At 64.5% G+C, this 57,671-nt stretch carries 47 protein-coding genes and 1 riboswitch (2 of these 48 cut by a window edge); of the genes, 23 read left to right on the top strand and 24 right to left on the bottom strand.

The window, feature by feature from the left end; genetic code table 11:
• Nucleotides 1-875, bottom strand: partial view of an alpha-D-ribose 1-methylphosphonate 5-triphosphate diphosphatase gene (locus HBF25_RS13930; protein WP_166949387.1) — the 5' portion only. It extends 277 nt beyond the left edge of the window; 875 of the gene's 1,152 nt are visible here — the first part of the coding sequence; the start codon lies at nucleotides 873-875; its stop codon lies beyond the left edge, outside the window.
• A gap of 80 nt (nucleotides 876-955) precedes the next feature.
• Here HBF25_RS13930 and phnF point away from each other — a divergent pair, with 80 nt between their 5' ends.
• Nucleotides 956-1,711 carry a phosphonate metabolism transcriptional regulator PhnF gene (gene phnF / locus HBF25_RS13925; protein WP_166949385.1) on the top strand — a complete coding sequence of 252 codons (756 nt, stop codon included), beginning with the start codon at nucleotides 956-958 and terminating at the stop codon, nucleotides 1,709-1,711.
• Here phnF and HBF25_RS13920 read toward each other — a convergent pair.
• Both HBF25_RS13920 and HBF25_RS13915 read right to left on the bottom strand, forming a co-directional pair.
• On the bottom strand, nucleotides 1,701-2,885 hold the full coding sequence (locus HBF25_RS13920; protein WP_166949383.1) for a TIGR03364 family FAD-dependent oxidoreductase: 1,185 nt from the start codon (nucleotides 2,883-2,885) through the stop codon (nucleotides 1,701-1,703). The two genes, phnF and HBF25_RS13920, sit on opposite strands and share 11 nt — an antisense overlap.
• On the bottom strand, nucleotides 2,882-4,210 hold the full coding sequence (locus HBF25_RS13915) for a DUF5690 family protein (RefSeq protein WP_166949381.1): 1,329 nt from the start codon (nucleotides 4,208-4,210) through the stop codon (nucleotides 2,882-2,884). Before HBF25_RS13915 ends, HBF25_RS13920 begins: the two co-directional genes overlap by 4 nt.
• Before the next feature lie 208 nt (nucleotides 4,211-4,418).
• Here HBF25_RS13915 and HBF25_RS13910 point away from each other — a divergent pair, with 208 nt between their 5' ends.
• Nucleotides 4,419-4,703, top strand: a complete 285-nt coding sequence (locus HBF25_RS13910) for a type II toxin-antitoxin system HigB family toxin (protein ID WP_166949379.1) — start codon at nucleotides 4,419-4,421, stop codon at nucleotides 4,701-4,703.
• A complete protein-coding gene (locus HBF25_RS13905) occupies nucleotides 4,700-5,113 on the top strand; it encodes a helix-turn-helix domain-containing protein (RefSeq protein WP_166949377.1) in 414 nt (137 codons plus the stop codon). Before HBF25_RS13910 ends, HBF25_RS13905 begins: the two co-directional genes overlap by 4 nt.
• Before the next feature lie 2 nt (nucleotides 5,114-5,115).
• On the opposite strand, the gene HBF25_RS13900 is transcribed toward HBF25_RS13905, so the two are convergent.
• Entirely contained in the window at nucleotides 5,116-6,009 is an 894-nt protein-coding gene (locus HBF25_RS13900; protein WP_166949375.1) for a LysR family transcriptional regulator, read from the bottom strand.
• Between the two features lie 98 nt (nucleotides 6,010-6,107).
• Between HBF25_RS13900 and HBF25_RS13895 the strand changes: the two genes are divergently transcribed.
• Together HBF25_RS13895 and gcvP are read left to right on the top strand one after the other, a co-directional pair.
• A complete protein-coding gene (locus HBF25_RS13895) occupies nucleotides 6,108-6,932 on the top strand; it encodes an SDR family oxidoreductase (protein ID WP_166949373.1) in 825 nt (274 codons plus the stop codon).
• A 171-nt stretch (nucleotides 6,933-7,103) separates the two neighbouring features.
• A riboswitch (glycine riboswitch) is annotated at nucleotides 7,104-7,199 on the top strand.
• A gap of 42 nt (nucleotides 7,200-7,241) precedes the next feature.
• Entirely contained in the window at nucleotides 7,242-10,112 is a 2,871-nt protein-coding gene (gene gcvP, locus HBF25_RS13890) for an aminomethyl-transferring glycine dehydrogenase (RefSeq protein WP_166949372.1), read from the top strand.
• A gap of 210 nt (nucleotides 10,113-10,322) precedes the next feature.
• Here gcvP and HBF25_RS13885 read toward each other — a convergent pair whose 3' ends face one another.
• The gene (locus tag HBF25_RS13885; RefSeq protein ID WP_208392581.1) at nucleotides 10,323-11,261 is read right to left on the bottom strand and encodes a LysR family transcriptional regulator; all 939 of its coding nucleotides are present in this window, start codon (nucleotides 11,259-11,261) and stop codon (nucleotides 10,323-10,325) included.
• Nucleotides 11,262-11,337: 76 nt separating this feature from the next.
• Here HBF25_RS13885 and HBF25_RS13880 point away from each other — a divergent pair, with 76 nt between their 5' ends.
• From HBF25_RS13880 to HBF25_RS13865, 4 genes are all read left to right on the top strand, one after another.
• Nucleotides 11,338-12,054 (top strand): SDR family NAD(P)-dependent oxidoreductase, encoded by a 717-nt coding sequence (locus HBF25_RS13880; protein WP_166949370.1) that lies wholly within the window; start codon nucleotides 11,338-11,340, stop codon nucleotides 12,052-12,054.
• On the top strand, nucleotides 12,051-12,518 hold the full coding sequence (locus HBF25_RS13875) for a RidA family protein (protein ID WP_208392580.1): 468 nt from the start codon (nucleotides 12,051-12,053) through the stop codon (nucleotides 12,516-12,518). Before HBF25_RS13880 ends, HBF25_RS13875 begins: the two co-directional genes overlap by 4 nt.
• A gap of 103 nt (nucleotides 12,519-12,621) precedes the next feature.
• Nucleotides 12,622-13,287, top strand: a complete 666-nt coding sequence (locus HBF25_RS13870) for a carbonic anhydrase (RefSeq protein WP_166949366.1) — start codon at nucleotides 12,622-12,624, stop codon at nucleotides 13,285-13,287.
• Nucleotides 13,284-14,159, top strand: a complete 876-nt coding sequence (locus HBF25_RS13865; RefSeq protein ID WP_166949364.1) for a bestrophin family protein — start codon at nucleotides 13,284-13,286, stop codon at nucleotides 14,157-14,159. The genes HBF25_RS13870 and HBF25_RS13865 overlap by 4 nt, the downstream gene beginning before the upstream one ends.
• Nucleotides 14,160-14,163: 4 nt before the next feature.
• Here the strand turns inward: HBF25_RS13865 and HBF25_RS13860 are convergent, their stop codons facing one another.
• Nucleotides 14,164-15,219 (bottom strand): sulfite exporter TauE/SafE family protein, encoded by a 1,056-nt coding sequence (locus HBF25_RS13860; protein ID WP_166949362.1) that lies wholly within the window; start codon nucleotides 15,217-15,219, stop codon nucleotides 14,164-14,166.
• A gap of 142 nt (nucleotides 15,220-15,361) precedes the next feature.
• On the opposite strand from HBF25_RS13860, the gene HBF25_RS13855 reads away from it, so the two are divergent.
• Entirely contained in the window at nucleotides 15,362-17,764 is a 2,403-nt protein-coding gene (locus HBF25_RS13855) for a GH92 family glycosyl hydrolase (protein ID WP_166949360.1), read from the top strand.
• An 86-nt stretch (nucleotides 17,765-17,850) separates the two neighbouring features.
• Here the strand turns inward: HBF25_RS13855 and HBF25_RS13850 are convergent, their stop codons facing one another.
• The gene (locus tag HBF25_RS13850) at nucleotides 17,851-20,175 is read right to left on the bottom strand and encodes a heavy metal translocating P-type ATPase (protein WP_166949358.1); all 2,325 of its coding nucleotides are present in this window, start codon (nucleotides 20,173-20,175) and stop codon (nucleotides 17,851-17,853) included.
• Nucleotides 20,172-20,588, bottom strand: a complete 417-nt coding sequence (locus HBF25_RS13845) for a heavy metal-responsive transcriptional regulator (RefSeq protein ID WP_166949356.1) — start codon at nucleotides 20,586-20,588, stop codon at nucleotides 20,172-20,174. The genes HBF25_RS13850 and HBF25_RS13845 overlap by 4 nt, the downstream gene beginning before the upstream one ends.
• Nucleotides 20,589-20,746: 158 nt before the next feature.
• Between HBF25_RS13845 and HBF25_RS13840 the strand changes: the two genes are divergently transcribed.
• The 5 genes from HBF25_RS13840 to HBF25_RS13820 all read left to right on the top strand — a co-directional run bounded on the left by HBF25_RS13840 (nucleotide 20,747) and on the right by HBF25_RS13820 (nucleotide 32,367).
• Nucleotides 20,747-23,131, top strand: a complete 2,385-nt coding sequence (locus tag HBF25_RS13840; RefSeq protein WP_243853241.1) for a serine hydrolase domain-containing protein — start codon at nucleotides 20,747-20,749, stop codon at nucleotides 23,129-23,131.
• A gap of 23 nt (nucleotides 23,132-23,154) precedes the next feature.
• Complete coding sequence (locus tag HBF25_RS13835) at nucleotides 23,155-23,502, top strand: zinc ribbon domain-containing protein YjdM (RefSeq protein ID WP_166949352.1); 348 nt, start codon at nucleotides 23,155-23,157, stop codon at nucleotides 23,500-23,502.
• Nucleotides 23,503-24,881: 1,379 nt separating this feature from the next.
• Complete coding sequence (locus HBF25_RS13830; protein ID WP_166949350.1) at nucleotides 24,882-28,070, top strand: TonB-dependent receptor; 3,189 nt, start codon at nucleotides 24,882-24,884, stop codon at nucleotides 28,068-28,070.
• Between the two features lie 65 nt (nucleotides 28,071-28,135).
• Nucleotides 28,136-30,481 (top strand): GH92 family glycosyl hydrolase, encoded by a 2,346-nt coding sequence (locus HBF25_RS13825; protein ID WP_166949349.1) that lies wholly within the window; start codon nucleotides 28,136-28,138, stop codon nucleotides 30,479-30,481.
• Between the two features lie 17 nt (nucleotides 30,482-30,498).
• Entirely contained in the window at nucleotides 30,499-32,367 is a 1,869-nt protein-coding gene (locus HBF25_RS13820) for a glycoside hydrolase family 2 protein (protein ID WP_166949347.1), read from the top strand.
• 4 nt (nucleotides 32,368-32,371) lie between these two features.
• Here the strand turns inward: HBF25_RS13820 and HBF25_RS22435 are convergent, their stop codons facing one another.
• Together HBF25_RS22435 and HBF25_RS13810 are read right to left on the bottom strand one after the other, a co-directional pair.
• Nucleotides 32,372-33,331: a methyl-accepting chemotaxis protein gene (locus tag HBF25_RS22435; protein WP_341778081.1), complete on the bottom strand. Its 960-nt coding sequence runs from the start codon at nucleotides 33,329-33,331 to the stop codon at nucleotides 32,372-32,374.
• Between the two features lie 183 nt (nucleotides 33,332-33,514).
• A complete protein-coding gene (locus HBF25_RS13810; RefSeq protein WP_166949344.1) occupies nucleotides 33,515-34,912 on the bottom strand; it encodes a neprosin family prolyl endopeptidase in 1,398 nt (465 codons plus the stop codon).
• 270 nt (nucleotides 34,913-35,182) lie between these two features.
• Here HBF25_RS13810 and HBF25_RS13805 point away from each other — a divergent pair, with 270 nt between their 5' ends.
• The gene (locus HBF25_RS13805; RefSeq protein ID WP_166949342.1) at nucleotides 35,183-35,827 is read left to right on the top strand and encodes a TMEM175 family protein; all 645 of its coding nucleotides are present in this window, start codon (nucleotides 35,183-35,185) and stop codon (nucleotides 35,825-35,827) included.
• 6 nt (nucleotides 35,828-35,833) lie between these two features.
• Here the strand turns inward: HBF25_RS13805 and HBF25_RS13800 are convergent, their stop codons facing one another.
• The gene (locus tag HBF25_RS13800) at nucleotides 35,834-36,481 is read right to left on the bottom strand and encodes a DsbA family oxidoreductase (RefSeq protein WP_166949340.1); all 648 of its coding nucleotides are present in this window, start codon (nucleotides 36,479-36,481) and stop codon (nucleotides 35,834-35,836) included.
• Nucleotides 36,482-36,561: 80 nt separating this feature from the next.
• A complete protein-coding gene (locus HBF25_RS13795; protein ID WP_166949339.1) occupies nucleotides 36,562-37,062 on the bottom strand; it encodes a winged helix-turn-helix transcriptional regulator in 501 nt (166 codons plus the stop codon).
• A gap of 161 nt (nucleotides 37,063-37,223) precedes the next feature.
• Between HBF25_RS13795 and HBF25_RS13790 the strand changes: the two genes are divergently transcribed.
• On the top strand, nucleotides 37,224-38,318 hold the full coding sequence (locus tag HBF25_RS13790; RefSeq protein WP_166949337.1) for an NmrA family NAD(P)-binding protein: 1,095 nt from the start codon (nucleotides 37,224-37,226) through the stop codon (nucleotides 38,316-38,318).
• 6 nt (nucleotides 38,319-38,324) lie between these two features.
• On the opposite strand, the gene HBF25_RS13785 is transcribed toward HBF25_RS13790, so the two are convergent.
• From HBF25_RS13785 to HBF25_RS13770, 4 genes are all read right to left on the bottom strand, one after another.
• A complete protein-coding gene (locus HBF25_RS13785) occupies nucleotides 38,325-40,070 on the bottom strand; it encodes a sensor domain-containing diguanylate cyclase (protein WP_425483493.1) in 1,746 nt (581 codons plus the stop codon).
• Between the two features lie 83 nt (nucleotides 40,071-40,153).
• Nucleotides 40,154-40,804 (bottom strand): ATP-binding cassette domain-containing protein, encoded by a 651-nt coding sequence (locus HBF25_RS13780; RefSeq protein WP_166949336.1) that lies wholly within the window; start codon nucleotides 40,802-40,804, stop codon nucleotides 40,154-40,156.
• Nucleotides 40,801-41,916, bottom strand: coding sequence for a hypothetical protein (locus HBF25_RS13775; protein ID WP_166949334.1), 1,116 nt, complete (start codon nucleotides 41,914-41,916; stop codon nucleotides 40,801-40,803). The genes HBF25_RS13780 and HBF25_RS13775 overlap by 4 nt, the downstream gene beginning before the upstream one ends.
• 149 nt (nucleotides 41,917-42,065) lie before the next feature.
• The gene (locus HBF25_RS13770) at nucleotides 42,066-43,274 is read right to left on the bottom strand and encodes an MFS transporter (protein ID WP_166949332.1); all 1,209 of its coding nucleotides are present in this window, start codon (nucleotides 43,272-43,274) and stop codon (nucleotides 42,066-42,068) included.
• 94 nt (nucleotides 43,275-43,368) lie between these two features.
• Here HBF25_RS13770 and HBF25_RS13765 point away from each other — a divergent pair, with 94 nt between their 5' ends.
• A complete protein-coding gene (locus HBF25_RS13765) occupies nucleotides 43,369-43,938 on the top strand; it encodes a TetR/AcrR family transcriptional regulator (RefSeq protein WP_166949330.1) in 570 nt (189 codons plus the stop codon).
• Nucleotides 43,939-43,953: 15 nt separating this feature from the next.
• Here the strand turns inward: HBF25_RS13765 and HBF25_RS13760 are convergent, their stop codons facing one another.
• Both HBF25_RS13760 and HBF25_RS13755 read right to left on the bottom strand, forming a co-directional pair.
• Nucleotides 43,954-45,468 (bottom strand): PAS domain-containing sensor histidine kinase, encoded by a 1,515-nt coding sequence (locus HBF25_RS13760; protein ID WP_166949328.1) that lies wholly within the window; start codon nucleotides 45,466-45,468, stop codon nucleotides 43,954-43,956.
• A gap of 264 nt (nucleotides 45,469-45,732) precedes the next feature.
• The gene (locus tag HBF25_RS13755; protein WP_166949326.1) at nucleotides 45,733-46,650 is read right to left on the bottom strand and encodes a LysR family transcriptional regulator; all 918 of its coding nucleotides are present in this window, start codon (nucleotides 46,648-46,650) and stop codon (nucleotides 45,733-45,735) included.
• A 139-nt stretch (nucleotides 46,651-46,789) separates the two neighbouring features.
• Between HBF25_RS13755 and HBF25_RS13750 the strand changes: the two genes are divergently transcribed.
• The 3 genes from HBF25_RS13750 to HBF25_RS13740 all read left to right on the top strand — a co-directional run bounded on the left by HBF25_RS13750 (nucleotide 46,790) and on the right by HBF25_RS13740 (nucleotide 48,812).
• The gene (locus tag HBF25_RS13750; protein WP_166949324.1) at nucleotides 46,790-47,359 is read left to right on the top strand and encodes a lipocalin-like domain-containing protein; all 570 of its coding nucleotides are present in this window, start codon (nucleotides 46,790-46,792) and stop codon (nucleotides 47,357-47,359) included.
• Between the two features lie 131 nt (nucleotides 47,360-47,490).
• Nucleotides 47,491-47,877: a cell division protein FtsL gene (gene ftsL, locus HBF25_RS13745; protein WP_243853234.1), complete on the top strand. Its 387-nt coding sequence runs from the start codon at nucleotides 47,491-47,493 to the stop codon at nucleotides 47,875-47,877.
• A 188-nt stretch (nucleotides 47,878-48,065) separates the two neighbouring features.
• A complete protein-coding gene (locus HBF25_RS13740) occupies nucleotides 48,066-48,812 on the top strand; it encodes a siderophore-interacting protein (RefSeq protein WP_208392579.1) in 747 nt (248 codons plus the stop codon).
• Here the strand turns inward: HBF25_RS13740 and HBF25_RS22560 are convergent.
• Both HBF25_RS22560 and HBF25_RS13730 read right to left on the bottom strand, forming a co-directional pair.
• Complete coding sequence (locus tag HBF25_RS22560) at nucleotides 48,779-50,143, bottom strand: DUF418 domain-containing protein (RefSeq protein ID WP_166949322.1); 1,365 nt, start codon at nucleotides 50,141-50,143, stop codon at nucleotides 48,779-48,781. The two genes, HBF25_RS13740 and HBF25_RS22560, sit on opposite strands and share 34 nt — an antisense overlap.
• Nucleotides 50,144-50,296: 153 nt before the next feature.
• Complete coding sequence (locus HBF25_RS13730) at nucleotides 50,297-51,214, bottom strand: LysR family transcriptional regulator (protein ID WP_166949320.1); 918 nt, start codon at nucleotides 51,212-51,214, stop codon at nucleotides 50,297-50,299.
• A 107-nt stretch (nucleotides 51,215-51,321) separates the two neighbouring features.
• Here HBF25_RS13730 and HBF25_RS13725 point away from each other — a divergent pair, with 107 nt between their 5' ends.
• On the top strand, nucleotides 51,322-52,032 hold the full coding sequence (locus tag HBF25_RS13725; RefSeq protein ID WP_166949318.1) for an HAD hydrolase-like protein: 711 nt from the start codon (nucleotides 51,322-51,324) through the stop codon (nucleotides 52,030-52,032).
• A 14-nt stretch (nucleotides 52,033-52,046) separates the two neighbouring features.
• On the opposite strand, the gene HBF25_RS13720 is transcribed toward HBF25_RS13725, so the two are convergent.
• Both HBF25_RS13720 and HBF25_RS13715 read right to left on the bottom strand, forming a co-directional pair.
• A complete protein-coding gene (locus tag HBF25_RS13720; protein ID WP_243853233.1) occupies nucleotides 52,047-53,360 on the bottom strand; it encodes a PQQ-dependent sugar dehydrogenase in 1,314 nt (437 codons plus the stop codon).
• Nucleotides 53,353-53,784 (bottom strand): DUF2231 domain-containing protein, encoded by a 432-nt coding sequence (locus tag HBF25_RS13715; protein WP_243853232.1) that lies wholly within the window; start codon nucleotides 53,782-53,784, stop codon nucleotides 53,353-53,355. Before HBF25_RS13715 ends, HBF25_RS13720 begins: the two co-directional genes overlap by 8 nt.
• A 182-nt stretch (nucleotides 53,785-53,966) precedes the next feature.
• On the opposite strand from HBF25_RS13715, the gene HBF25_RS13710 reads away from it, so the two are divergent.
• Complete coding sequence (locus HBF25_RS13710) at nucleotides 53,967-56,069, top strand: TonB-dependent receptor (protein WP_166949316.1); 2,103 nt, start codon at nucleotides 53,967-53,969, stop codon at nucleotides 56,067-56,069.
• On the opposite strand, the gene HBF25_RS13705 is transcribed toward HBF25_RS13710, so the two are convergent.
• Entirely contained in the window at nucleotides 56,042-57,445 is a 1,404-nt protein-coding gene (locus HBF25_RS13705; protein ID WP_166949314.1) for an ATP-binding protein, read from the bottom strand. The two genes, HBF25_RS13710 and HBF25_RS13705, sit on opposite strands and share 28 nt — an antisense overlap.
• A gap of 6 nt (nucleotides 57,446-57,451) precedes the next feature.
• On the bottom strand, nucleotides 57,452-57,671 hold the 3' portion of the coding sequence (locus HBF25_RS13700) for an Lrp/AsnC family transcriptional regulator (RefSeq protein WP_166949312.1). It continues 254 nt past the right edge of the window; 220 of the gene's 474 nt are visible here — the last part of the coding sequence; the start codon falls outside the window, past its right edge; the stop codon is at nucleotides 57,452-57,454.

Here is a 57,671-nt window from a genome sequence, read left to right as displayed (position 1 = left end):
GCCACGTTGCCCGAATGGGAGCCACCGCGCACGAGATTGCTGGCTCCCGCCACCACGCGCAGTCCGGCGTGGTGCGCAGCCTGCGCCGCCGCCAGCGTGGTCGGGAATTCGCAGATGGGGGCCCCGGCGGCAACCGCCTCGTCCACGTGGGAGGGGTCGGTGTCATCGTGACTGGCCAGCGCGATACCGTGGCGCTGCGCCAGCACCAGTACCCTGGCGAGCTGATCGGCGCGATAAAGCGCCTGTTGCGCGCGGCGCTCCTCGAGGATGCCGGCGAATTCCTCGTCACTCCACACCAGGCCGCTGCGGCTGTAATAGCGGCGGTACTGGTTCACGTCGCGGTATTGCCGCTGTCCCGGCGTGTGATCCATGAGCGAGAGCAGGCGCAGGTCCCGCCGTGGCGCGAGCGGCGCCAGCAGGTCCAGAAGGCCCGGCCAGCTCAGTTCGCAGCGCAGGTGCAGGTGATGGTCGCAACGAAGCAGGTCATGGGCCCGGGCTTCGTCCAGCGCGGCCAGTGCGCCATCGAGCGTATCCAGGCGGGTGCCGTCTTCTTCCAGGTCACCCAGGGACAGCGCATCGAGCACCGTCGTGATACCGGCGGCCAGCAGCTGGGCATCATGCGCCAGCAGGGCCGGCAACGCCGGCCAGACCACGCCCGCGCGGGGGACGAGGTGTTTTTCGAGATTGTCGGTATGCAGTTCCAGCATGCCCGGCAGCAGGTAGTCGCCGGCAAAATCCACGGCGCCGGGGGGAATCTCATCGCCAGGCAGCAACCGGCTTACCCGGTCGCCGGTGACCTCGATGCCGCCCTCGACCACCCGGTCAGCCAGCACCACGCGGGCCCGCGCGATACACCAGGTAGCTTCGGGTGTCATGTCAACGAAAGCTTGTCTTTCCATACTCGCCCTGTGCCTTCATACCGCAGCCAAGGCTGCGCCACAAAGATGCAACCTTGATGGCAAACCGACTCCAGCCACCCGACCGCGATAACGACATGCCGGTCTGGCGCCAGATCGAACAACAGGTGCTCCGGCAGATCCACGACGGCGTGTTGCGCGGCGGCGACCGCCTGCCCTCCGCCCTGGAACTGGCCCGCCAGCTTCAGGTCAACCGCCACACCGTGCGCCGCGCGCTCGATGCGCTGGAAGAACGCGGCGTGGTGCATGCCGAGACCGGCCGGGGCCTGCGGGTGCGTGAAGAGTCCTACGACTACGCCATCGGCCGGCGCACCAGCTTCAGCCGCAACATGAACAACCTCAATGTCACCTCGGGCAACCGCGTACTCGGCACCGCGCTGGTGACGCCGCCACGTCGTGTAGCCGAGTCCCTGGCCCTCGCACGGGGCGAACGGGCCTGGTGGATCGAGTCGTCCGCCCATGCGGAAGGTCGCGTACTCGACCATGGCCAGGCCTGGTTTCCGGCCGTCCGCTTTCCCCGACTGGACGAGGTGTTCCAGCGTACCGGCTCGGTCACCCGTACGCTGGCCGAGTTCGGCGTACCGGATTATTTCCGCTCGTATACCCGTGTCACGGCCCGGCTGGCCGGCGCGGTCACGGCGCGCATCCTCGAACAGGCTGCGGATCTGCCGGTGCTTGAGGTGGAGTCGCTGAACGTGGACGCACAGAATCAGCCCGTGCAATACGGGCTGACCTGTTTCGCGGCGGAAAGGGTGCAGCTGGTGCTGTCCACCCCGGATGTAGTCAGCCGGTAGCGGCGAGCGCCACGGCATCGCGCTGCGGTTGCAGGCGGCCGGAGACGATGTCTTCGGCCAGCCCGAAGGACAACGTCATGCCCAGCCCGCCACCGCCCACGCCATTGACGATGGTCACGCCAGGCTCCGCTTCGAGCACCAGTTCGCTGCGGCCCGGCTCAGTCAGTTTCGCGTAGGTGCCGTGCCAGGTCTGCTTGACGTTCCAGTGCGGCAGGTCGAGTACGCCACGCAGGTAATCCACGATGCGGCCATTGATCGATGTTTCATCGAACGGATCGAGCGTATGCCCGTATTCGTGTGAATCACCGCCGGTGATCTCGCCCAACCCATTCTGTGCAGCCATCACATGGATACCCAGCGCCGTGAGGTCGGCGTAATCCACCGCAAGGCGGCTGCGCAGGCGCTCGATGCCCGGCAGGCCATGGAAGCCGCTGTAATGCGCCATCGTCAGGCCACCACACACCACCGGCCCCAGGCGGAACGACGACGGCTGCGCTTCCAGCCGCAACATCTGCAGCTTGCACTTGGTGATGGCCTGGCGATCGTAGAGTTCGGGAAACAGCGTTTCGAAGTCACTGCCACCGGCCACGTAGATGACGTCGGCGGCATAGCGCCTGCCGCCACTCCAGACCCATGGATGCTCTACCCGCGTCACGGCCTGTCGCCAGTGGAAGGTGACGCCGTAACGCGCAGACAACCACGCCGGCATGGCGCGAATCGCTTCACGTGGATCAACCACGAGTTCGTCATCGCTCAACAGTGCGCCGAGCAGGCCTTTGCTTACCAGTCCCGGCGCATGGCGCAGGGCTTCCCGGGCGTCGATCGCACGGCACGGTCGCAGGCCTGCGTTCGCCTCGGCGTATTCATTCATCACCTGCCATTCGTCGTCGTGCCACGCCGCCACCAGGCTGCCCGACGGCGCGGACCAGGTGCCGGTTTCATCGCAGAACTGCCGCCAGATCGAGCGCGAACGCAGTGCGCGGTCGTAGAGGGGGCCGTTGGGCACGCCGATAGGCCACACCGTACCGAAGTTGCGCACCGAGGCGCCCACGGCACGCTCATGCCGATCAAAGACGGTGACTTTGTAACCGGCCTCGGCCAGCGCGCGGGCGAGCGCAAGACCAACGATGCCGGCGCCGACGACGATGGCGCCGGGTTGCTGCGAATGACTCATAGCGAATGACGTTCCATGGGCAGGGAGGGAATGGGTGCGGCTGCCTCGTGCCTGCGGGCTTCCCGCCAGAACCAGCGGGCAGCGAGGCCGTTGAGGGCAAGCCCCAGCAGACAGGCGAGCAGCACGGCGCGCTCGAAGAAACGTGTCCAGTCGAGATCGAGGCCGGCGAAGGCTTTGGTCAGCAGCACGCCGACACTGCCGAGATAGCCCGCCGCATCGGCAATGCACATCACGAACGAGGCCGTGCCGACAACACGGAAGGTCGCCATGAGGCGCTCGAAGAACACGCCATTGAGCAGGATGTAAGGCAGGTAAAGGCCGAAACCGACCAGCACCATCCACATCAACGGAGGCAGCTTGCCGTGGGCAAAGGCCAGTGTCGCGAAGATCGCACACAGCAGACCCAGCGCGATCATCGCGTGGTTGAGCAACAAGGCACGCATGTTGTCACGCACGAGACTGAGGGCCGCCGTACACAAAAGCACACCGATGCCGATGGGCGTATCGACCTGGCCGAACACCCATGCATCATGGCCAAAGCCCAGGTCACGAAAGATTTCGGTATCGAAGTTCTCGCGAAAATCGCGCAGCACCGTGAGCAACACGTAAAGCGGCACGACCAGCAGAAGCCCCGGCAGGAACCGGCGCACGAAGGCACGCCGGGCCGCGGCATCCATGCTGCCGCGAGGCGCGCGCGCTGCAATGTCTTCTGCATCGGGGCCGGGCAACCGAGACAACACCCGCAACGAAAGCAACAGGGGCGGCACGAACACCAGCCCCGTCAGGAAAGGCATCCAGTGCTCGCTCACACCCGACAGCAGCAGGGCCTTGCCCACGCCCTTCACGACCCCGGATGCAAAGATGAAGCTCGATGACAGGATGGCCCCCATCAACTCCGTGGCACGCCGCCCCTCGATGTAGCCGAACACCAGCCCCCAGACCATGCCCAGGGGCATGCCGTTGAGGAACAGGAAAACGATGCCCAGCGTCGGGGGTACCAACGCAAAACCCAGTAGCGCCACCCACGACACGCCGATCAGGCCAAGGATCGCCCTGCCCCGCTGCCCACCCTGCCACTCGGAAACAAAACGCAGGCCGATGAGCTTGCTGAGCGCGTAACCGAGCACCTGCGCGATCACCAGCCATATCTTGTAGTCGAGCCCGCCGAGGCTCATGCCGTCATAGCTGGCCGCGCTGAACGGCTTGCGGAAGGCATACATGCACGAATACACGCAGAACGCAGCCAGGCCGGCCAGAAGAGGCATGAGCACCCTCGCCTGCCGCGGAGGCAGGCGGGCTATCCAGCCATCGTGTCGTGTCGTCATGCGAGCCTCCATCGGGTATGAGGCATGCTCGCCGGGCACTGTGGCGTGGCAGTGACGCGACCACCGACAGTCGGGCGGATTGTCTAGACGACTCCCCGCCTGCCCGATGCAAGGTCCACCACCTGCACGCATCGAGGGACGGCGCCGCTTACTTGCAATGATCGCAATTTGCGATATTCTTGACCCCAAGGCTAACGGATCAAGCTCCATGCGGGTTATCAGCAATCGGCGCCTCGTCGACTTCGCCTACCTTCATCCTGATGCCGGGCCCGCGCTGCAAGCATGGAGAAAACTCCTCGAATCCCGGCCCTATCTGGGCTTCAACGAATTGAGGCAGGTTTTTCGCAGCGTCGATATCGTGGGTGATCGCTTCGTCTTCGACATTCGCGGAAATCGTTACAGACTCATCGCCGCCATCAGTTTTTCAGCGCAGATCTGCTACATCAAGGCCGTGCTGACCCACGCCGCGTACGACCGAGGTCACTGGAAATGAAACCCAATCGTGTCATGGAAAACATCGTCACCTATTGGAACGCCTTCAATACTGCTTCCGGCCTTGGGCACATCGAGACCGAGCACGATTACGAGGTGGCGACCCATCTGGCCGATACGCTCGTGGATGACGGCGCCATCGATGAAAACCACCCGCAACACTCGCTCTTTCTGCTCGTTTCCGATCTCATCTACGCCTATGACCAGCGCCACTACCCCCAGCGCAGCGTGCATGGCGTGGATCTGCTCCGTTTTCTGATGGAGCAGCATGACCTGCGACAGAACCAACTACCGGAGATCGGCACGCAGAGCGTGGTATCCGAAATCCTTTCCGGCAAACGCGAACTCACGGTGAACCACATTCGCGGACTCGCCGAGCGCTTTCATCTGAGCCCTGCAGCCTTCTTCTGAGGCTATGACGTACGCTCTCGCACGAGATCGATAAACGCACGAAGGCCTGCCGACATATGTCGGTGGGCCGGGTAGTAAACGCTGAGCCCGTTGAAGTACGGGCACCAGTCTTCCAGCACTGGAACGAGGCGCCCGTCGGCAATGTAAGGTGCTACGCTGGATTCGCTGGTCCAGATCAGGCCCAGGCCGTCGAGGGCAGCGGCGATCATGATCCGGTGACTGTCCAGGCCCAGCGGGCCATCCACGTCGATGCGTCGCTCTTCACCGCGTTTCCCGAACTCCCAGCGATACCAGCTGCCGCTGGGCAGGCGGCTGCGGATGCAGGTATGACGTAGCAGGTCTTCTGGTACCAGTGGTTTTTCCCTGCCTTCGAAATACGAAGGCGCGCCGACCACGAGGAAGCGGATGTCGCCCGTGCAACGTACCGCGACCATGTCCTGCGGCACGTTGTCGGTGTCGCGGATGCCTGCGTCGAAGCCTTCGGCCACGATGTCCACGTAGCGCCCTTCCGTGATCAGGTCCAGGCGCATGTCCGGGTAACGGCGCAGGTAGTCGAAGAACACGGGCTCCAGCAGCATCATGGCGGCGCCCTCGGAGGTGTTGATGCGCAAGGTGCCCGTGGGGGTGTCGCGGAACGCGTTGGCTCCTTCCATGGCGGCCGCGATCTCGGATAGCGCCGGTCGCACTCGCGCCACGAATTGTTCGCCCGCCTCGGACAGCGACACGCTTCGCGTGGTCCGGTTGAACAGGCGCACGCCCATGCGCTGCTCCAGCATCGCCACGGCGTGGCTCAGCGCCGAAGGAGACATACCCATGGCGACCGCCGCGCGACGGAAGCTCTGGTGCGTGGCGACCGCCAGCACCGCCTGTAGCTCGACCAGGCCGGCCTTCTGCATTGTGCGAAATCCTGCATCGATTCGTCCCGCACAAGCCTGATTGTTCGGACAGTCCGGCGCAACTAGTTTGGTGTCCGTCACCCACGGAGTCCTTTCCCATGCGCAAGACCGTCCTCATCACCGGTGCCTCCACCGGCTTCGGCAAGGCCACTGCCGAATACTTCGCCGCCCGCGACTGGAACGTCGTGGCCACCATGCGCAACCCGGACGCCGGACAGGCGCTGGCGGCCCTGCCCGGCGTGCTTGTCACCCGCCTCGATGTGGAGGATCGCGCCAGCATCGACAGCGCCATCCGGGAGGGCATCGAGCACTTCGGCGCCATCGACGCGGTAGTCAACAACGCCGGCTTTGGCCTGTTCGGTGTGTTCGAAGGCACCTCGCGGGAGAAAATCCAGCAGCAGTTCGACGTGAACGTGTTCGGAGTCATGGACGTGATCCGCGCCCTGCTGCCGCATTTCCGCGCACGCCGGTCGGGCACCATCGTCAACGTCAGTTCGGGCGCCGGGGTGTTCGGCCTGCCGATGATCTCGTTGTACAACGCCAGCAAGTTCGCGCTGGAAGGGTTCTCCGAATCGCTGTCGTACGAGCTGGCCTCGCAGGGCATTGCCGTGAAGATCGTGGAGCCCGGCGGCGTGCTGGATACCGGCTTCGGCCACCGCTCGGCCAGCGAGGCCGGCCAGCTGGCCCTGCCTGCCGGGTACGAGGATTTCGCCACGGCGACCGCCCGGGTGTTCGAGGGCCTGCGCGACAAGCGCCTGGCAACGTCGCAGGACGTGGCGAAGGTGATCTTCGACGCCACCACCGACGGTACCGACCGCCTGCGCTATCTCGCCACGGAGGATATCCGCCCCCTGGTGGAGGCCCGCCGGCAGACCTCCGAGGAAGCCTACATGGCCTTCATGCGCCAGCAGTTCCAGCGCTGATCCTGTAGGAGCGCGCCTTGCGCGCGACCCGGCGTGGCCATGCCCCCGGTCGCGCGCAGGCGCGCTCCTACAGGGTATAATCGGGTGCTTGAAGCACGGTGGGAGAAGCGGACGGATCCGCTGCCGAAGGCGCAACGCCCGTAATCGCTCAGGCCCCCATACCACCGCGCGAGACATCACTCTGGAGAGACCGGTTCGATCCGGCGCCGAAGGTGCAAGGGGCTTCCCCGCCCCCAAACTCTCAGGCAAAAGGACAGAGGGGCGCCCCACGTGCCGGCACGGCACGGTACTTCGGATGCCTCCAACGCCATGAGCCAGAAAACCTCTCCCTCGCTGCGCGACCTCGAGAACCACGGCGCGTTCATCGAACGCCACATCGGTCCCAACGACGCCGAGATCGCCGAGATGCTGTCCGTGGTCGGCCATGCGTCGCTCGACGCGCTGACCGACGCCATCGTCCCCGGCTCGATCAAGTCCCCGGCACCGCTGGCCCTGCCCGCCGCCGTCACCGAGGAAGAGGCCCTGGCGAAGATCCGCGCCGTGGCCGACCGCAACCAGGTGTTCCGCAGCTTCATCGGCCAGGGCTACTACGGCACGCTCACGCCGAACGTCATCCTGCGCAACGTGCTTGAGAACCCGGCGTGGTACACGGCCTATACGCCGTACCAGGCCGAGATCTCGCAGGGCCGCATGGAAGCCCTGATCAACTTCCAGACCATGGTGACCGACCTCACCGGCATGGACATCTCCAACGCCTCGCTGCTCGACGAGGGCACCGCGGCGGCCGAGGCCATGACGCTCGCCAAGCGTTCGGCAAAATCCAAGTCCAACACCTTCTTCGTGTCGAAGGACGTCCACCCGCAGACCCTCGAAATCCTGCGCACCCGTGCCGACGGCATCGGTATCGAAGTGCACGTGGGTGACGATGCGGATGCCGGCAACGTCGACAGCTTCGGCGTGCTGCTGCAGTACCCGAACACCTTCGGCCGCATCAACGACTACAAGGCCCTGGCCGAGGCCACGCATGCCCGCGGCGCCATCGTCTGCGTTGCCACCGACCTGCTCGCCCTCACCCTCATCGCCTCGCCGGGCAGCTGGGGTGCCGATATCGTCGTGGGCAACACGCAGCGTTTCGGCGTGCCGTTCGGTTTCGGCGGCCCGCACGCCGCATACCTGGCCTGCCGCGACGCCTACAAGCGCTCGATGCCGGGCCGCCTGATCGGCGTGTCCGTGGATACCGAGGGCAAGCCGGCTTACCGTCTCACCTTGCAGACCCGCGAGCAGCACATCCGCCGCGAGAAGGCCACGTCGAACATCTGTACGGCGCAGGTGCTGCTCGCCGTGATGGCCAGCATGTACGCCGTCTACCACGGTCCGGAAGGCCTGCAGCGCATCGCCCGTCGCACGCACCGGTTTGCCGCTATCCTGGCCGGCGCGCTGGGCAAGGCTGGCGTCACCGTCGGCAATGACTTCTTCGACACGCTGCATGTCACCGGTGTCGATGCCAACGCCATCCACGCGAAGGCCGAAGCCGCGAAGATCAACCTGCGCCAGATCGATGCCGGCTCGGTGGGCATCAGCCTCGACGAGACCACCACCCGCGCCGACCTCGTGGCGCTGGCCGCTGTCTTCGGTGCCGACGCGAGCAACATCGACGCGCTGGACGCCGCCACCGCCGACGCCCTGCCGAAGGCCCTGGTGCGCGACCTCGACTTCCTCCAGCACCCGGTGTTCAACACGCACCACAGCGAACACGAACTGCTGCGTTACCTGCGCGGCCTCGCCGACAAGGATCTCGCGCTCGACCGCACCATGATCCCGCTGGGTTCGTGCACCATGAAGCTCAACGCCACCGCCGAGATGATTCCGGTGACGTGGCCGGAATTCGCCAACATCCACCCGCTGGCCCCGGCTGAGCAGGCGCAGGGCTACAAGCAGCTCATCGACGAGCTGGAAGCCATGCTGGTCGAGTGCACCGGCTACGATGCCGTGAGCCTGCAGCCGAACTCCGGTGCGCAGGGTGAATACGCCGGCCTGCTGGCGATCCGCGCCTACCACCGCTCGCGCGGCGAAGGCCATCGCGACATCTGCCTCATTCCCGAGTCGGCCCATGGCACCAACCCGGCGTCCGCGCAGATGTGCGGCATGCAGGTGGTGGTGACCCGCTGCGACGCCAACGGCAACGTGGACGTCGAAGACATCCGCAAGAACGCCGAAAAATATTCCGACCGCCTTGCCGCGATCATGATCACCTATCCCTCCACGCACGGCGTGTTCGAGGAAGACGTGGTCGCCATCTGCGACATCGTGCACAAGCACGGCGGCCAGGTGTACACCGACGGCGCCAACATGAATGCGCTGGTCGGCGTGGCCAAGCCGGGCAAGTGGGGCTCGGACGTCTCGCACCTCAACCTGCACAAGACCTTCTGCATCCCCCACGGCGGCGGCGGCCCGGGCGTGGGCCCGTGCGCGGTCAAATCGCATCTTGCCCCGTTCCTGCCGCGCACCTTCGGTGGCGAGGGCGAGGTGGGCATGGTCAGCGCGGCCAGCTTCGGTTCGGCTTCGATCCTGCCGATCTCCTGGATGTACATCACGCTGATGGGCACCGAAGGCCTGCGCAGGGCCACCCAGGTGGCCCTGCTCAACGCGAACTACATCGCAAGGCGCCTGGCTCCGCACTACAAGACGCTCTACACCGGTCGTAATGGCTTGGTGGCGCACGAGTGCATCCTCGACCTGCGTCCGCTGAAGGACGTCACGGGCGTGGGCGCCGAAGACGTCGCCAAGCGCCTCATCGACTTCGGCTTCCATGCGCCCACCCTGTCGTTCCCGGTGGCCGGCACGCTCATGGTCGAGCCGACGGAAAGCGAATCGCAGCACGAGCTGGATCGCTTCATCGACGCCATGATCCAGATCCGCGAGGAAATCCGCGCAGTGGAAGACGGTCGCCTGGATCGCGAGGACAACCCGCTGCGCAATGCCCCGCACACGGCCACCATGGTCACGGGCACCGAGTGGTCGCACGCTTACCCGCGTGAGCTGGCTGCGTTCCCGCTGCCGTCGCTGAAGCTGTCGAAGTACTGGCCGCCGGTGTCGCGCGTGGACAATGTCTACGGCGACAAGAACGTCATGTGTGCGTGCATCCCGGTGGATGCGTACAAGGAAGATATCGAGGCGTGATGTACCTGCGCGCGGCCGGACGTACCGTCATGTCCGGTCGCGCGCAAGGGCACGGCAGCTCTTGTAGGAGCGCGCCCGCGCGCGACCCTTCGTGCCGCGACAACCGGTCGCGCGCAAGGCGCGCTCCTACAGGGCACGATAGCTCTTGTAGGAGCGCGCCTGCGCGCGACCCTTCGTGTCGTGACAACCGGTCGCGCGCAAGGCGCGCTCCTACAGAGTTATCGGGTGCCAGTAGGGGCTTTGCCAGGCTTTCAGGGCGTCGAGGAATACCCGCAGGCGCGAGGGCATGAAACGTCGCGTCGGATAGACGGCATGCACCGGGATCACCGGTGACGACCACTCTGGCAGCAATCGCACCAGCTCACCGCTCTCCAGCCGCGCGTCGCAATAGCCCGATGGCAGGAAACCCACACCGTGGCCGCGATAAACGAACGCACTCACCGAATTGAAGTCGCTGCCCGACAGCGCGCCGGACACGTGCACCTTTACCGATCGACGCCCCTTCACCAGCTGCCAGTCGGTTTCGTTGTTGCGCGCATTCAGCAACACACACGCATGCAACGACAGCCCCTCCGGCGTCGCAGGTACGCCATGGGCTTCCACATAAGCTCGCGTCGCCACGACATAGCGCACGCTGTCACCGATCCGCTGCGCCACCAGCGATGAGTCTTTCAACTCGCCAAAACGAAGACCCACATCGACGTTCTCGGCAACGAGGTCGACGAACGCATTCGTCACTGACAGCTCGATCTGGATGCGCGGATACGCGCGCATGAAGGCCGACACAAAATCGAAGAATTCCCCCTGCCCCAGCACGGCAGGCACCGAGACACGCAACAGCCCCTCCGGATCGCGCTGCGTTTGCGTCAACGTACGCTCGGCATCCTGCAATCGCTCCAGCGGCTCGTCGCAGGCTTCCAGATAGGCCCGCCCCTGTCCGGTAAGGCTCAGCTTGCGCGTGGTCCGCTGGAGCAGGGTCACCCCGAGGGTTTCCTCCAGGTCGCCCACGCGCCGGCTGACCGTCGAAACGGGCATCCCCAACGACCGGGCGGCCCGGGAAAAGCTACCCAGCCGGGCTACCCGCACGAAGATGGCGATGTCGTTGAGATCCAGCACGAAACTTTTCCATTGATGGGAAAGATATTCCATATATTCCCATCTAATCGCCAAATCCAGTACTTCCCATACTTCGCCCCAGTCATTCCACCATCGACTGGAGGCAGTCATGAAAACCGTCATCATCACCGGCGCATCGCAGGGTATCGGCGCCGGGCTCGTCAATCTCTTCCTTGAGCGTGGCTACAACGTGGTGGCCACCTCGCGCCGGGTCAGCCAGTCTCGTGAGCTGCTGCCCTCGGATCGCCTGGCCCGCGTGGATGGCGATATCGCCGACCCGGCCACGGCAGATGCCGTGCTCGCGACCGCCGTGGAACGTTTCGGCGGCGTGGATGCCCTGGTCAACAACGCAGGCATCTTCATCGCCAAACCGTTCGTGGAAACCACCATCGAGGAATACCGCAGCCTCGTGGCGACCAATCTCGACGGCTTCCTGCATATCACCCAGCGCGTGATCGCGCGCATGCTGCGCCAGCGCACGGGCGGCAGCATCGTGAGCATCACCTCCCCGCTGGCACAGAACCCTATTGCAGGCCTCAACGCCGCGGCGTCGATGATCACCAAGGGCGGCATCGAGGCCGCGACGAAGAACCTCGCCATGGAGTACGCCGGGGACGGCATCCGGGTGAACACGGTGTCGCCAGGTATCGTGGATACGCCGCTGCATGCCACCAATCCGAAGGATTTCCTGGCCACCCTGTCGCCGATCAAGGGCATTTCCAGCGTCGATGAAGTCGTAGACGCCGTGGTCTTCCTGACCGAAGCACCGCGCATCACCGGGGAGCAGGTTCGCGTCGATGGTGGCGCGCACCTGGGCAAGTGGTGAACGGCTCGGCAGAAGGCCGGCTGGCGGCGCTGGGCCTGAGCCTGCCGCCGGCACCCACACCCTTCGGCAGCTATGTCGAAGCGGTGCGCGTCGGCGACATGGTGTACTTCAGCGGCATGCTGCCCGCGGTGGGGCACGACCTGCCGATCCTGGGCCGGCTGGGTGCGGAACTGACCGTCGAGGAAGGCCACAAGGCGGCGCAGATGGCCGTGCTGAGCGGCCTGTCGGCCGCCAGGGCCTTCCTGGGTTCGCTGGACCGGGTGACCCGGGTGGCGAAGCTGGGCGTGTATATCGCCACGGCCGGCGACTTCCGGGAGCACCCTCGGGTGGCCGATGGGGCATCCGACGTGATGCGCGCCGTCTTTGGCGAGGCCCTGCTCTCCGGCCGCGTCGTGCTGGGCGTGGCAAGCCTGCCCCTGGGCGTCCCAGTGGAAGTGGAACTGCTGCTGGAAGCCGCAGGCTGAGGGCACTTCCGTACGCCTTCGCATTCGCCTCATTGAGCTTTGTCTTAAACTCCGCTCCCTACCCCGCCGCACTTTGCGGCGGGGTTCATTCCAAGGTGAGCGCATGACCCAGGAAACCCCTCGCGACGAAAGCCTGCTCGGCCTGCTCAAGGGCGTCGAGAAGTTCAGCCACAAGGTCTTCCAGGACAACAAACCCCTGTTTGACGAACTGGCCGGCAGCCAGAGTCCGCACACCCTGTTCATCACCTGCGCCGATTCGCGCGTAGTGCCCGAGATGATCACCCAGACCGAGCCGGGCGAGCTGTTCGTCTGCCGCAACGTCGGCAATATCGTGCCGGCCTATGGCGAGATGATGGGCGGCGTGTCGGCGGTGGTCGAATACGCGGTGACCGTGCTGAAGGTGAAGAACGTGGTCATCTGCGGCCATACCGACTGCGGCGCCATGAAGGGCCTGCTCAATCCCGAGTCCACGAAGGACCTGCCCACCGTGGAAGCCTGGCTACGCAATGCGCAGGCAGCGAAGAGCGCCGTATTCGCGCGCAAGCTGGAAGGTGCGGAAGCGCTCCAGGCCACGATCGAGGAAAACGTGCGCCTGCAGCTTGCGCACGTGCGCACGCATCCTGCCGTGGCCGCCGCACGGGCCAATGGCGAGATCACCCTGCAGGGCTGGGTCTACAACATCGGCGATGGCAGCGTGGTCGTGCTCGATGAGAAGACGGATCACTTTGTGCACCTGTCCGACGCCATCCAGCACGAGCACGCCGCGTGATCCTCCCGGGGCGCGCGCATCTGGGCCATATCCTGCGTTACGTGGGCCGGCCGCTGATCTGGCTGCTGGCGTGGGACGTGGCCGTGACGGTGTTCTGGTATTTCAGCCACCCGCGCTGGGCTGAGTTTCCGGCGCTGCCGGTGACCCTGCTCGGCTCGGCCGTGGCGGTATACCTGAGCTTCCGCAACACCACCGCCTATGCGCGCTGGTGGGAGGCGCGCACCCTGTGGGGCGCCATGGTGAACACATCGCGCACCCTCGCCCGTGAAGCCCTCACCCTGCTGCCGCGCCGTGACGTGGCGGCCACGGTGGCGCACCGGCAGATCGCCTACGTGCACGCCCTGCGCATGCACCTGCGTCGCCAGTCGCCCTGGGACGATCTGGCCAACCGCCTGCCGGCCGACGAGGTGGAACGCCTGCGCGGCGTCGCCAACGTACCCAACGCCATCCATGCGCGCACGGCGACGATCATCGCAGGCACCGAACCCGATCCGATCCTGCTCGCCGCCCTGTCACGCACCCTGAGCGACATCTCCAATGCGCAAGGCGGCATGGAGCGGATCAAGAACACGCCGCTGCCGCAGCAGTACGCGACTTATCCCGCCATCTTCACCCACGGCTTCTGCCTGCTGCTGCCGCTGGGACTGGTGGAAACGCTGGGCCTGTACACGCCGCTGGGCTCCACCGTGGCGGGCTTCCTGTTCCTCGCCCTGCTGCAGATCGGCAACGACATGCAGAATCCGTTCGAGAACCTGGAAGACGACGTTCCGCTCACCACCCTCACCCGCGCCATCGAGATCGACCTGCGCGATGGCCTTGGCGAAGCGCATGGACTGGAACCGATGAAGCCGGTGGACGGCATTCTCTGGTAAGTCGTCAGAAGCGATATTTTTCCACTTCGTCGCCGCGCTGCACCGATAGTTCGAAACTGCGTTCGCCAAGCGAATGCACGGCTTCGACCACGACCCGGTCGGCGCCCGACGCGAGCTGTTCCGCCTGCTCGCGAATGCCATCGGGAAGGTCGGCCAGCCCGATCAGGTATTCGATTTCCGTCGGCTCGTGCCGGCGGAATTCCACGGTCACCTCGCGGCCGAAACCGGCCAGTCGCGCATTGGTGCCGCCGGCAACCCGCTGGGTGCTCACCCCGATGCCATGCGTCTGTACCAGGGCATGACTGGCCATCGCCGTCATGGCGATACCAGCGGTCACCATCGAGCCATAGGCCAGCCGGCGGAACAGCGCCTCGCTCAGCAAGGGCAGGATGCGGCGTACGCCAAAGGTGGATATCACCGCCGCGATGGCGAGCACGGCACCCGCACCGACGGCTTCGCGCGTCACCAGCCCGAAATACACATAGAGCACGATCTTGAGCAGGTGCAGGATGATCTCGTTCGCCGCACGGGTCGCGACGATGCGCTCCTTGTCGAGGCCATAACGCAGGTAGAAGCCATTGAACAGCAGGCCGACCGCACCGGTCAGGCCCGAAACGAAGCCCGCACATAAACCGATGACGCCCAGCAGGCCCGGCCCCGGCGCCGCACGCGCCATCGTGAGTCGCGGCTTGCGCCATAGCATGGGCAGGTTGGCCAGCAGGAACAGCCCGATCAGCAGCTCGGCGTACACCGGGCTCACATGGCCCAGCAGCCAGGCGCCCATGCACGCCCCGGGAATCGAGAACGGCACGAACCAGCGCACGATGCGCCATTCCACATGGCGCAGGAACAGGCCGATGCGGGTCATGGAGCTCACGGCGCTGCCGATGGACAGCGCCACCGGCACCTGGGCCATGGGCAGGCCAAGCCTGAGCACGGGCATCAGCACCAGCCCGGCTCCACCGCCGCTGACGGCACTGATGGCAAAGGCGGCAAGCGTGGCGAAAAAGACGAGGACGAAGAACATGGAACCGACGGCGGGAGGGAGTGCGCGGATCATCCGACCCCCTACTTAGGGGAAGCTTCGATACCCCCGCGCACGGTAGAACTTCATTCATGCCGGACATGACCCATGGCACGGGACAATCGCCCCGCATAGGATTTCAATCGAGACAAATTCAGCCTGTCCAGGGGAGACTGCCTTGCGCCCGTTGCGTCCGCTCGTCCTTGTATCCGCCCTCCTGCCGGCCCTGGCCGGCGCCGCCGACGGACCGGCGAGCCTCGTCAATCCGCTGATAGGCACCACCAACGGGGGCAATGTCTTCCCCGGCGCCGTCGTCCCCTTCGGCATGCTCCAGTTCAGTCCGGAAGCCTCTCCCCTGCCGGGCAAGAAATCGCCCATCGCGGCTCCGGGCGGCTACGAATACCGCGCCGACACCCTGCGCGGCTTCAGTCTCACCAACGTGGAAGGCTGGGGCTGTGCCGGCGCATCGGGCGATGTGCCCATCATGCCGGTCACCGAAGAGGTGACCCAGTCGCCCAGCAAGGATTTTCGCCATACCTATACATCCACCTTCTCGCATGCGAATGAGCAGGCCCGGGCCGGTCACTACCATGTGACACTCGATAACGGCGTGGCCGTGGATCTCACCGCCGCCCTGCACAGCGGTGCCGCACGATTCGCCTTCCCGGCCGGCAAGCCGGCGAACGTCTTGGTGCGCGCCTCCGATTCGGAAGTGGGTTCGGAGAAGGCCACGGTCACCGTGGACGCTGCGCATCGGCGGATCAGCGGTGAGGTCACCAGCGGCAATTTCTGCGGTTACATCAACGATGCCGACAAGCGCAGCTACTACACGCTGCATTACGTGATCGAATTCGACCAGCCGTTCTCCTCCACGGGCACGTGGAAGAACGCCGACGTGAGCCACGGTGGCACGCGCAGCGAAGGCGGCACGGGTTATGGCAAGAAGGGCTTCCCGGATGCCGGCACCGGCTCGGGGGCCTGGGTGGGTTTCGCACCGGGCACGAAGGACGTAAACGTGCGCGTGGGCATTTCGTATGTCAGCGATGCCAATGCGCAGGCCAACCTCGACGCCGAAGTACCGAAGGGCACCTCGTTCGAAACCGTGCGCGACAAGGCCGTGGACGCGTGGAACGGCCAGCTCTCGCGCATCGACGTCGAAGGCGGCACGCCGGACCAGCGCACCGTGTTCTATACAGCGCTGTACCACGCCCAGATGACGCCGAACGTCTTCAGCGACGTCAACGGTGAATACATGGGCTTCGACAACAAGCCGCACCGCGTCGAAGGCAGGCAGAAGGCCCAGTACGCCAACTTTTCCGGCTGGGACGTCTACCGTTCGCAGTTGCAGCTCACAGCATGGCTCGAACCTGACATCGCCAGCGACATCGCCCAAAGCCTTTACAACCAGGCACAACAGAACAACGGCGTATGGGACCGCTGGACGCATAACAATGGCGGTACGCACGTGATGAACGGCGACCCGGCTGCGCCGGCGATCGCTGGCATCCATGCCTTCGGCGCACGCGATTTCGATGCCAGGGGCGCCCTCGCCTCGCTCGTGCATGCGGCAGACAATCCCACCGCACTGGATGCCTCGCACGATGGCTGCGAAGTGGAATGCGTCGGCCAGCGTCCCGGCCTCGAATCGTGGCTGAAGCTGCACTACATCCCTGTCGGTGCGCCGTCGTGGGGCCCCGCGGCGGATACGCTGGAACTGGCCACGGCCGAGTTCGGCATCAGCGCCCTCGCCGAACGCCTTGGCGATACTGCTACGTCAAAGCGTTTCCTTGAGCGTGCACAATACTGGCGCAATCTCTTCGACCCGAAGGCCACCGCCGAAGGCGGCTATATCCGCAACCGGAATGCAGACGGCTCCTGGGCACTGGTGAAGGACGACGACAAGGAACAGCCGCACGCGTTTACGCCGTCCACCGAAGACGGCTTCGTGGAAGGCAGCGCGGCGCAGTACGTGTGGATGGTGCCCTTCAATGCCGGCGGCCTGTTCAAGGCCATGGGCGGCCTGGAGAAGGCACGCAAGCGACTCGATGCATTCTTCTACCAGCCGGATGGCGCATTCGCGGTGACCAACGCCGGCCCGTTGCATGCCGAACTCAACAACGAACCATCCATCGGTTCGCCGTGGCTATACAACTTCGCCGGCCAGCCGTGGAAGACGCAGGAACTGGTGCGTCGCGTGCTCGACACCATCTGGTTGAACGAGCCGAAGGGCATTCCGGGCAACGACGACCTTGGCGAGATGTCCTCGTGGTACGTGTTTGCCGCACTGGGCGTGTATCCGTCGATTCCCGGTCGTGCCGAGCTGGTGGTTGGCAGCCCGTTGTTCACGCGTGCCACCGTGCACCGTCCGGGTGGTGACGTGACCATCCTCGCGCCAAATGCCGGCCAGGGACGCCCATACGTCAATGCGCTCAAGGTCGATGGCAAGCCGAGCGATCGCGCCTGGCTGCCGGAGTCCTTCACCTTGAAGGGCGGCAGGCTGGAATTCGACCTTTCCGACAAGCCGAACAAGCAGTGGGCCAGCAAGCCGAAGGACGCCCCACCCTCCTTCGACCCCCACTAACGCTCTTGTAGGAGCGCGCCTGCGCGCGACCGGTTTTCGCGATAGACCCATCTGTTCGCAAAACCCGGTCGCGCGCAGGCGCGCTCCTACATGGAGGCTTTGCGCAGGCGCAGCGCGTTGCCCACCACCGACACCGAGCTCAGGCTCATCGCCAGTGCCGCGATCATCGGCGACAACGTAAGTCCCAGCAGCGGATACAACACGCCCGCCGCCACCGGCACGCCCACCGCGTTGTAGACGAAGGCGAAGAACAGGTTCTGCCGGATGTTCTTCACCGTGGCGACCGACAAGGCCCGTGCACGTTCGATACCCGCAAGGTCACCCTTCAGCAACGTCACCGATGCACTCTCGATGGCGATATCGCTGCCGTTGCCCATGCCGATACCGATGTCGGCCGCCGCCAGCGCCGGCGCATCGTTCACGCCATCACCCGCCATTGCCACCCGGCGACCCGCTTTCTTCAGGTCGTTGACGATCTGCGCCTTGTCCTCGGGCGACGCACCGGCATGCACCTCGTCGATGGGCAGCAGGGATGCCACGGCCTTCGCCGTCGCCTCGCTGTCACCGGTGAGCATCACCAGGCGAACGCCTGCCTCATGCAGCGCCTGCAACGCCGGCTTCGTGGACACCTTCACCGGATCGGCCAGCGCCAGCGCAGCGGCAAGGCGGCCATCCACGGCGAGGAACATGGCCGTGGCGCCCTTTGCCCGCCAGGTCTCGACCAGGTCGCGCGCCGCACCGATGTCCACGCGCTCATGCTCCATGAGGCGCGCATTGCCGAGTGCCACGTCGTGTCCGTCGATACGGCCACTCACACCACGCCCCACCGCCACCTGGAAGCCCGAGACGGCAGGAATCGCCACGTTTTCGGCTTCCGCCGCCGCCACGATGGCGGCGGCCAGCGGATGTTCGCTGGGACGCTCCACGGCCGCCGCGAACGCCAAGGCTTCGGCACGCTCGACACCGAAGCCGCGCAGTTGCGTGAGTGCCGGCTTGCCCTCGGTGAGCGTGCCCGTCTTGTCGAACACCAGCGTGTCGATATCGCGCAGCGTTTCGATGGCTGCCGCATCACGGAACAATACGCCCGCCTGGGCACCGCGACCGCTGGCGACCATGATCGACATCGGTGTGGCCAGGCCCAGTGCGCACGGACAGGCGATGATCAGCACGGAAACGGCCGCCACCAGGGCATGGGCCAGTGCCGGCTGCGGGCCGACCATCCACCACGCGGCGAAAGCCAGCAGCGCGCAGACGACGACAGCCGGCACGAACCATGCCGCCACCTTGTCGGCCACCCGCTGCAACGGTGCCCGCGAGCGCTGGGCTTCGGCCACCATCATGACGATGCGCGACAGCACGGTATCCGCGCCCACATGATCCACCCGCACCACCAGCGCACCATGCTGGTTCTGCGTGCCACCGGTAACCTTGTCGTGCTCGCGCTTCGCCGCCGGCATGGGCTCGCCGGTAAGCATCGACTCGTCGATGTGGCTTTCGCCTTCCAGCACCGTACCGTCGGCCGGCACCTTTTCACCCGGCCGCACACGCACCCGGTCGCCGGCATGCAGGTGCTCAAGCGGCACGTCGTCTTCGCTGCCGTCCTTGCCGATGCGGCGTGCCGTCTTGGGCACGAGGGCCAGCAATCCACGCAAGGCGGCGCCGGTGCGTCGACGTGCACCCAGTTCGAGGAAGTCGCCCAGGGTCACCAGCGTGACGATCACGGCGGCCGACTCGAAATAGACATCCACCTCGCCATGCATGCCGCGCATCGACGGCGGGAACCATCCCGGCGCGAGGATGGCGATCGCGCTGTACAGCCACGCCACGCCGGTACCCAGTGCGATCAGCGTGTACATGTTCGGCGACCACGGCTTCAACGAACGCCAGCCGCGCGCAAAGAAAGGCGCACCGCCCCACAGCACCACGATAGTCGCGAGCGTCGCCTCGCCCCAGCGGGCAATCGACGCCCAGGGCTCCGGCCACATCCAGCCGAACAGGTGCGGGCCCATCGCGACCAGAAAGACCGGCAGCGTGAGTGCCACAAGGGTCCACAGGCGCCGTCCCAGCGAACGCACTTCGCTGTCGTCGTCATCCAGCGACGGCATCGCCGGTTCAAGGGCCATGCCGCATTTCGGGCACGACCCGGGGCCCTCCTGGCGCACCTCCGGATGCATGGGGCAGGTGTAGATCGTGCCTGCCGGCATGGCGACCTCGGGCTCCTTCGGCCCCAGGAACTTCGCCGGTTCGGCCATGAAGCGTTCGCGGCAGCGCGCACCGCAGAAGTGATACTCATGATGGTCATGCGTGGCGTGGTGCGGTGTCTTCGCCGGGTCCACCGTCATGCCGCACACCGGGTCGATAACGGTCGCGGCCTGATCGGCAGCGCCGTGCGAGCAGCAGGAATGACTCATCGACCGGGCTCCGCCAGGGCCTTGAGAATGGGGCAGTCTTCCGGGGCGCCGTGGCCCGGGCACGCGTCCACAAGTTCGGACAGGCCGTCGCGCACCCGCTGCAATTCGACGATGCGCTCGTCGATGGCCTTCAACCGGGCCGCCGCCCGCTCGCGCACACCCTCCACCCCACCATGGCGGTCGGCAGACAGCGCGAGCAGCTCACGAATCTCATCCAGCGTGAAACCAAGGTCCTTGGCCCGCCGGATGAAGCGCAGCCGGGAGACGGCGCCCTCGTCGTATTCGCGGTAACCCGAAGCCCGGCGCCGCGGTTCGGGCAACAGCCCTTCCCGCTCGTAAAACCGGATCGTATCGATGGCCACGCCGGCGCTCTGCGCGATGCGGCCGATGGTGAAGGAGGTCTGGGTAGTCATGGGGCAAGTCTAGACGCTCGATGCAACTCTAGAGTCAAGCCCTACCTATCGACCTGACTGCGTGCCACGCCGGGAAGCCCATCAGGCCATTAAACCAATGCCCGCCCGCCACCATCGAACCGATCTCGCCGAACACATGGGGGCATGTCGTGAATGGGATGCGGTATTGGGGGGCCATCGCAGCCCTGGGCTTCAGCACACTCTCCGGCCATGCCATGGCCACCGGGCCGCGAGCGGCGGCGCTCGATGCGTACCTCAATCACGCCTGCGAGGCCGGCCAGCTCAACGGCAATGTGCTCATTGCGGACCATGGCGAGGTCATCCTTCGCAAAGCCTATGGCTATGCGGATGCAAGCCGAAACGTACCGCTGTCGATATCCCACCGGTTTGACATTGGCTCGATTGGCAAGGAGTTCGACGCCACGGGCATCATGATGCTGGCCGAAGATGGGCGACTTTCGCTTTCCGATCCGGTTTCCAGATTCATACCCGACCTGCCGCCATGGTCCAGGGCCGTCACGCTCAATGATCTTCTCCACTACACCAGCGGCCTGCCGGGCATCGACAAGAATACGGTTAACAATGATGCCGATGCCCTCAGGAATCTCCGGGCATTGAAGCAACTCGACTTCCCACCGGGAACCCAATACGCGTACAACAATAACAACACCTTCCTGCGTCGACGCATCATCGAGAACGTCAGTGGGATGAACTACTCTGCCTTTCTGAAAACCCGTGTTTTCCCCAAGGCAGGAATCACCGACGCAGTCATCGACCCCGTCGATGGCATCCCCCGGATAGCGCGGGGGTTCACCGCAGATTTCAAGGAAGACCCGTTGAAGGTCCGTCTCTCCGGCTGGCCGGCGGTCACCGTCGATGACCTTTTTCGCTGGTCGAACTGCGTCACGAGGTTTTGCCTGATTACACCGGACAGCACGCGCCGGATCCTGACGACCGGTAATCCCAGGTGGCAGACAGGTTTTGGTCACGGCGAAATGGATGGCGACCACCTCATCCGCCACGTTCATGACGGGAGCAACTACAACTTCGAAGCGCTTCTGATGGCCGATCCCATCAAGGGTCGCACGCTCATTCTGCTGACCAGCCAGAATCGCAATGACGTCTATGCCATGGCCGACGCCATCAACGCCATTCTCGACAATCAGCCTGCCGGAGTCTCGGTGGCCAAAGCGGGGGCGACCAGTACGCCGGATACGCGTGCCGACCTGATGGCGTCCGGAAGCCTTCGCACCAACCTGCATACGGGCGTGGTGAAGGGGGACATCTGCATGACGCATCGACCCGAAGCACTCTCCGGCGCTTTCGTGCTGAATACAGGGCTCAATGTGGCGAAGGTGACCGATGGCCAGGGCAATGCCGTTTCATTCGATGGATCCTATGGTCCAGACATCGACGGCGAGGCACGGATCTACACCGTCACCCATGCACCACCCATGCTGTGCGTGCAGTATGTAGGCGCCCTTCCCATCTACCCGGCACACGATGCTCCCGGCGACTTCAAGGGCATCATGGCCTTCAATGGGGACAGTTTCCGCTTCAGCGAGCAGTCGGCATGGCTGCCGTTGCCCTACGATCCGAAAGCCAGGGTGCGCGCTGGTGACATGGCTTACCACCTTGATGTCACCTGCGATGACTGTCGTTTCATCTATGCCAATGGCGATGCTCCGCTGGAAGGGACCGAGGCCACGTTCCATAGCGATATCGCACGGCCGCCCATGATTTTCGGGGGCACGGGGCCCATCACGAAAACCGCCAACGTCACCATCCTCAACGAATCCGTCGATGCCACTTCATCGGAGGCCATGTCCGGACTGGTCGGGAAGGTCCAGTCGTACTACCAGGACTATATGGGCAAGGCCATGATGGATCGCCCGGTGTTCCTGCGCATGATCACCATCGACCAGGTGCGACGGGACCGGACCGGGTCCGGCTGGGGGTTTGCCACCTGGCCGACGATTGCCTTCAGTGGCAGTGTCGGGAAGATCGGCACGACGCTACTGGCGGGCGGCGATAAAGCCGATCAGGAAATCAGCTATCTTGCACACGAGCTCGGGCACTACTACTTCGGCACGCTGGTGCGGCCACAAGGGCCGTATGCCTGGTTCCTTCTGGAATCCAACGCCGAGTTCCTCTCCATGAAAGCGCTTCGGGCCATCCGTGGCAAAGCGGCAGCCGACAAACGCGTGGCCCATTGGGCCGAGCAGGCCGCTAAGCAGAAGGAAGCATTTATCCCGCTGGACAAGGTGACCCAAAGCGGCGACATCTCCGAATCCTATCGCTACAGCTATGGCCCGTTCCTTCTGCTATCGCTGGAGCAACAAGTAGGCGAGAAGAAAATGAGGGCCTTCATGCGCGCCCTGCTCACAGCGCCAGTGATCACATCGTGGGAAGACCTGCACAGGGTCGCCCTTGGTGCGGGTATCCGGCCGGATGACTGGAATCACTGGCAAAAGACCTGCGTTGCCACGGGAAAACCCATCTGCGGACAACCTGCTGCGACACTGACGCCTCGCGGCGTCTGAAAGCACGCGTGGTAAAATCGGGCATGACTACCCATGACATCCCGCCCTGCCCCGTCTGCGGCATGGAAAACACCTATCCGGACGGCGAGCATTTCATCTGCCCGGATTGCGCCCACGAATGGCCCCAGGTTGCCGCTGCATCCGACGATCCCGATACCGTCGTTCGCGACGTCAACGGCAATGTCCTTGCCAGTGGCGACACGGTCGTCGTCATCAAGGACCTCAAGGTCAAGGGATCGTCCATTCCCCTCAAGCAGGGCACGGTGATCCGCAACATCCGCCTTGTCGATGGCGATGCCGAACATATCGAAGGCAACTCGGACAAGATCAAGGGGCTCGTGCTCAAGGTCTGTTTCCTGAAGAAGGCCTGATCGCAACGATCAGGTTCTACCCCCTGTAGGAGCGCGCCTGCGCGCGACCATTCATGGCGCACCCCATCATCGCTCCCGCTCCACCGGTCGCGCGCGAGGCGCGCTCCTACAGAGGGTATGTTGTCGCGAGTTGATTGCCCATCCGGTAGCAGTGTTGCGTTGTAGGAGCGTGCTTGCGCGCGACCGGTGGGATCGAAACGATGAAGGTATTCGCGACAACCGGTCGCGCGCAGGCGCGCTCCTACAACACGCCGCGATCACGACGGGGAGAGGCGGCGGGGGCGGCCCTTGGTGCGACTTGATGGAGGTGAGGGGAGTGGGCGGATAAGGCCGCGCAGCGGGGCCGGCCAGGAAGGCCGGCCTTTCCTGCCGAGACAGGATGTCGAGTCAGGAAACCCCGCGCGCTCACCGTGCCCGAAGGGGCGTAAGCCATAAGACACTGAGCCGCGCAGCGGCTCCTCTTTTCCCGAGGGACACCGCAGGCCGGAGCGGCAAGGGCCGCCCCCGTCGCCTCGTGCGCCGCCACGTCTCACGCGCCGATGCGAGGCCGGAAGGCTAGCCCGCCCTGCGGAGCGAAACACCACCAGGGCTGGGTTCCTACGGAGCGCAACATCGCCGATGCGATCGGGTCCCACACCTTCGGTAGGGAGGCCTCCTCATTCGGAGACGCTACGTATCAAACGGTCGCGCGCGAGGCGCGCTCCTACAGGGTATGGCGTCTTTTCCACCCTTGCCACGCATTCTTTTTGCGGCGCAGCGTGACAGCCTGCCGTTTCGGCGTCTTAATTCGCCACCAGGGGAAATTAGATCGATCCAATGCCAGGCAGGACCGGAGCATCCGGTGCTGCCTGACCGGGACCGGGGGTGGCAAGGCATGGGGGTGCAGGCATCAGTTGCCGCACGAATGTCTCCGCTGCTCCCGCCTGCCGTAGCGAGGGGAATGGGAAGCCGTTTGATGACAACAAGATATGCCCGCCTTTTCAGGATGGCCCAGCCGCGTACCGCATTCACCGCTGCGGTAATGCGGATTATTGTCGTGGCCAGTAATTCCCTTCGTCCTGCTTCCCGGCTCCGCGAGCCTGCGGACACCCTGCTGTCGCCTCGCTCGTCCGGCCTCCCCGGCCGACGATCGCGACGACGCCATCCCCTGCTTCGGGGCTCCTTGCCATAGGCCTTCGCCTTCTGCACCAGGGGAATTGAAGCAACCACCGCCGATCAGCCTGGACGCTTTCGGCCATCCAAATTTTGGATCGATCCAATCCAAGGGGAAAGGAGGACGCGTGTAGCCAGAGATCGCGCATCTGCGGCGAGTGATCGAGCGGGGGCTCACCACGCCGCACTCCATACGAATGCACACCATTGAGGGGAATAAAAACAAAATGAATAACAAGCCACATATGCTCATGCGCAAACCGCTGTACACGGCCCTCGCTTCCGCGACGCTGTCCTTTGCCGGTTACCTTGGCCTGCCTGCCGACGCCATGGCGCAAACGGCCACGCCCGCCTCCACGACCACCAGCCCGGCCGCACCGGACCAGGCCACGGACACCGCGAAGCCGAAGAAGAACGACAAGAGCAAGAAGGCCGACAAGAACGGCGATGCCACCGGCACCACCGACCTCGATTCGGTCGTGGTCACCAGCTATCGCCAGTCGATCAACCAGAACATGGAAGACAAGCGCGAAGCCAACTCCATCGTCGAGGTGATCAACGCGCAGAACATCGCCCAGTTCCCCGCCAAGAACATCGCCGACGCGCTCGCTCACGTGCCTGGCGTGGTCATCAGCCGCGAGTCCGGTGAAGGCAAGACGGTGAGCATCCGTGGCCTGGCCCCCGAACTGACTCTTACCCAGTTGAACGGCAACTACGTCGCCTCGGCCGATACCTCGGCGGGCCTGACCCGTTCGTTCAACTACACGCTGTTCCCCGCCAACATGTTCTCGGACATCAAGCTCTACAAGAGCCTTGAAGCGCGCCTGGACGAAGGCGGCATCGGCGGCAACGTCGACCTGCGCACCCGCCGCCCCCTGGAAATGGGCGTGAACGAAGGCTTCGTGACCGGTACCGCCGCGTCGTCGGACACCAGCAGCAAGACCCAGCCCCAGGTATCGGGGCTGTGGTCGTGGAAGAACAAGGACGAGACCTTCGGCGTGCTCGTCGCCGGTTCGTACCAGAAGCGCAGCACCACCACCTACCAGGCCGATGCTTCGAGCTGGCACTGGTGGTCCGACAACTGTGCGAGCAATACCAACTGTACCCAGCCGCCGACGAACGTGCATGGCGGCACCTTCGATCCCTCCGTTGCATCCAATATCGACCAGTGGGGCAACGGCGTGGTTGACCAGGCCGGCCGGAAGTACAACGGCTTCTGGATGCCGCAGCAGTTTTCCACCAGCCAGAACCAGCTCGACCTGAAGACCAAGGGCGCGCAGGCAACGATGCAGTTCAAGCCCAGCGACCACTTCCTGCTGACGGGTAACTACTTCCGTTTCGAGCGCCAGCAGACCCAGATCACCAACACGCTGGAAGTGCCCGAGTGGGGCCTGCCGGGCAACAGCAACTATGCCGATCAGCAGGGTCGCCTGCTTGCCCCCAACGGCCTGACCTTCGATCCCTCGCACACGATCGTCACCGGCGCCAACTACCAGCTTCCGCCCAGCGGTGTGGGCTGCAATGCCTCGGTCAATCCGTCGACGGGCAAGGCGCGCCAGGCAGTGGACGTGTGCTCCACGGAAATCCCCTGGCTCAACGGCAACTATTCGGTCGAGAAGGCCACCTCGCAGACCCTCAACCTCGAAGGTGAATGGGATAACGGTGGCAGCCTCAGCGGCTCGTTCAACGTTGGCCGCACCTGGGCCAAGGGCGGCCCGTCGGTGCAGCTGAGCATGGCCGCCAAGCCGCGCAACTTCGTCAACGGCCAGTGGGTGGACGGCAGCAACGGCGCCTCGTGGACGCTGGACAACCCGGGTATCAACGCCTCGCCGGACGTGCTGCGCAACATGCTTGCCGGTGCAGGCCAGGTCGACCTGGGCTCCACCGGTTCGAACATGGTCAACACCAGCACCTCGCAGAACTTCGCCCAGGCGGATTTCACGTGGGCCTTCGATTCCACCTGGCTGCAGTCGATCCAGTTCGGTGGGAAATACACCGACGCGCATGCCGAGCAGCAGAGCAATGAAATGCGCTGGTACTGCAAGGGCACCACCCTGCAGTTCCAGACCTGCGATCCGAACGCCGGCCAGCTGCCCGCAGGCTTCCTGCTGGCCAACAGCCTCAACGGCAGCAACGAGGTCTACGACAACAGCATCTTCCCGGGCATCAACTTCCCGGCTTACTACAATCACCTGAACTCCACTTATGACCGGGTGATCTACAACAAGCCGCAGAACAAGTCGTCCATCGGCGAGAAGATTGCCGCGGCCTACGTGCAGGCCAATTTCGATACGGGCACCATCCGCGGCAACGTGGGTCTGCGCTTCGTCACCACGAAGCAGGACCTCACCGTCGCCAACGACATCACCACCAACAACGCGGTGTACTACCACGACCCGGCGGGCAATATCCTGATCTGCCCGGCCAATGGCGTGAATGCCGGCGGTGGCGCCTGCGCACCGGGTGACTTCCAGTACCTGCCGCGCGAAGTGGCGGTGGTCGAGAACTTCACCAACGCCACCACGAAGAAGCGTTACAACAAGCTGCTGCCCAGCTTCAACATCGCCTGGACCATCGCCGACAGCTTCGTGCTGCGTGCCGCCGGTTCGCAGGCCATGGCACGCGCCAACTACACCGACCTGGCGCAGCTCGGCAGTCTCACCAACTACACCCAGGCCTACTACAACGATCGCAAGCAGTTCGGCTCGCCGCAGCCTGGCTGGTACGGCAGCGGTGCCAATGCCGCCCTGAAGCCGTACACCGCCACGCAGTTCGACCTGGCCGGCGAGTGGTACTACGCCCCGCAGTCGGTGATTGGTATCGACCTGTTCCAGAAGAAGGTGAAGAACTTCGTCGTGCCGGTCACGGTGAACAACATCGACGTTAACGTCGGTGGCAGCACGCAGAACTTCATGCAGTACAGCACCAACGCCAACGGCCGCTCCGGTACGTCGAAGGGCATTGAGTTCTACACCCAGCACACCTGGGACTCGGGCTTTGGCTACATCGCCAACTACACGCTCAACAAGACGAACGAAACTCCCGTCTCGCTGGGCGACACGCAGGTCGGCAAGTCGGAGCTGATCGGCAGCGCGAAGTACGCGGCGAACGTCTCGCTGTTCTATGAAAAGAACGGCCTGCTGCTGCGTGCCAGCGACAACTGGACGGGTCGCACGATGCAGGGTCTCACCTCGGGCCTGCCCATCTACGCCCAGCCTTATCACCAGATCGACGTGAACGGCGACTACGAGTTCAACAAGCACTTCATGGTCACCGCCTCGATCATCAACCTGACCAAGTCCACGCCGCATACCTACCTGGGTAGCGACACCCGGGCCCGACTGGTCCAACTGATGTATCCGGGCCGCCAGTACTACGTAGGCGTGACGTACAAGTTCGGTGGTGCTGACAAGTAGTAAACACGAGCGGGGCCGGGCGACAACGCCCGGCCCCGCAATCCTTCCGCTCCCTGGAAGCGCGCATGATCCCCTCTTCTGCACGATCCCTTCTCGCCGTGGCACTGGCGACCTTCGCCCTCGACAGCCTCGCAGCACCGCCGCCGGCCGCCGGCCATCCATCGACGCTCGACCTCGCCAACCCGCTGGTGGGCACCTCGGCCCTCGACCGGCAGGATCTCATCGGTAACTCTCCTCCGCCCGGCGAGCCGCTGTACACCGGCATGACGACGCCGGGTGCCAGCCTTCCGCAGAGCGCCACCGAAGCCGCGCCGGTCAATATCAACGTCGACCTCGGTTTTGCCACGGGCGTACCGGTGGCCTACGACTACCGTCGTCCCACGATGGTGGGCTTTACGGGAGGCGGTTCTACCTACGGAGCACGTGGCGCTCCCATGGTCATGCCGGTGGTGGGCGACTGGACCGTGCCGCCCGACTACGCCACCTCAACCTATGACAAGGCGAGCGAGAAGGCATCGCCCGGCTATTACGCGGTAGACCTTTCCAGCTTCCGTACCCGGGTCGAGCTGACGGCGACACAGTGGACCAGCCTGATGCGCTTTACCTTCCCGGAAAGCCATCGTTCCAACGTCATCATCAACCTGCGCCGCGACGGCGGCGAGGTGGAAGTGGTGGACGATCACACCGTGCGCGGCGTCGCCACGGCAGGGCGTCGCGACCACGACGCGGATGGTCCGTTCTTCGTCGCTGAGTTCTCCCGGCCTTTTGCGCACTTCGGTACCTTCCATGCCGAGATCATCCACAAGGGCGAAGGACTCGGCCGGGAAGACGTGCAGGCCGATCGCCGCAGTGTCTCCGGCGATTATGCCGGCGCCTATCTCACCTTCGACACGAAAAACGGCGACCAGGTGACGGTACGCATTGCCCACGGCCACAGCGCCGCAGAGGCCGAGCAACGACTGAAGGCCCAGGACAGTGATACGGATTTCGACCGCGTGCACGAGAAGGCGCGCGCGAAGTGGGCCCAGTTGTTCGATCGTGTCGAGGTAACCGGCGGCACGCCGAAGCAGCGCATGCTGTTCTACTCTACGCTTTACCACTCTTTCGCCAGCCCGCGCATGATCGCACGCAAGGGCGAGCACTATACGGACTCCAGCGGCAACGACCAGGTCGCCCGCTACGACCATTACGGCCCGGTGCCGTTCTGGGACACCGGCCGCAACCAGATTGCACTGCTGATGCTGATGCAGCCGGCCGTGGTGCAGGACATCATGCAATCGGAATTGGACCGCGCCCGTGAGCGTGGCTACATGAATACGTCGTTCCATGGCGACCATGCCGTGTTCCTCTACGACGGCGCCTGGCAGCGCGGCATTGCGTTCGACTATGCCGCCGCGTACGAATCCCTGCGCAAGAACGCCACCGATCCCAACGGGCCGCGCGGTTACCTCGCCGAGTACATGAAACAGGGCTGGATCTCGGACATCGTGCCGCCGGGTAACCCCAGTCCACCCTATGCAGGTGGCAAGGCTGGCGTGGCAACCACGCTAGAATACGCCTGGGACGATCATGCGCTGGCCGACATGGCCCTCCGGCTGGGCAAGAAAGACGATGCGCAGATGTTCCTGCATCGCGCTGCAAACTATCGCAACGTCTTTGATCCCTCGGTGGGCTTCTTCCGTGGCCGCACGGAGGATGGCAAGTGGATATCACCCTTCGATCCGGGCGAGCCGTACTACAACTTCATGATGAAGGAAGGCTCCGGCTGGTCCACCCTGTGGCTGGTGCCGCATGACGTGCAGGGACTCATGACCCTGCTCGGTGGCCGCGATGCCTTCAACGCCAAGCTGGATGCGTTCTTCTCCACGCCTTATACCGCCAGGGGTATATGCCGCGATTGCACGGGCCTGATCGGACAGTATGTACAAGGCAACCAGCCCGACCAGCAGGCTGCCTACCTCTACGCGTGGAGTGGCCAGCCATGGAAGACGGCCGCACTCACCCGGCGCATCCTCAACGACATGTACGGCAGCGACGCCAGCGGTTATGCCTACCCGGGCATGGACGACCAGGGCTCCACGTCGTCCTGGTACGTGCTGAGCGCGATGGGCTTCTACCCGGTCGATCCGTCGAGGCCGGAGTACATCATCGGCAGCCCGATCTTCGACCGCGTGCGCCTGCGCCTGGGCAACGGCAAGGTGCTGGAGATCGTCGCGCAGAACAATTCCGAGCGGAACATGTACATCCAGTCCGCCACGCTCAACGGCAAGCCCTGGACCAGGCCCTGGTTCAGCCACGCCGATATCGCCAGGGGTGCCACGCTGGTGCTCACGATGGGCCCTGAACCCAGCAAGACCTGGGGCACCGATCCACACGATGCGCCGCCGTCCATGTCGACGGCCGCACAGTGAACCGACGAGGAAAACAGATGACCGGCAAGATCAAACGCAATGGCCTGAGCGCCTGGATCGGCATGGCGCTCGCGATGGGAGTGGCGCCGTTGGCGATGGCGGCACCCGACACCGCCACCGTATGGAACGGCAAGGTCGCACCGCTGGCCACGCCGTGGACGGCTGAGGTATCGCCGAAGAACGCCCTGCCCGAGTACCCGCGCCCGCAGCTGGCCCGGCCTTCGCTGGAACAACCCCGCTGGATGAGCCTCAACGGCGTATGGCAGTACTCAGCCGCCGATGGCAAGGGCGCGCCGCCCTTCAACCAGGATCTGAAAGACCAGGTGCTCGTGCCCTATCCCATCGAATCGGCGCTATCGGGCGTGCAGAAACATGCCGATGACATGTTCTATCGCCGCATGGTGGATATCCCTGCCGACTTCACCACCAACGGTCAGCATGTGCGCCTGAACTTCGGCGCTGTGGCTCAGGACGCTACGGTCTACGTCAACGGCAGGCAGGTGGCGAAGCACACGGGTGGCTACACCTCGTTCAGTGCCGACATCACCCAGGCACTGCATGCGCAAGGCCCCCAGGAAATCGTCGTCGCCGTGCATGCACCCGTGGACAGCGCCAACGTGATGGTCGGCAAGCAGCGACTGAAACCCGAGGGAATCTTCTACACCGCAGCCTCCGGCATCTGGCAATCCGTCTGGCTGGAACCCGTGCCCGCTGCAAGCCTCGCGCAACTGGATTTCACGGCGGTTAAAAGCCTCGACGCCTTCACGGTCACCACGAAGATCGACGGTACCGGCGCAGGAGCGACGTTGAAGGTCACCGCCTATGCAGACGGTAAGCAGGTGGGCGAGGCCAGCGGCCCCGCCGGCAAGCCCCTGCGCCTGCCTGTTGCGCATCCGCATACCTGGAGCCCGCAAGACCCGTTCCTGTATACGTTCAAGGCCACGCTCACGCAGGGCGGCAAGCAGGACGAAGTGACCAGCTATGCGGGCCTTCGTACCATCGCCATTGCCAAGGTGGGTGGCAAGAACCGCATCGTACTGAACGGCAAGCCGACCTTCCTGCTGGCCACGCTCGACCAGGGCTACTGGCCCGACGGCATCTACACCGCGCCTACCGACGCGGCACTGAAGTTCGATATCCAGAAGACCAGGGACTTCGGCTTCAACACCATCCGCAAGCACATCAAGGTGGAGCCCGCCCGCTGGTACTACTGGGCCGATCGCATCGGCATGATGGTGTGGCAGGACATGCCATCACTGCCTACCGGACGCAACGACGCGCTGAGCGCCACCGACAAGTCCGGCTTCCGTGCCGATGTCACATCCATCGTCGGGCAGCTCAAGGGCCATACCTCGATCATCGGCTGGATTCCGTTCAACGAAGGCTGGGGCCAGTGGAGCATTCCGGCAGCCGCCGAACTGTCGGCGCAGATCAAGCAACTGGATCCGTCACGCATCGTCGATGCCCGCAGCGGCCTGAACTGCTGCGATACCAAGGGTGACCCGAAGGCCGGCGACGTATACGACGTGCATGATTACCAGGGTCCCGGCCTGCCCACCCCGGATGCCACCCGCGCCTCCATGGACGGCGAGCATGGCGGCCTTACCCTGGGCGTTCCCGGTCACGTATGGCCGAACACGGCGATCAATCCCTATGGCGACGTGAAGGACGCCGAAGCACTGAACGCCGGTTACGTAGCCAACACCGCCGTGCTACGCGACAAGGGGCCGGGCAAAGGCATGTCCGGCAGCGTGTATACGCAGATCACCGACGTCGAGGGTGAACACAACGGGCTCTATACCTACGACCGCAAGGTCGAAAAAGTGGACGAGGCCAGGGTGCGCGAGATCAACGAAGCAACGATTCGCGCGAACGACGGCCCCTGATCATTCAACGGCGGTCGTAGACCCTGTCCAGTTCGGCGGCCGCCGCGTGCACGCGGTCGATGCCCGAAGCCTGGGCGCGTGCCGTGACGGAAACCTGTCGTGCGACCTCGCCGAGTTCGCCGACAGATTCGTCCAGCACGCCCATCACGGAGGCGGCGTGGTTCACCTTCGCCACGCCCTCGTCCACCGTGGACTGGGCTTCCCGGATGAGCGTCCGTATCTCGCGTGAGGCGGCTGCGCTGCGGGCGGCGAGTTGCCGGACTTCCGCCGCGACAACGGCAAAGCCACGCCCCGCTTCCCCTGCCCTCGCAGCCTCGATGGCCGCATTGAGCGCAAGCAGGTTGGTCTGAAAGGCAATCGCATCGATCGTTTCCAGGATGCCGCCCATGGACTGGGTATCCTGGCGGATGCCTTCCATGGTGCGCATGGCGTCCATCGCTGCGTTGCGTCCATCGGCCGCCTTGCTTCGCGCCTCGATGGCCAGCCGCTCGCCCTGCTGGGCTTCGCGGCAATTCCCGGAGACCGCATCGGCCAGGGCCCCCACTTCGGCCTGGAGCACGCGCGCGGCCAGCGTCTGCGCCGTGATATCGGTGGCGTACTTGATCACCTTCAGCGGCGTGCCGTCACGATCAAGCACCGGGTTGTAGGTGGCCTGTATCCAGACCTCCTTGCCCCCTGCGCCGACGCGGCGAAAGAGCCCGCCCTGCAATTCACCGGCCTGTAACCGCTTCCAGAAGTCCGCATAGGCGGCCGAGGATGCCTCCTCGCGCTCGACGAACATGCGGTGATGCGCACCGATCACCTGGTCCGCGGCATAGCCCATGGCATCGAGGAAGTTCTGGTTGGCCGCGAGGATCGTCCCATCCAGTTCGAACTCGATGATGGCCTGCGCACGATCGATCGCCTCCAGCCGCGCCGTGTCCGAGGCTCGCTCCAGCGCCTGCTCCATGGCTTCGATGTCCACCGGCACTACTGCTTCGGTCGCACGGCGACCTGAGAACCAACGCCCGATCATTGCCACCCCAAAAGTGTGATGTAGATCACATTATCGACACCCCCGCCGGGTGCTTGAGCGTGGGTCGTTCCATCCGTTCAGAAAGCCCGGGCGGCATGGCGCCGCCCGGGCTTTTCGTCCGCAGAGCGTGAATCAGCCCGGATAGGCGGCCTTGCACTGTGCGTTGGCCGTGCCCGGACCACCCAGGTAGAAGCTGGTGCCCGACATGCCCGGCTGGAGCGTCGGGGTGGTGGATACGCCGGCCGGCAGCGACTGGCCGAGCTGGCCCGGGGTCACGCCAATGAGCGACAGCGTGTAGCAGCTGGGCGTGGCATTGAGCCAGGTATCCCGCGCGGCGAGATTCACCGGATGCTGGTTCCAGCCACTGTCGAGGGAATACTCGTTGGTGACGAAGGCGGCGTGGCGATAGCCGGTTTCCGCGAACTGGCCGCTGCCCATGGCCGCCGAAGGCAGGCCGTCACGGGCGATCTCGCCACCGGCGTCCATGCGACGCAGGCCATTGTTCACGCCCATGTTGCCCTGGCCGTAGAGCGATGCCGGGAGGTAACCCACGTACTCGCCATCGACCACCAGCCACCAGACCTGGTCGCTGTCCACGCGCTGCCACTGCACCGTCATGATGGTTTGCGTGCCGTTTGCCACGCTGTAGCGGTCCGACGGAATGGCCGTGCCCAGCGAGAAATCGTTCGCGTACTGCACGAAGCCCGAGCAGCCCAGGTTGTAGCAGCCGGTCGACTGGTAGCCGTCAGCCGTCCAGTATTCGAACACCGTCGGCGACGTGGTGCCCCACGCACCCGGCTGCACCTGCCAGCCACCTTCGGCCGTCTGCACGCCGCTGCTGCCCTGGCCGGTCACCCAGATCTGGATCAGCGACATCGTGCGGTTGTCGGCGGCAGGCTTCCACAGGTTCAGGCCGGCACCGCCGCCGTAGATATTGGTCGGCGTGATCTGTGCCACATGCGAGTAGTAGTGCGTGTTCGACGCCGTGGCCTGCGGTTTGGCCAGGAAGTCTTCCAGCGTCGCATGCGCGGCGATCTGGTCGATATCCACGCGACGGAACGGCACGTTGCCAGCCGCACAGCGGCGCGACGACGTACTGCCATTGCTGGTCTTCGCACCGGCGGGCGGGGCGATCAGATGGCTGCCATCACGCAACGACGGCTGCTGGTCCACCGGAATGCAGTCGAACACCTGGTCGCCGGCCGTGAAGGTACTGGTGACCGTGAGGCCTTCATACGTATTGGCCAGGTACGCCTGCATGCGGGCGAATTCCGCCCGTGATGCCTTGATCGCCGGATTGTCGCGCTTCACGGCATCGAAACTCCGCGTCTGCTGCACCGAGCGGAACTGGCGGAAATCGGACGTGGCGATGCGCGCCGAAGCCGTGGTGACATCGGCCTGGCGTGTGATGCCGATCCGCGGCATCACGCTGTCGACATCGCGCGTGGACGCATGGGCGTCTGCACCGATGGCAAGGAACATGGAAGCGGCGAGAAGCGCCGGACGAACTGCCCGTTGGGTCATATGCATGATCTTCCTGATGGATGACGGTGACCGCCCTGGCGACAGGCCATCGGCCCGGCCAGAGCGGATGCGTGGAGCACCCCGAGAATCCCCCATGCCTATCCACGCGTCTGTGCCGTATGCATCACATCAGCCACGCAACGTGACCGGTTTCACGGATCAGGTATCGGTCGCCGCCGAGCCGTTCGCCAGGCGCACCCCGGCACCGGACCCGTTGCCTGAACGGGAAGCCATGGGCGATCATCGCGTTTCGACACCACGGTGGGGGAGCCGATCATGTCGCAAGTGCAGGAACAGCAACTGGAACGCCTGACGTTCTTCTCAGACGCCGTGTTCGCCATTGCCATCACGCTGCTGGTCATCGAGATTCACGTGCCGCAGCCGGAAGGCCGCGACGATGCCGCATGGCTGCATGCGCTGGTCGAACTGCTGCCGCATTTTTTCGGCTTCGTGCTGAGCTTCATCGTGGTGGGGGCACTCTGGGCTGCGCATCACCGTGTGTTCGGCATGCTGCGCGGATTCCATCCGTCGCTGGTATGGCGCAACCTCGCCCTGCTCATGTCCGTAGCATTCATGCCGTTCTCGTCGGCACTCATGAGCACGCACTCGAACGAGCGCATCCCGGAAATGTTCTATGCGCTGAACCTGTTCGTCGCCGGCCTGCTGCAATACCGCCTGTTCCGCAGTGCCCTGCGCGCGCCCTATCTGCGCGAAGAAGCCAATGATAACGACGTCGCCATGATGCGGCGAAGGACGCTCGCGCTGCCCTGCATGGCGGCGCTGGCCTTCGTGCTGGCCATATGGGCACCGGGTCCGAGCAACCTGCCTCTCGCGCTGATGCCGCTGGTCGTGGTCTGGTTCGCGCGGGGAAGCCTGCGCCGCTCCCGTGTCGCGCCGGCGAAGCAAGCCGACGCGACCTGAGCGGGTTCAGTCCTGCTGGGCGATATGGCGCAGCTGCCGCTCGAATTCCTCGGGTGGCTGGCCACCGGAAATCAGGTAACGATCATTGACGACCACGGCCGGCACGCTGTTGATGCCCATCTGCCGCCAGTGCAGTTCTTCCTTGCGCACGTCGTCGGCGTAACGGCCGCTATCGAGCACGTCACGCGCCGCCACGGGATCGAGCCCGGCCTTCTCGGCGGCAGCGACCAGACGATCACGGTCGCCCGGATCGGCCTGCTCGGTGAAGTTCAACGCGAGCAACTGGCGCTTGAGTTCATGCTGCCGGCCCTCGACCTTCGCCCATGCGAGCAGGCGATGTCCGTCGAACGTGTTGTAGATGCGACTGTCGTCGGAGGTGTTCATGGTGAAGCCGACATCCGCCGCACGCGCCTTGATGCGTTCGCGATTGTTCCGCGCCTCGTCGGCGGAGATGCCGTACTTGCGCACGATATGCTCCAGCGTGTTCTCGCCACCGGCCGCCATATCCGGATTCAGCTCAAACGGATGAAAGGCGATCTCGGGTTCCACCACGTCCTGGAGACGTGTCAGGGCCTCTTCGAGACCACCCAGGCCGATGGCGCACCAGGGGCAGGCGATGTCGGAGACGAAGTCGATCTTGAGCTTGCGGGGCATGGCGTGGGTACCTGGATTCGTCGGAATCCATGCTAGATCGTAGCGATCACCTGTAAATCCAAGCCCCGGGCCTGGCGGCCCTATTTGCTGGCTTCTGCTTTGCGCGACAGCCTCCAGCGCATGAGCTCGTCGGCGCCCGGGCCTTCCTGCATGGCGATCTCCGCCGCATCCAGTGCCTTCCCCGAGTCAGCGTCCACGAAGCCCCAGGTCACCGGGACGCCGCTCTGCCGGTTCACGAACTGAAGCGGCGATGCCGGGGCACCGGAGACGCCCAGCGCATCGCCGAGCTGCGCCAGCACCGGCATGAGGGGGGCAATCTTCCGGCCCCGTTCCGTCAGGAAGTATTCGAAACGCTCGGGCGCCGTCTGGTAGGGGCGGCGCCCGATCAGGCCGGCGGCCTCCAGCTGTTTCAGGCGATCGCTCAACGTGGTGTTGGTTACGCCGGACGAGCGGCGGAAGTCGTCGTAGCGGCTCAGCCCGAAGACCAGGTCGCGCAGGATCAGCAGACCCCAGCGGTCGCCGATGGCCGCCATGACACCTGCTATGGGGCAGACCATGCCTTCGAAACCCTTGGATCGCATCGCCTCTCCTGCCAGATGGCCGGCGGTGGCCGGTACTTATGACTCCCATGATAGGAGTGACGCGCTCGTATCGCCATATCGAGCACGCACGGGCACTTGCACACCTGCTCCAGCCAGGATTATCGTAACTCTTATTATTGGAGTAATACCGGAGCCGCACCATGTCCACCCTCTCCCCCTCTCGGGTTTTCGTCATCGGTGGCACCGGTGCCCAGGGCCTGCCTGTGATCCGTGCCCTCGTCGCTGACGGCCGCTACACGGTGCGCGCCCTGAGTCGCGATCCCGATTCAAGACGCGCGAAGGAACTGCTGGCACTGGGCAACGTGTCGATCCTCAAGGGTACGTTCGCGGACGAAGCGGTGCTGCGCGAGGGCTTTCGCCATTGCGACGTGGCCTTCGTGAACATCGACGGTTTCAATGCCGGCGAGAAGAACGAGATGTACTGGGCCATCCGCAGTTACGAAATCGCGCTCGAAGAAGGGGTTCGCTTCTTGGTGTATGGCAACCTGGACTATGGCCTGAAAAAGGCGGGTTACGACTCCCGCTTCCGCACGGGCCACTACGACGGCAAGGGTCGTATCGGGGAATGGATTCTGTTCCAGAACCAGGTGAACCGCGATCGCATGGGCGCGGCGGTGTTCACCACGGGTCCCTACATGGAAATGGCCATCTGGCCCATGACGCCGATGAGCCCCGCGCTGGAAGACGGCGTGCTGACCTGGCGGGTGCCTTTGGGCGAGGGCGCCGTTCCGCACGTGGCCCTGGAAGACTGCGGTCATTACGCACGCTGGCTTTTCGATCATCCCGAACGCGCCAACGGCATGAACCTTGAAGTGGCCATCGAACAGGTGGCTTACGCACAGCTGGCGGCCGCGTTCGAGAAGGTCACCGGGCATCCTGCACGCTACATCGATACGGACCTGGAAACCTACTGGAACGGCCCACTGAGGGCTTCCGCCGGGCGACCTGCCGGCTATAACGCCGATCCCACTGACAAGAGCACCATGAGTTTCCGCGACAACTTCACCGGGTTCTGGAACCTGTGGAAGCACCAGGTCATCACCCGCGACTACGCCTTGCTCGACGAGATTCATCCCGGCCGCATCAAAACCGTGGAGCAATGGTTGCGCAGACAGGACGAACAAGGCCGTCAGCTCGGCAAGGGCAGCCTGTGGGAGCGCATGCAGCCGGAAAACATGCAGCGCACCGCGCCCTTGCTCAAGCTCGTTGAAGATCGCGGACAGGGTGCGCTGTAGGGTTGCTCAACCGCGTGGCCGCCGCCGGATGGTCCGTTCGGTATACAGCGCTTCATCGGCCCGGGCGATGACGGTATCCACCGCGTCGCCCGGCTGCGCAATAGCGCTGCCAACGCTCAGCCCGATACCTGCATCCTGTTGTCCGGCAGTGATTCGTGCGGCGACACCCCGCACCCTCGTCGGATCGTGGATGACCACGAGAAACTCGTCACCGCCCATGCGCACCACCACGTCTTCAGGATGGCAGCAGCGCTCCAGGTAGCGTGTCACCGACACGAGGATCTCATCGCCACGCTGGTGACCCTGCGTGTCGTTGACCTGCTTGAAGTGGTCAAGGTCAACCACGACACAGCCCCAGCCGACGCTCTCGGCGGCCTTTCGTTCCAGTGTCGCCAGATAACGCCGGTTCTGAGCCTGGGTCAGCGGATCGCGCGTGGACCAGTCCAGCAACATGCGCTGGTAGCGATGCTGCTCCGTCACATCCTGGGCATGCCCCAGCACGTAGGGACCGTCGGCGTCTTCGCTCAGGATGTTCTGGTAGCGCCAGTAACGCAGCTGTCCATCCGCGCCCACCAGTTCGAGCACGCCTACGGCGATGCGCTCTTCCCTCACTCGCTTGAGATAGATAGGCAGCTCGGCCCTGCGCCGGGTCGGCATGAATTCGCCGAGATTGCGTCCGAGGATGGTCGACAACTCGAAGCCCAGCGAGGTGGCCGCCGCAGGATTCACCGCGAGAAGAAAGCCATCCAGGTCGTGCGTGCAGATCAGCCCGAGTGAATACTGGAAAAGCTGGCGGAAACGCCGCTCGCTGGATTCCAGCGCCTCGACCGCACGATGCCGCTCGCTCACATCCTGGAAGGCGCCGGCCAGTCGCGCGGGCTCGCCGTTTTCCATCTCCACTTCGCCGACCGTGCGCACCCATATGCGCTTGCCGGTCGCGCTGCGGAAAGGTACTTCGAGGTCATAGGGAATGCCTTCGTTGACCGCACGATCCACCGCGGCAAGGATCTGCGCCCTGCCCTCCGGCTCGTAGAACGACAACGCTTCGTCCAGCGTAGGCTCATAGCCCTCGGGCAAACCGTGAATGCGCCGCACCTGGTCCGACCAGCGGATGCGCTGCCTGCAAAGGTCCAGTTCCCAGCCGCCCACGCCCGCGATACGACCCGTGCGTTGCAGGAACTGCTGGCTCTCGCGCAACTCTTCGCCCAGCTGGGTTGCCACGCTGGCCAGGCGCGTGGCCTCTTCCGCATCCGCGCGATGGGCATCCTGCGACTGGAGCATCGTGAGGCGCTGCCGCAGCATCACGGAAGCTGCCCTTGCCAGATGCGACAGGGCCGACCGCTGGTCGGGCGCCAGCTCGTGGGGATGCCGGTCGATGACGCACAGCGCACCCAGCGTGGCACCCTCCAGGCCCACCACGGGAAAGCCTGCGTAGGAGCGAATGTGGGGCGTGCCGCGCACCAGCGGATTGTCCGAGAAACGACGGTCGGCCAGCGCATCGGGGACTTCGAGCGGCGTACCCGTGGAGACGACCGCCTCGCAGAACGCATAGGCGCGCGGTGTTTCGCTGACGCCTTCCAGGCCGACATTGGCCTTGAACCACTGCCGGGTCTCGTCCAGCAGGGTCAGAAGTGAAATAGGGGTTTCGGCAAGCGCCGCGGCCGCCGACACGATGGCGTCGAAGGCCTCTTCCTGGGGCGTATCCAGCACGCGCATGGCGTGCAGCTGCGCCAGCCGGTCGGACTCGTTCACGCACCCTCCGCCATCCAGTGAGTTCGCAGGGCGAGCTTACTCCAAACACCTGGCGCATTACTTGCCGATTTACCCTCGTCCCGTCATGAAACGGCAAGCGTGGTATGCGGTATCTGGCCCAGAATCCACCGCGAGGCTTCGAGTACTGCCTGCGAAGGCAGCTGATGGCAGGTCAGGAGGATCGTCTGCATTTGCGCCGCGTCGTGCAGCCATCCAAGCACCTCTTCGGCCGCCGCCGCGTCGAGGCCGTTGAAGGGCTCGTCCAGCAGGATCACCCCTGGCGACAGGAGAAAGGCAGCCAGCAGGAAGAATTTCCTGCGTGTACCGAGCGAAGCCTCGCCAAACCGCGTATCGAGATGCTCGCGCAAGCCCAGCCGCCCTACCATGTCATCGAAGCAGCGTTTCTCGGATATCACCGAACGCCGATGCGTTCGCAGCACGAAATCCACGAAAGCCCGGCCGGTCACAAACGGATAGAACGTGGGCTCGTCGGGCACGTAGGCCAATGAACGGCGTGCTTTCTCACCGTCGTGGGCCAGGTCATGACCATCTATCGCGATACGTCCCGTATAAGGCACATGCCCTGCCATGGCGCCAAGCAGGCTCGACTTTCCCGTGCCGTTGGCCCCCTGGATCAGATGGCAGCCAACAGGAAAGACATGGCTGAGCCCGTCGAAGACGACCTTGCCACGGAAGGCGATACCGAGTCGGTCGATCCGAAGTGATTCGTTCATGCCAAACCCATTCTTCCGGCTATCTCCACGATGCCCCACACAACGAGGATACCGGCCCCAAGAGACACTGCCACGGCATCCCCCGGACTCTTCAGGTGAAGCAGGTACTGCATCGCCGACAGTGCACCTGCCAGCAGGGCGATCGCCACGATCATCCATACCCGGGGCCAGGCGAACACGCCGAGCGCACACGAGAGGGTGACGGCTGGCCATTCCACGGCGACGACGATTGCAAGAGCCTGTCGTGCAGCGTGGACGGGCAGTGCCGAGAGGGCCACGGCGTAGGCATCACGTGATTTGCGGATATGGGAATACCCCATGCCGAACACGCTCGTCGCGACCACGCAGAAACCACCAAGCAGTCCGATTTGCCAGATGCCGTCACCGTTGCTGCGCCACAAGAAAAACGCCGTCACCAGCGCAAGCGATCCAACCAGAACACACGTCGAACGGTACGATCCATGCGCATAGTTCAGCAGAATGCGCGCGTAGAGACCGATCCACCCAAAGCCCGCTGGTCGCAGGCCGTATCGGGCAAGTCGATAGTCCGCGGTGGACCATGGACGCTGCTGCGGAAGAAGATGAAGCACCAAAAGCGCACCGACCAGCGCCGATAAAGCGACGCCAGTGTGATGTATGCCCACGGCGGTCCCGGACAGCGCGACCGCAACGGCGCACCACAAGGGACGCCGCCGCGTCCATGCCAGTTGAGCGGCCAGGAACGTCGCGATCAACGCGACAAGAAGCGCACCCTTGAACAAGGCATCCTGTAACGCCCCGGACAACAGGTACGCTACGATGAGAAACAGATAGAAAGGTGCCGATGCTGCACCCAGGACAAGAAGATCGCGACGCAAGACCGCCCCACGAGACAGGGGCAGGCTGGCAAGAAAAGGCATTGCAGGTGAAAACGCAAGCGCATCACGCTGCAACGCGGCCCAGCCCGCCGATACGAGGGCAAGTCCCACCGCCGTGAGCAGGGCTGCCTTGCCGCCTGGCGCATCGAAAAGCGCGACCATGGGCATCACGAAAGCCGCCAGGCTCGGTAGCGCCAGCAACAGCGCCGCCACGATGGCCTGCTTGTGACGCATCATCCGGCGCCGGATATCCATCCGGTACCACGTCATCGACATCGCGGTGAGTACCTCGCCTGCCGGCGGCGAAGGCTTGCCTGAATCGTTTTCCATGGGCTGTCCTGCAAACGCTTCCTGTCGGTCCACCCGATTCTAGGGAGCGCTCGCAGGAACGCAACGCCCGCGGCTCAGCCTCCGACAGGCATGGGCGAAGGCGCGCGAACATGGTGGGCGCGGGAGACGATCCAGCCCACCGCAGCCAGCGCGAGCACGAGGATGATCGCGGCGTAGATATCGATGGCCAGGAGCAGGCCATAGTGTTGCGCGACGCACCCTATCGCGATGGTCGGCACGCTTAGCGCCAGGTAGCTTTCAATGTAGAACACCGCCATGAGCCGCGTGCGGTCGCTCGCTTCCGCCAGGGGCAGCACGGCGCGCACCGAACCGAGGAACGAAGCACCAAACCCGCCGCCGCCGATGATCGAACCCACCACCAGCCACAGGCCCGAACCAAAACGCGTAGCCACCAGGATCATCACCAGGCCAACGATCAACAGCGATGCGCCGGACAGTAGCGCCCTGTAGGCGGTCACGCGCATGGCGGCCAGCACGGCCATGGACCCGGTGAACGTCAGGGCCGACACGGTAAGACCACCAAGCCAGGGCGACGTGGAATGCGTGGTCTGCGCGACCAGCGACGGCATCAGCGACAGGTAGAAACCACCCAGCATCCATACCGCCACGTTGAGCGGCGTCACGGCGAGCAGTGCGCCGCGTGCATGCGGCGGCACGGCAACGCTCGGGCGAAGACTGGCCAGCGCTCCGGGGCGTCCGCCGGAGGTTTCCGGCGTGGTCCAGGTCATCACGAAGCCGATGGCGAACAGCAGGCCCAGCACGATGAACACCGTATGCAGTGGCGACGGCGCCAGCACCACCAGCGACGTGCTGCCCAGGGCGCCCACCGCAAGGCCGATGAGCGGCGCGATGCTGTTGACGGTGGCGCCGTGCTCACGGTCAATGTCGAGCATCGCCGCGCCGATGGCCGCCGTGGCAAGACCCGTCGCGATACCCTGGACCAGTCGGGCCACCACCAGCCATGCGGGGCCATCGGCCAGCAGGAAAGACAGCAGCGACAGCATTTCCAGTCCGATGGCCAGGGCGATCACGGGACGCCGGCCCAGGTGATCGGACAGGCGTCCGGCAAACAGCAGCGTGAGCAGCAGGGCAAAGGCATACACGGCAAAGATCGTCGTGAGCAGGGTCGGGCTGAAATGCCACTGGGCCTGGTACAGCCGATACAAAGGCGTAGGCGCTCCCGATGCCGCAAGGAAGGCGATCAGTGTGGCCGAATGGATCGCGAGAGACCGGCGCGAAGCCGGTATGGCAGGGGTGCTCATGGGGATAGCCAGTAAAAGCTAAGAATGTGCGTTAGCCTACTCCGAATTTCCATTAACGCAAATACTTTGCTTTAGCTGGTGATACAATGCGCCCATGAGCACCACACCCCAGCCCCAGCTGCGCCCCGGCGGCCGCAGCGCCCGCGTCCAGGCGGCAGTCCACCAGGCCGTCCGCGACCTTCAGCAGGACGAGGCATCGCGTGACACCCTCACCGTCCCTGCCATCGCGTCCCGTGCGGGTGTCACGCCGTCGACCATCTACCGGCGCTGGGGCGACCTGGCCCAGCTTCTCGCCGATGTTGCCGTAGAGCAGTTGCGCCCCGAGACGTCCCCGGGCGACACGGGGTCCTACCGGGGCGACCTGGAAGCCTGGCTGGAGCAATACCTCGACGAGATGACCTCCGAGCCCGGCCGGAAACTGCTGCGCGACGTGCTGTCCACGGGCATCGCGGTCAATGCCTGCAAATGTGCGGAATTCAACGCGCAGCAGATCGACATCATTGCCGCGCGCGCCCGCGAACGTGGCGAGGCTGTCGCGCCCACGCTGGATGTGATCGAGCACGTCATCTCGCCCCTGCTCTACCGCATCCTGTTTACGAGCGAGACGCCCGTTCCCGGCGATGTGCACCGCTGGGTGGATGACGTGCTCCGTCGCGCAGGTTGAACTGCGCGGCGGGATTCAGTCCCCGCCGATGCGTCCAAGCACCGACGCAAGATGTGCGCGGTCAAACGGTTTGTTGAGCCGCAGCAGGTTATCGAATCCGGTCACGGGTACTTCGGCATAGGCGGTCGCAAGGATGATCGGCAATGCCGGGCGAAGCCTGCGCACTTCGGCCGCCAGCTCGCTGCCGGTCATATGTGGCATCGCGTAATCCGTCATCAGTACATCGCAAGCGTCACCGGACCTCAGCACGTCCAGGGCCTGCGTCGCGGAAGCCACCGTGGTCACGGTATGACCGAGATCTTCCAGCAGGGCGGCCAGGGTGGTCAGCACGAGGGGATCGTCATCGACGGCCAGTACATGCAACGACATAGCGGCGGCTGCCACGGGCAGCGTCAGGGGCGCTTCCGCGACCGCCGCCACGTCGCGCTCATCCGCTACCGGCAGCCACAGATCGGCGCGCGTGCCTTCACCAGGCCGGCTGTGCAGGACCAGCCGGCCCTGCGACTGGGCCGCCAGGCCATGCACCATCGACAGCCCCAGGCCCGTACCCTTGCCGACGCCCTTGGTGGTGAAAAACGGATCGGTAGCCCGCGCGAGCGTTTCCGCGTCCATGCCCTGCCCCTGGTCGATCACCGATACGCGCACATAGCGCCGGTCGCCCGCCAGCGGCAGTTCGCTTCGCAATGACTCGACCATGTCGGCTTCGATGGTGATACGCCCTCCCTGATCGCCATACGCATCACGAGCGTTGACGATGAGGTTGAGCAACGCCAGTTCCAGCTGGTGCGGATCGACAAGCATCGGACCAAGCGTCGGCGATATGCGGACGGCAAGCTGGAAGCGTTCGCCCAGTGTATGGTCGAACAGTCGCGACATGCCTCGCATCAGCCCGGCAAGATCGACCTTCTGCGGCCGCAGCTCCTGCCGCCGTGCAAAGGCCAGCATGCGCTGGGTGAGGCTGGCCCCCCGTTGCACGCCAGCCAGCGCCGCGGCGTAGATAGCCTGGGTGCGCTCGTCATCCGGAAGACGGCGGCCGAGCAGGTCCAGCGCACTCTGGATTGCCATCAGCAGGTTATTGAAATCGTGTGCGACACCACCGGTAAGCTGGCCCATCGCTTCCATCTTCTGGGCCTGGAACAGCGCCATCCTGGCCTCTTCCAGCTCAAGTGCCGCGGTGCGCTGCTCGGTGACGTCGCGGGTGACTTTGGCAAAACCGATCAGGTGCCCGTCCGCGTCCTGGATACGATCGATGATGACGTGGGCCCAGAACCGGGTGCCATCCTTGCGCACGCGCCAGCCTTCGGCCTCGACACGACCGTAGAGCACGGCCTTTTGCAGATTGCGTTCGGGCTCCCCGGCGTCCTGGTCTTCAGGGGTATAGAAACGACGGTAATGGCTGCCGATGATTTCGGCGGGCATATAGCCCTTGATCCGCTGCGCCCCCGAGTTCCAGCTCGCCACATGCCCTGAGGGGTCGATCATGTAGATCGCATAGTCCGCCACACCCTCGACGAGGATGCGAAACTGCATGTCGCTACCCGAGAGATGACCTGGGAGCGTGCCTGGAACGGGCGTTCCCTCGCTTCCCTCGGCAGGCGGCGTGGCATGTGAGTCTGTCATACGGCCTGAAGCCCTCCGTGCCCCCTGGCACACTCCTGGTCCGCGGATGATGACACGCCCGCAGCGGACGAAGGATAACGCGACAGCAGATGACACCCCGACTGGCCATCGTCGTGTGAAATCGCGCCCTCCAGGAACCTGCGTTCTCCCATGCCACAGGCGATGGCCGCCCTGTCAGCGGGCCGCCGGATACCCTTTCGCGTGGCCCGCCGGCAACCGCTTCGCCATGTCGGCGTGCAGGAAATCCACGAAGCGACGCACGCGCGGCGGCTGGAATACGTTGGGATGATAAAGCGCATGAATGGGCGCAGGCGCGGACCACGTCGGTGCGTTGACCAGCACGAGCCGTCCTTCGTCGACATCCTTCGCCACCGCCCACAACTGCCGGTACGCGAAACCCTTGCCAAGCACGGCCCAGGTGCGCACCACCTCGCTGTCCGTGCTCTGGTGATACCGGCGCACCTGCACCACGGTATCGCCCAGCCGCCACTGGTCGCGCGGCCCCGCATTCGTGGTGATGACCAGCGTTGGCATATCCACGAGTTCATCCGGCGACGATGGCATGCCATGGGCTGCGATACACGCAGGCGACGCGCAGACCACGCGCCAGCTGTCCGCGAGATGTCGCGCCACCATCTCGCCGCTTTCCAGCTTGCCGACGCGAATGGCGACATCGACTTCATCAGGCACGAAACGCGACAGTGAATCCGACAACGTCAGTGCGATACGCACGTCCGGATGCAGTGTCATGAATTGATCGAGGATGTGCACGAGCAGGTTGCGGCCCAGATCCGAAGGAGCCGACACACGGAGCGTGCCACTGACCCGCTCCGTGCCATGGCGTACGGCCTGCTCGGCCTCCTTCATCGTATCGATCGCCTGGCGGCACGAGGCGATGTAGAGACGCCCTTCGTCCGTCAGGCGTAGCTGCCGTGTCGTTCGCTCGAACAGTCGCGCCCCCAGCGAGGCTTCGATCCGCTGCACGCAGGCGCTCGCGGCGGCCGGCGACAAACCGGCCCGACGCCCGGCGGCCGACAGGCTGCCCAGGTCGGCGGCGTCCACGAGCAGTTGCATATCGTTGAGACGGTGCATGACCCCTCTTCCGGGGTGGCATACCCCTGCGCGGATCATCTTCAAGGAATACTTGAAGGTCAATACAGGGCCAGACCCATTATCAAAAGAACCTGCGGGCAAGACGATACGGCCACCCACCACGCATCGAGGTATCGCCATGTCCCGCCCGACCCTTCCCCTGCTGGCGACCCTGCTCGCCCTTATGCTTGCCCCATCGCTCGCCATGGCCGCCAGCCCCATGACGGGATCCACGATGCCCATGGGGCCCAAGCCCATGCCCATGCCCATGCTGCCGAAGGAGCTGGTGGGCGCATGGACGCTGGTACGTTGCGACAACGTCTATCCCGACGGTCGCCGCGTCGAACTCTACGGCCCGAATCCTGAAGGCATGTGGCTGATCGATGCCCAGGGCGATTACATGATGCAGATCGTGCGTGCCAGTCGCACGCCGTTCGCGGCCAACGACAAATCCAAGGGCACGCCGGAGGAATACCGCGCCGCCTCGCTCGACAGCAATGCCCATTTCGGCCATGTCAGCGCCAATGCCGCCACCATGGTCATGCACAGCCAGATCGTGCGCGCGTCGTATCCCAACTGGGACGGCAAGGGCGGTGATACCACCTATACCCTCAAGGGTGACGAACTGACCTATACGGTGGCCAAGCCATCCAGCGGTGCCGCGGAAGGCGCGCACGGCGAGGTCGTCTGGCGTCGCGTGCATTCCTGATGATTGCGCGGAAAGGGCGCACTTGAAGCGCCCTTTCCGGTGATGACACGCAACACCGTGCCCGCAGAACGCCAGCAAAACCGCAGGTCAGGCGCAGGTGCAGCCACCAGCATCGGGAGGTCCCCCGCTACATGCGCGCCCACGCGCGCCACCTGCCCATGTCCGATCCGTGGAAAACCGTCGCACGACGCTCGACTGTCGTCGTGCTCGTGCTGTTGTTGCTGGCCGATGTTGCCGAAAGTATCCGCGTCGTGTGGTACAGGCACCAGGCCCGCACGCTCTCCATGCAGCTCAATCGCCTGCGATCGGACCGCGACGCATTGCAATACGAGTACGGACGCCTGCTGCTTGAACAGGCGACCTACGCCGATCCACACGTCGTCGAGGCGCGCGCCACCGAAGAACTCGGCATGCGGCCACTCCCGGTACTGCGCCTCATCCGCGGGCAGCCCCGGACACCCAACTGGCCCATCATGATCGAGCGCGCCAGGCAGACGCCGGCTCAAGAACCCCTGTAGGAGCGCGCCTTGCGCGCGACCGGTCGAAGACTTGTGCCGCCCGGCTACACCGGTCGCGCGCAAGGCGCGCTCCTACAGGGTTTTGCAACATTTGGCCCAAACGCGAAATTATTTGGCCGCTTATCGCAACCGCTTTTCCCCGTGCATGCGTAGGCTGCCCTATATCGGCATCCTCGAAGGCACCACCCATGCGCGAACCCACACACGCCACCCCGGCTCCCCGGGTCGGCAGGCTCGAAGCCGCGTTCCAGAAAATGTTCACGCGCAATGCGCGCGTGCTGGAAATCGAACCCGTCGGCGATCGCTTCCGCCTGATCACCCTCGGCGGCGAAGCCCTGAAACAGGTGAACTGGACACCCGGCGACAAGCTGCAGCTCATGCTCGGCAGCTGGATACAGCGAACCTTCACGCCCATCGAGTGGGACGTGATACGCGGCCGCACACGCATCCTCGCCTACCTGCACGGCGCAGGCCCGGGTGCCACCTGGGCACGCGAAACCCGGATCGGCGATGACTGCGTGCTCTTCGGTCCCCGGCGCTCCATCGACCTGCGCACGGTCGAGTCACCGAGCCTGCTCTTCGGCGACGAAACCAGCCTCGGCCTCGCATACGCGTTCATGGGGCTCCGGACCACACTGGCCCATCCTTCCGTCATCCTGGAAATGACGCCCTCAGATGACCTGCCACAGATCATGCAGGCCCTGGGGCTGGAGCATGTCGACATCCACCTGCGCTGCCCCGACGATGCGCACCTTCCCGCCGCGGAAGCCCGGGCAATGCATCGCCTCAAGACCCAGCCCGGGCAGTCGTTCGTGCTGACGGGAAAATCCACTTCCATCCAGTACATGCGACGCGCACTGCGTGGCGAAGGCATCCCGGCGGGACGCTTCCACAACAAGGCTTACTGGGCACCCGGCAAGACAGGGCTGGACTGACCTGCACGCAGCAGCGGCTGCCATGTCCAGTAGGTCAGCGAACGCCAGAGCCATTCAACCGGACCAAACGCGAAGTGGCGCAGCCACAGGCGGCTGAACACCAGGTTGAACGCCCACACCAGGGCCACTGCGTAGAAGTACTGGTAATACTCCAGCGTGCCGTAAAGCTTCCACGGCCCCCAGCTGAAGACGAAAGAGCACAGCAGGCTGGTGAACAGATAGTTGGTGATCGCCATGCGGCCCACGGCGGCCAGCGAGCGGAGCAAGGGCGCCATCCGCCCCGTGCGGACAAGCAGGATCAGCAGTGACGCATTGGCCAGCGTCGCGCTGATCTGCAGGATCGTATAGGGGCAGTACAGTGCCTCCAGCAGCGCCGTCGTGGAAAGGTCATGCGCGAAGACGTACCAGAGGCCGCCAAGGCTCAGCGGAAGCGCAACGGCGTAGCCTGCGAGCGCCACCCGGCCGTAGACGCGAGAAGGCAGCGCGCCGGAGAGGAACCCCACGCGGAACAAGCCCATGCCGAAAATCATGCAGCCGATGTATTCAAGCATCAGGCCTCCCGTCCACTGCTTCCAGTAGAACGCGAGATAGCCCTGGGCGTTGGCGGCAACGGCGTCCAGATAGCCCTTGCGCCCGTCGTGCAGTGCTTCGTCCAGGGCCGGGGCGTCGGCGCTGCACGCCTTGCTCTCGTCGATCAATGCGCTGCGCTGCGCCTCGGTGAGGGCGGCACCGGAGGCCGCCGTTTCACGTGCCTGCGTGAGGAATGCCTGCTGGGCAAGCGTGGATGGAATCTCCATGAACCCGCTCACACCCACCGTACCGCCGATCAACCATAGCGCGAAGCCGCCGATGAGCAGGCGCTTCGGTGGCACGGCGCGCAGCGGATACAGCACAAGCAAGGCGATCACCGCGTAAGTGAGCAGGATATCGCCATTCCAGATCAGCAGGCCGTGGATGAGGCCGAATAGCACAAGCCACATGTTGCGCCGATGGAAGATGTCCGCAGCCCGCGCCGCCCCTGCCCGATGCTCGATGCGCTCCAGCAGAAGGATGGTGCTTGCGCCGAACAGCAGGCCGAACAGGGCGCGCATCTTGCCCTCAAGGAAGGTCCACTTCACGGCAAGGATGATCTTGTCGAGCATCGCGTGCCAGCCGACGAAAGCGGGGTGCGCAAGGCCCAGCGGAAAATCGTGGAAGGCTCCTTCCGGACCGGCGAAATCGTCGATGTTCATCAACAGGATGCCGAGCAAGGCGATACCACGCAGGATATCGATCATGCCAATACGGTCGCGCAGGGCGACCGGAGCCGAGGAAGAAGACGTACCGTTCACCACTGCATCGCCATGGATTGTTTATGGACGTCTATTTGGACACAGGACCCAGGTCCGGGCTTTGCCGATCCACGCGATTTGCCGCACTTGCATGCATTTTCGAAGATTGCACAGGATATTTCGCGAAGGGCATGACACCGTGCCAGGCATGGCTTATCTTCGACCCGACCGTTCCGGCAGCGGATAGACGATGGAAAGTGCCTGCGTATCGCGAATCTGCGCGATAAACCGGCTCACCGCCGCCGATCGTTCATGGCGCCGGAACACCGCGGCCACCGTGGATGACACCGGCTTGCCGGCCAGCGCCTTGAATCGCACGCCAGGCAGGCTCACGACATCCTTCAGCACGCTGGGCACGATGGCAACGCCCGCACCCAGGGAGACCTCGGTCAGCACGGCGACGAGGCTGCCCGGCGCCTTGCCGATGCGCGGCGTGAATCGCCCACGCCTGCCGATTTCATGGGTACCCAGGGCCTGCTCGGGGCCGATGAAGGTCTCGCCGGCCAGCGCCTTGGCGCGTATCGGGCTCGATGCACCGGCAAGCACATGAGCCGAAGGCAGTGCCGCGCAAAAGACGTCGTTCAGCAGCACATGCGAAGCAAGCGACGCAGGCAGGCTCATGGGCAACCTGACGAATGCGACGTCGATGCCCCCTTCTTCCAGTAAACCGGGAAGGTCGTCCATGGGACGTTCCGCCGCGACGATAGCCACCTCCGGCGACGCATCGCGAAAGCGCTGCACCTGCGATTGCAACACGCCTGCGAAAGCCGCCGAGCCCACGTAACCGATTTCGATGCGGCCCACTTCGCCTCGCCCTGCCCGCAACCCGACGCTGCGCGCCCGCTCGAACTGCGCAACGGTGAGGCGTGCTTCTTCAAGAAAGGCCTCTCCGGCGGGGGTCAACGACACGCCACTGCGCGAACGCAGGAACAGCCGGGCATGCAGGTCGCGCTCCAGCTCCTGGATTTGCACCGTAAGCGTGGGCGCAGCGATATCCAGCCGCTCGGCAGCACGTGCGAAGTGGAGTTCTTCCGCAGCGGCGATGAAGTATCTCAGGTGTCGTAATTCCATGGCCGCACTCCATTAGTCCATGGCTAATGTAAACCTCAAGAGGGTGCAATGAAACCGAATGCCGGCAGCGCTTGAATGGAGGCATTCCAGAGCCCCGAGCACATCCCATGACATCGCCCCGCTTCACTCCGCCTGATACCGTCCAGGCCTTCATCCTGGATACCGACCGCGTGGCCGTATTCGACCTGGACGGAACGCTTGTCGATTCCGTCGAAGGCATGACGCTGGCCGTGAATCGCCTGCTGCGCAGCCTGCGCGCGCCGCCCCTGGTGTGTCGCGAGGTAGCCGCCTTCCTGGGCCATGGCCTGGAAATGCTCGCCCGCCGCGCATGCCGTTTTCGCGGCGTGCAACCCTCCGACGACGATATCCGCCATTTCATCCACGATTACGGCCTCGATCCGCTCACGGGTACCCGACTGTATCCGGGCGTTGCCACCACGCTCGCCACCCTGGCGCAGGAAGGCTGGCGCCTGGCCGTGTGCACCAACAAGGCCGAAGACGCTGCCCTGAGCATTCTAGGCGGCCTGGAAGTGCTGGGATATTTCGACGTGGTCTGCGGGGGCGACACGATCGCCTGGCCAAAGCCTGACCCACGCCATATCGAACAGACGCTGCGCCTTGGCGGACTGGGAGGATTGCCCGCCGCCATGATCGGCGACAACGCCGTGGACGTGGCGGCGGCGACGGGCTATGGCATTCCCTGCCTGTTCGCCTCATGGGGTTACGGGCAGGCGCCTTCCTCGCAGCCAGCCTCTTCGATCGCCCGCTCGTTCACGGATATTCCCGCCATGCTGGAACGACGGGTGCCCTGCCGGTAAGGACGCTCCGTCAATCAAGGCGACGCCGCAGTAACCCGCCAGATCGTGTTGCCGACATCATCGGCGATGAGCAAGCCGCCCTGCTTGTCCTGCGCCATGCCTACAGGAGCGCCGTGAAGCAGTTTTTCGTCCGCCGAGACGAAACCCGTGACGACCGGTTGCATCCTGCCGACCGGCTTGCCGTCCTGGAAGGCAACATAGACCACCGCATAGCCGCTCAGCGGCGAACGGTTCCAGCTGCCGTGTTCGGCAATGAAGGCACCACCTCGATAAGCCTCCGGCAGGTTGTCGCCCTGATAGAAGAACAGGCCCAGCGGCGCCACATGCGACGTCAGCGCATAGTCCGGCTTGATGGCCCGGGCAACGAGGTCGGGGCGCTGGGGTTTCACCCGACGATCTTCGTGCTGGCCGAAGTAGCTATAGGGCCAGCCGTAGAAGCCTCCCTCCTGCACCGCTGTCATGTAATCGGGCACGAGGTCGGCGCCGATCTCGTCCCGTTCGTTGACGATGGCCCACAGCTTGCCCGTCTTCGGCTCCCATTGCAGGCCCGTGGGATTGCGCAGGCCCGAGGCGTACACGCGGCTGGCACCGGATGCCACATCGACTTCCAGCACCGCAGCGCGCCGGTATTCCACTGCCAGGCCGTTCTCGCCGATGTTGCTGTTGGAACCGACGCCCACGTACAGTTTCGTGCCATCCGGGCTCGCCAGCAGCGACTTGGTCCAGTGATGGTTGATGGTGTCGGGCAGGTCGGTGAATTCGCTACCGGGATCGGTGATGCGGGTGTCCCCCTCCACGTAGCGGTATTTCATGATGTTGCCGGTGTTGGCTACATACAGCGTATTGCCGATCAGCTGCACCCCGAAAGGCGAATCGAGGTGTTCGAGGAAGGGATGCTTCTCCCACTGCCCGTCGCCCGATCGGCGCAGCAGGGTGATCCGGTTGCCGCCCTTTCCGCCCTTGCCCGAATCCGACTTCACGAGCGCGCCGATGAGCTGCTTCGGTGTGGTGGTAGGCTCGGTGCCCGGGCCATTGGATTCGACCACCAGTACGTCGCCATTGGGCAAGGTATACAGTTGCCGCGGATGCATGAGGCCCGAGGCGATCTTCTCGATTTTCAGGCCCTGCGCCACGGTGGGTGCCTCGCCGTCTTTCCAGCCCACGCCCTTGGGCACCTGCATGGGAGGCAGCAGAAAATCCTGCGCCGCGGGCAGCTTCGGATCGGCGCCCATCTGCTCCGAGGGATCGATCGCACTGCGGTGTCCGCAGCCCGAGGCGAACACCGCCATGACAAGCACCGCTACGCCGTAACGTCGGGCGTTATGCATGGGGAACCTCCTTTCGCGATGACTTGCGTACCGTCTCGGTGATGGCCGCCGCGAACAGCAATGCCACGGTCACCGCGGAAAGCCACACGTTCTGAGGTGCCGCGGCATAGGCATCGCGGGTGTGCACCAGCGCATTCACTACTGCCGCCACGATGGCGAACAAGTTGAGCCAGAACGCGGCCCTGCTGCCATATCGCGATGGCCCCCATGTCTGCACCAGGTTGATCAGCCTCGGCACGATCGCGAAGAACAAGCCGAGGGTGATGAGCCATGCGGCGGCCTTGACCCAGAGGATCTCCGCCGTCGATGCATACGTGGCATCGAAGATCAGCGCCATCACGAAGGCGCCATAGGGCACCGGGTCGAGCAGGTCGAAGATCGCGGTGGCGATCACGGATCGTTGCGGCGTCGAGCGGGATGTCATGGATCGTCCTCATCATGAATCCGGGAAAGGGCCCCTGTCGCGAGTTTAGCGACACGATGACTGGATCATGGGTGCATGCACGGCAACGTGACGATGACGCCATTTCATCGGTATGACTTACGGCCTGCTGCACGCCTTGAATGTTATGTTATAACAATAACACCCGAGTCAGTTGGTGACCCATGAAGCGATCCCTTTTGTCGGCGGCCCTCCTGCTGGGCCTGGCCGGACGGGCGGGTGCGGCCGATGTGACGGATGACGCCACGCCGCAGACCACCCGCCTGTCCGAAATCCACGTGGCGGCCAGCCGCACCGCCCGTAATGACTACGCGCCCGAACTGGGCAGCAGCAGCTATACGCTGGACAGGACAACGATCGACGCCCTGCCCCTGGGCGACAGCACGCCGGTGAACCAGGTGCTCCTGCGTGCCCCCGGCGTGGTGCAGGACTCCTACGGACAGCTGCATATCCGTGGCGACCACGCCAATATCCAGTACCGCATCAATGGCGTGCTGCTGCCCACCAGTATCGGCGGCTTCGGCCAGAGCCTCGATACGCATATCGTCGAGTCGATGCAGTTGCTCACGGGCGCACTGCCGGCGCAATACGGCTACCGCACGGCTGGCGTGGTCGAGATCACCACGCGCAGTGGCGAGCACCTGGACAACGGCGGCAGTGCCGGCGTCACGGCGGGATCGTTCGGCACCTGGAACCCCAACCTGTCGCTGCATGGGCACGAGGGCGGCTGGAGTTACTTCTTTTCGGCCAGTTACCTGCAGAACGACATCGGGATCGAGAACCCCACGTCCAGCCGCAAGCCGGTGCATGACCACAGCAACCAGCGCAATGCCTTCGGCCTGTTGTCCTATGCCATCGACCCGCATATGCACCTGGACATCATGGCGGGCGTGACGAACAACCGCTTCGACATTCCCGACAACCCGCTGGCGAAGCCAGCGTTCGATTATCTCGGGCGCACGACATTCGATGCGTCCACGCTGAACGAGCGCCAGCGCGAGATAACCCGGTTCGGCGTGCTGGCCCTGCACGGCAGGATCGACGAAACCGATTACCAGGTAGCGCTGTCGCAGCGCTACAGCGGCGTGGACTTCCACCCCGACGACATCGGCGACCTCATGTTCAACGGCATCGCGTCGCGGGTACGACGCGGCAGTCGCGCGACCGGGCTACAGGCCGATTTTTCCACGTCACTGGGGGATACCCACACGCTCAGCTATGGCATGTACTTCAACCGGGAGAAAGCCACCAGCGATAACGATTCACTGGTGTTTCCCGCAGGTCCCGACGGGCACCAGAGCTCCGGCATACCTGTCGGCGTCCGTGATGACCAGCGCATCGTGGGGCACCAGTACACGGCCTATGTGCAGGATTCCTGGACGCCGTTCGAGAAGCTTACCGTCAACATCGGCGCACGCGCGGACCGCAACAAGGCCTACCTCGACGAAGGCCAGGTCAGTCCCCGCGCTTCGATGTCCTACCGTTTCGATGACGACACGACCGCGCACATTGCCTACGCACGCTACTTTACGCCTGCCCCCACCGAGCTGGTGGCGCCTGCCAACCTGCATCTGTACGACGACACCACCAACCAGTTATCCAGCACCATCGACAGCCGCGTGAAAGCCGAACGCTCGGACTACTACGATATCGGCGTGCAACATCGATTCACCCCGGCACTTACGGTGGGACTGGATGCCTATCATCGCGAAGCGAAACACCTTCAGGATGAAGGGCAGTTCGGAGCGGCACTTATCTACCTGCCCTTCAACTATGCAAAGGGCCGCATCCGGGGCGTGGAACTGAGCGTCAACTACGACAGCGGCCCGTGGTCGGCCTTCTTCAACCTCGCACAGCAGCGCACCAAGGCCCGGCAACTGACCTCGGGGCAGTACAACTTCCAGCCGGACGACCTGGCCTACATCGCCACACACTGGGTACACCTGGACCACGAGCAGCGACTGACCTCGTCCGGCGGCGTTTCCTATGCGTTCGCGCCGGACTGGAAGCTCGCCGCCGACTACCTCTTCGGCAGCGGTCTGCGGCGCGATGGCAACGGCGTGCCTAACGGTGCACACATGCCGGGCTATTTCCAGCTCAACGCCAGCCTGTCGCATCACTTCGGCGTGCACTGGGACGCGCGGCTGGCCGTGATCAATGCACTGGACCGGGGCTACCAGCTTCGCGATGGCACGGGCATTGGCGTCGGCGCTCCACAGTTCGGTCCGCGCCGCGGCTACTACGCCAGCCTGGAACGTTCGTTCTGAAGGGCCGGGGGGAGGCGCGTCCTTACCAGTAACCCACTACCCCAGGGCGCGTCTTCCAGGCTCACGCGCGCGTGGTGCAGTTGTGCCACGCGCTGCACGATGGAAAGCCCCACCCCGAAGCCATCGCCAAGGCCGCTGGCCTCGCGATGGAAGCGTGCAAACACGGCGTCGCGGCGGTCCGGAGGAATGCCCGGGCCGTTGTCCATGACATCCAGCACGACGTCGGCATCGTCATGCGCTGCACTGATGCGTACCGTGCCGCCACGCGGTACGTGTCGGGATGCGTTTTCCAGCAGGTTGCGGATCATCGCCGACAGGGCGGCATCGTGGCCATCCACCCATAACGGGCTGTCTGGCAGCACCGTCTCGAGATGAAAAGCACCGGTATCCACCGTGGGTGCCCATTCGCCGAGTACGTTGCGCACCACCGCCGAAAGGTCCAGCCGCTCCTGCGGCATCGAGGCGGCATCTTCCAGGCGCGCCAGTATGAGCAGCTGATCGGTACGCCGTGCAAGCAGACGCAGGCTGGCGATGGCATCCGGCAACGCAATGGCTGAATACTCGGCCGAGGCCGCCGCCGAGGCACTGTCGAGATTGATCATGGTCGCTGCCAGTGGCGTGCGCAGCTCGTGCGCCACGTCGGCGCTGAAACGTCGTTCGCGTTCCAGCGCACCTTCGATGCGCCCGATCTGGGCGTTCAGCGAATCGACGATGGGTTGGATTTCAGGTGCGGTCTCCGGCAACGCCACGATCTCGCGCGAGCCGGGCTCACGCGCCACCAGCAGACGCGTAAGCACATCAAGTGGACGCAGCCCGCGCCGAATCGCCCAGCGCAGGGCAAGCAGCAACAAGGGCAGCGTAATCAGGATGGGCAACGTACGCTCCAGGGCCACGGCATTCATGATGTCGCGCCGGGAATCGTGACGCTCCGCCACGCTGACGATGACTTCAAGCACGGGATCGATGCGTGTATACACATGCCAGCGTCGCCGCCGCACCATCACGGAGTGGATGCGGTCGTCCTGCGGCAGGCTCGCCGGCAGCTCGAGCAGGTTATCCGTGGTGAGCAGCACATGCCCATGCATGTCGGTGATGCGATAGCCCACTTCCGTTTCGAACGGCGACACCATGCCTTTTTCCGTGGCAATCGCCGGTGCTGCCGACGCCTGCTCCAGCACGCCGCTCACGCCCGTCCGGCGCAGCAGGGCATCCAGGGTAAGCGCGGTCTCGCGCAGGCGCAGGTCGGACAGTTCGTTGGCCTTCGCGATCGTGCGGTACGCCGCCAGGCCGCCCATGGGCAACAGCACCGCCATCACCACCCACGCCACGCCCCGGAAAAGGCGACGTTCGATACCTGCGGGTGAGGTGGATTCCATGCGGCGTCAGACCGGCAGCGAGGTGGTCTTCTTTACCGTACGCAAGGCCAGCGTCGACTGCACGCGGACCACGCCCGGCAACTGGGTGAGGATCTCCGTATGGATGCGCTCGAAGTCGGCCGCATCGGCATACACCACCCGCACCATATAGTCGGCCGCACCGGCCAGCAGGCAGCACTCGGTGACCTCGGGGTGCCGCTGGATGGCCGACTCGAAAGCATCCAGC

Source organism: Luteibacter anthropi (genome assembly GCF_011759365.1).
Classification (GTDB): domain Bacteria; phylum Pseudomonadota; class Gammaproteobacteria; order Xanthomonadales; family Rhodanobacteraceae; genus Luteibacter; species Luteibacter anthropi.
This window is presented reverse-complemented; position numbering and strand designations above follow the sequence as displayed.

What these genes read in the sequence shown, in the direction of transcription:
- phnF (WP_166949385.1), top strand. Translation starts at nt 956, where the DNA reads ATGGCAAACCGACTCCAGCCACCCGACCGCGATAACGACATGCCGGTC.
- HBF25_RS13920 (WP_166949383.1), bottom strand. Translation starts at nt 2,885, where the DNA reads ATGAGTCATTCGCAGCAACCCGGCGCCATCGTCGTCGGCGCCGGCATC.
- HBF25_RS13915 (WP_166949381.1), bottom strand. Translation starts at nt 4,210, where the DNA reads ATGACGACACGACACGATGGCTGGATAGCCCGCCTGCCTCCGCGGCAG.
- HBF25_RS13910 (WP_166949379.1), top strand. Translation starts at nt 4,419, where the DNA reads ATGCGGGTTATCAGCAATCGGCGCCTCGTCGACTTCGCCTACCTTCAT.
- HBF25_RS13905 (WP_166949377.1), top strand. Translation starts at nt 4,700, where the DNA reads ATGAAACCCAATCGTGTCATGGAAAACATCGTCACCTATTGGAACGCC.
- HBF25_RS13900 (WP_166949375.1), bottom strand. Translation starts at nt 6,009, where the DNA reads ATGCAGAAGGCCGGCCTGGTCGAGCTACAGGCGGTGCTGGCGGTCGCC.
- HBF25_RS13895 (WP_166949373.1), top strand. Translation starts at nt 6,108, where the DNA reads ATGCGCAAGACCGTCCTCATCACCGGTGCCTCCACCGGCTTCGGCAAG.
- gcvP (WP_166949372.1), top strand. Translation starts at nt 7,242, where the DNA reads ATGAGCCAGAAAACCTCTCCCTCGCTGCGCGACCTCGAGAACCACGGC.
- HBF25_RS13885 (WP_208392581.1), bottom strand. Translation starts at nt 11,261, where the DNA reads ATGGAATATCTTTCCCATCAATGGAAAAGTTTCGTGCTGGATCTCAAC.
- HBF25_RS13880 (WP_166949370.1), top strand. Translation starts at nt 11,338, where the DNA reads ATGAAAACCGTCATCATCACCGGCGCATCGCAGGGTATCGGCGCCGGG.
- HBF25_RS13870 (WP_166949366.1), top strand. Translation starts at nt 12,622, where the DNA reads ATGACCCAGGAAACCCCTCGCGACGAAAGCCTGCTCGGCCTGCTCAAG.
- HBF25_RS13860 (WP_166949362.1), bottom strand. Translation starts at nt 15,219, where the DNA reads ATGATCCGCGCACTCCCTCCCGCCGTCGGTTCCATGTTCTTCGTCCTC.
- HBF25_RS13850 (WP_166949358.1), bottom strand. Translation starts at nt 20,175, where the DNA reads ATGAGTCATTCCTGCTGCTCGCACGGCGCTGCCGATCAGGCCGCGACC.
- HBF25_RS13845 (WP_166949356.1), bottom strand. Translation starts at nt 20,588, where the DNA reads ATGACTACCCAGACCTCCTTCACCATCGGCCGCATCGCGCAGAGCGCC.
- HBF25_RS13840 (WP_243853241.1), top strand. Translation starts at nt 20,747, where the DNA reads ATGCGGTATTGGGGGGCCATCGCAGCCCTGGGCTTCAGCACACTCTCC.
- HBF25_RS13835 (WP_166949352.1), top strand. Translation starts at nt 23,155, where the DNA reads ATGACTACCCATGACATCCCGCCCTGCCCCGTCTGCGGCATGGAAAAC.
- HBF25_RS13830 (WP_166949350.1), top strand. Translation starts at nt 24,882, where the DNA reads ATGAATAACAAGCCACATATGCTCATGCGCAAACCGCTGTACACGGCC.
- HBF25_RS13825 (WP_166949349.1), top strand. Translation starts at nt 28,136, where the DNA reads ATGATCCCCTCTTCTGCACGATCCCTTCTCGCCGTGGCACTGGCGACC.
- HBF25_RS13820 (WP_166949347.1), top strand. Translation starts at nt 30,499, where the DNA reads ATGACCGGCAAGATCAAACGCAATGGCCTGAGCGCCTGGATCGGCATG.
- HBF25_RS13810 (WP_166949344.1), bottom strand. Translation starts at nt 34,912, where the DNA reads ATGCATATGACCCAACGGGCAGTTCGTCCGGCGCTTCTCGCCGCTTCC.
- HBF25_RS13805 (WP_166949342.1), top strand. Translation starts at nt 35,183, where the DNA reads ATGTCGCAAGTGCAGGAACAGCAACTGGAACGCCTGACGTTCTTCTCA.
- HBF25_RS13800 (WP_166949340.1), bottom strand. Translation starts at nt 36,481, where the DNA reads ATGCCCCGCAAGCTCAAGATCGACTTCGTCTCCGACATCGCCTGCCCC.
- HBF25_RS13795 (WP_166949339.1), bottom strand. Translation starts at nt 37,062, where the DNA reads ATGCGATCCAAGGGTTTCGAAGGCATGGTCTGCCCCATAGCAGGTGTC.
- HBF25_RS13790 (WP_166949337.1), top strand. Translation starts at nt 37,224, where the DNA reads ATGTCCACCCTCTCCCCCTCTCGGGTTTTCGTCATCGGTGGCACCGGT.
- HBF25_RS13780 (WP_166949336.1), bottom strand. Translation starts at nt 40,804, where the DNA reads ATGAACGAATCACTTCGGATCGACCGACTCGGTATCGCCTTCCGTGGC.
- HBF25_RS13775 (WP_166949334.1), bottom strand. Translation starts at nt 41,916, where the DNA reads ATGGATATCCGGCGCCGGATGATGCGTCACAAGCAGGCCATCGTGGCG.
- HBF25_RS13770 (WP_166949332.1), bottom strand. Translation starts at nt 43,274, where the DNA reads ATGAGCACCCCTGCCATACCGGCTTCGCGCCGGTCTCTCGCGATCCAT.
- HBF25_RS13765 (WP_166949330.1), top strand. Translation starts at nt 43,369, where the DNA reads ATGAGCACCACACCCCAGCCCCAGCTGCGCCCCGGCGGCCGCAGCGCC.
- HBF25_RS13760 (WP_166949328.1), bottom strand. Translation starts at nt 45,468, where the DNA reads ATGCAGTTTCGCATCCTCGTCGAGGGTGTGGCGGACTATGCGATCTAC.
- HBF25_RS13755 (WP_166949326.1), bottom strand. Translation starts at nt 46,650, where the DNA reads ATGCACCGTCTCAACGATATGCAACTGCTCGTGGACGCCGCCGACCTG.
- HBF25_RS13750 (WP_166949324.1), top strand. Translation starts at nt 46,790, where the DNA reads ATGTCCCGCCCGACCCTTCCCCTGCTGGCGACCCTGCTCGCCCTTATG.
- ftsL (WP_243853234.1), top strand. Translation starts at nt 47,491, where the DNA reads ATGCGCGCCCACGCGCGCCACCTGCCCATGTCCGATCCGTGGAAAACC.
- HBF25_RS13740 (WP_208392579.1), top strand. Translation starts at nt 48,066, where the DNA reads ATGCGCGAACCCACACACGCCACCCCGGCTCCCCGGGTCGGCAGGCTC.
- HBF25_RS13730 (WP_166949320.1), bottom strand. Translation starts at nt 51,214, where the DNA reads ATGGAATTACGACACCTGAGATACTTCATCGCCGCTGCGGAAGAACTC.
- HBF25_RS13725 (WP_166949318.1), top strand. Translation starts at nt 51,322, where the DNA reads ATGACATCGCCCCGCTTCACTCCGCCTGATACCGTCCAGGCCTTCATC.
- HBF25_RS13720 (WP_243853233.1), bottom strand. Translation starts at nt 53,360, where the DNA reads ATGCATAACGCCCGACGTTACGGCGTAGCGGTGCTTGTCATGGCGGTG.
- HBF25_RS13715 (WP_243853232.1), bottom strand. Translation starts at nt 53,784, where the DNA reads ATGACATCCCGCTCGACGCCGCAACGATCCGTGATCGCCACCGCGATC.
- HBF25_RS13710 (WP_166949316.1), top strand. Translation starts at nt 53,967, where the DNA reads ATGAAGCGATCCCTTTTGTCGGCGGCCCTCCTGCTGGGCCTGGCCGGA.
- HBF25_RS13705 (WP_166949314.1), bottom strand. Translation starts at nt 57,445, where the DNA reads ATGGAATCCACCTCACCCGCAGGTATCGAACGTCGCCTTTTCCGGGGC.